The organism is Enterococcus sp. DIV0176, assembly GCF_050528535.1.
GTDB lineage: Bacteria > Bacillota > Bacilli > Lactobacillales > Enterococcaceae > Enterococcus_B > Enterococcus_B thailandicus.
Map to the genome: position 1 here is coordinate 345,139 of NZ_CP172879.1, position 57,671 is coordinate 402,809.

Here is a 57,671-nt window from a genome sequence, read left to right on the forward strand (position 1 = left end):
TGGGTGGTACCGCGAATTTTCGTCCCTTGACTAGTTATTAGTCAAGGGACTTTTTTTGTTCACTCAAAAAAGTTTTACTAATTTTACGAATGCTAGCAGGTTCCTGCTTTCATAAAAAACTATACGGAGGTCAATATAATGAATATTATTGATGAATTAACTTGGCGTGATGCCATTAATCAACAAACAAACGAAGAAAGACTTCGCGAACTCGTTGAAGAGAAGAGTATTTCACTTTATTGTGGCGTTGATCCGACAGGCGATTCTATGCATATCGGACATTTGATTCCCTTTATGATGATGAAAAGATTTCAATTGGCAGGCCATCATCCATATATTCTTATTGGTGGCGGAACAGGAACAATTGGTGATCCAAGCGGACGACAAACAGAACGTGTTTTACAAACAATGGAACAAGTACAACACAATGTGGATGCACTTTCAGCACAAATGGGTAAATTATTTGGCGCAGATGCAAACATCACATTTGTAAATAACTACGACTGGTTATCAAACATTTCTTTACTAGAATTTTTGAGAGACTACGGTAAAAACTTCAACATTAACACAATGTTGGCAAAAGATATCGTTGCAAGTCGTTTAGAAGTAGGGATTTCATTTACTGAATTCACTTACCAAATCCTTCAATCAATTGATTTCTTGCACTTACACAAAACATTTGATGTGCAATTACAAATCGGTGGCGCTGACCAATGGGGAAATATCACTGCTGGTTTAGACTTAATCCGTAAACTAGAAGGTCCTGATGCAGAAGCCTTTGGACTAACAATTCCATTGATGCTAAAAGCAGACGGAACAAAATTCGGGAAAACAGCTGGTGGAGCAATCTGGCTAGATCCTAAGAAAACATCACCATTTGAATTCTACCAATTCTGGTTAAACCAAGATGATCGTGACGTTGTGAAATACTTGAAATTCTTCACATTCTTAACAGAAGAAGAAATCGATGACTTAGCTAAAAAAGTTGAAACGGAACCTGAAAAACGTGAAGCACAAAGACGTTTAGCAGAAGAAGTAACTGCTTTTGTTCATAGTAAAGAAGACTTGGAAGAAGCGCAAAAAATAACAGCAGCTTTGTTCTCTGGAAACATTAAAGAACTAAATGCTGAAGAAATCGCGCAAGGCTTTGGTAAAATGCCAAACGTTGACATTTCAAGCACACCTGAAAATATCGTGGAACTACTTGTTTCAACAAAAATTGAACCATCAAAACGTCAAGCACGCGAAGATGTTTCAAACGGAGCTATTAGTATTAACGGTGACCGTGTTACCGATTTAAATTTTGTCGTAAATCCATCAGATGAATTCGATGGTAAGTTTGTGGTTATTCGAAAAGGTAAGAAAAATTACTTTTTGGCCAAAGTAGTTGATTAGAATTTAGTAATTTTTTGCCTTGAAAAAGGTAAGCTCTATTACAAGATTCAAACTTTTGAAACCCATCCTAAAAGGGAACGACGGTTGTCGTTAATACAATCTTTAAGAGGGAATTTACTTTTGTAAATTCCCTCCTTTTTTTAAATTTTTTTAAAATCACATACAATTCGTTCAATTACATATTATTAGAAAATGATTATAAAATCGACTTATTTTTAGTTTACAGAATTAAAGAACAGGTGTAATGTAGGGCACGACAAAATTTAAATATTTTTTTAGGAGGGTTTCACATGAGTGAATCATTGTCAAATGATCTAAACCTGAATGCACTATTCATTGGTGACAAAGCGGAGAACGGCCAAATCTATAAAGCTTTGTTAAATGAGTTAGTTGATGAACATTTAGGATGGCGTCAAAACTACATGCCTCAAGACATGCCTATTATTACGCCGGAAGAAAAAAGTAGTGCTAGTTTCGAGCACACTGTAAATAAAACGAAAGACGTTTTATCAGAAATTTCAGCACGTATGCGTACCCATTCTGTTCCTTGGCACAATGCCGGACGTTATTGGGGACACATGAACTCTGAAACATTAATGCCATCTTTACTAGCGTACAATTTCGCAATGTTATGGAATGGTAATAACGTTGCCTACGAATCTTCTCCAGCAACAAGTCAAATGGAAGAAGAAGTAGGACATGAATTTGCAAAATTAATGAGCTATGAAGATGGCTGGGGACACATTGTTGCCGATGGTTCTTTAGCAAACTTAGAAGGTCTTTGGTATGCTCGTAATATCAAATCTTTACCTCTTGCGATGCAAGAAGTAACACCTGAATTAGTTGCTGGTAAGAGCGATTGGGAATTAATGAACATGTCAACAGAGGAAATCATGAATCTGTTAGATAGTGTTCCAGAAAAAATTGATGATATCAAAGCTCATTCAGCACGTAGTGGTAAACATTTAACAAAATTAGGTAAATGGTTAGTGCCACAAACAAAACACTATTCATGGCTAAAAGCAGCCGATATCATCGGTGTTGGGTTAGACCAAGTTATTCCAGTACCAGTGGATCATAACTATCGCATGGATATTAACGAATTAGAAAAAATCGTTCGTGAATTAGCTGCTGAAAAAACACCAATCTTAGGTGTAGTCGGAGTTGTTGGTTCAACTGAAGAAGGCGCAATTGATAGCATTGATAAAATCGTTGCTTTGCGTCGTGTCTTAGAAAAAGAAGGAATTTACTTCTACTTGCACGTAGATGCTGCTTACGGTGGATATGGTCGCGCAATTTTCTTAGACGAAGACAACAACTTTATTCCTTTTGAAGAATTAAAAGATGTTCATGCGAAACATCATGTCTTTACTGAAAACAAAAATTATCTTTTAGAAGAAGTTCATCATGCATATGAAGCAATTTCTGAAGCTGAATCTGTAACAATTGACCCACATAAAATGGGTTATGTACCTTATTCAGCTGGTGGAATCGTTATTAAAGATATCCGCATGAGAGACGTTATTTCTTACTTTGCTACTTACGTATTTGAAAAAGGAGCAGATATTCCTGCTTTACTTGGTGCGTACATTCTTGAAGGTTCAAAAGCTGGGGCAACTGCTGCTAGTGTTTGGGCTGCTCACCATGTATTACCTTTAAACGTAACTGGTTACGGAAAATTAATGGGTGCATCAATTGAAGGGGCACATCGTTTCTTCAATTTCCTAAACAACTTGTCATTTAAAGTTGGCGATAAAGAAATCGAAGTTCATCCATTAACTTATCCAGATTTCAACATGGTTGATTATGTGTTCAAAGAAAAAGGAAATGATGATCTAGTTTCTATGAATAAATTAAACCATGACGTGTATGACTACTCTTCATATGTGAAAGGTAGCATCTATGGAAATGAGTTCTTAACTTCACATACTGATTTTGCTATTCCTGATTACGGTAACAGCCCATTACAATTTGTGAACCAACTAGGCTTCTCAGATGAAGAATGGAACCGTGCTGGAAAAGTAACAGTTTTACGCGCAAGTGTAATGACACCATATATGAATAAAGCAGAAAACTTTGAAGAATATGCTGAAAAAATTAAAGCTGCTCTTCAAGAAAAATTGGAAAAAATCTACGCAGACCAATTATTGGCAAGCGAAGCAAAATAAGTTAATCGAGATGGAGTACCCGTTTATTTCGTGAAGGTAGGAGAAGTCTGGGAATGATTGCCCAGACTTCACTTCTCCATTTCTTAGTTTTGAGGTCGTCTTTGGAGCATTGTCGTTTAAGCGATAGGCTGAAGCATGAAACCGAACTTTGAATCGATGGAATTACTTTTGTTTATTGCCAAACTTAGATTGCTTCAAAGACACTATTTTATCCAACAAATCAAGGAGAGTGTCAACCGTGAGTGAATCTAAAGTAAGTAAGATGGGTCTTGGAACCTTTATTGGTCTGACAATGGCATTGTGTGCTACAGTCCGAAGTATTCCGACTTTGGCAGCAGTAGGTTGGACGTTAATTTTTTATTCGATTTTTGCAGTTTTATTCTTTGCTGGTCCGATCTCAATGGTTTCTGGTGAACTTTCAACGATGCTTCCTCAAGAAGGCGGCCCACAGTTATGGGTAAAAACAGCTTTGGGTAGTAAATGGGGATTTGTCGTTGCTTGGTTGCTATGGGTTCAAATGTTCCCTGGTATGGTAATGGTTGCTTCAACATTAGGCCCATTGCTTGGAAATACGTTTGGGAATGTTGAACTAGGAAATAATCATTGGTTCGTATTAGCTTGTATTCTAGTTATTTATTGGGTTATTACTTTATTGAATTTAAAATTTGATATGGCAAAAGTCGGCGGAAATATCGGTGTTTGGTTAGGTGTATATATTCCCGTTGTCATTATGTTTGTGCTTGGTTTATTGGCAGCATTTAAAGTTGGTTTGGTTTCAAACGGCTATCTAGGTGCATTTTCTTGGTCAAAAGCTTTCCCAGACTTAGAACACGTGGAATCATTAAAATATCTAGCTGGTATCACTTTTATTTTTGTAGGGATTGAAATGAGCTCGGTTTATATGCCTCGCTTAAAAGATGCAACGAAAAACTATACGAAAGGTGTATTCATTGCCTTGATTGGTCTAGTTTTATTGAATGTCATCAATGCGATGTTAGTTGCTAACGTTGTTCCAAATGGAAAAATGGAGTTGGCAAACATCACACAACCAATCTTGATTGATTGCCAAATTTTAGGTTTACCAGAAGTAATCGGAAATATTTTTAGCTTCATGGTCTTTATTGGTGTGTTGTTACAATTATCTGCTTGGGTTACTGGACCATCAAAAACAATCATCCAAGTGGCCAGAGAAGGCTTTTTACCACCAAAATTTGGTTTCCACAAAGAAAACAAATATGGTGTTTCTAAAAATGTCGTGTTAACACAATCTATTGTTATTTCATTGTTTGCACTTCTTTATGGTGTAATGGATGATGTTAGTGCTGTTTTCTTGACATTAACAAACGCAACTACAGTTATTTATTGTATTGTTTATGTGTTGATTGCTATTTCTTTACTTGAAATGAGAAAAAAACATCCAGAATTGAACCGACCTTATCGTATTGGTAAGTCAGGAAACTTCTTTGCTTGGGTTGTTAGTTGTATGTTGATTTTCTCAATCGTTGTCGTTGTTTTTGCTACATTAGGAACAGCAACAATGGGGGATGCATTACTTGTAACAGCTATCGCAGTTGTTATGTTTGTAATCCCATTGATCATCAATCATTTCAAGAAAGATTCTTGGAATACTGCAGTTGAAGCAAGTTTAGAAGAAAATTTAGATGAATACTCTGATCAAGTGACACATAGTCACTAATCCAGATTGTCCTACCAAGAGAATAATATTTTCGAGGTGGGACTTTTTTCATGAAAAAAATAATGGAGAAGTGAGAACAAGTGAATAAAAAAAGTTCGATAAAAGAAAGTATCGCTGTGTTGGTGGTACTATTAGCAATATTAGGCGTTTTGATTATTGGGTTTCATTTGACACCACATATTCCCATCTTAATCGTTTTTATGGGTTTGTTATTTTATGGTAAAATCAGAGGCTTTTCTTGGGATGACATCCATGCAGGAATCGTGCAAGGAATCACACCGGGAATCATTCCAATTTTGATTTTTTTGTTGATTGGTGTGTTAGTTGCCTCATGGATTTTAGCAGGGACAATCCCAACAATTATGGTTTATGGCTTCCAATTGATTTCTATCCGTTTCTTTTTACCTACGGCGTTTTTGGTTTGTACAATTGTGGGGATTACAGTAGGAAGTTCGTTTACGACGATTTCAACTATCGGAATTGCTTTCTTGGGGATTGGTCATTTGTTAGGATTTTCTGACGCAATGACAACAGGGGCTGTGGTCTCTGGGGCATTCCTTGGAAACAACTGTTCACCACTATCTGATACGACAAATTTAGCGGCAGGAATTGGTGGGGTAAATCTATTTGACCACATTGCAGCGATGCGCTATACGGATTTGCCAGCGTTTATTGTGTCCTTAATCTTGTATACATTGTTAGGCCAAAACAGCCATTCGGCAGATTTATCAAATATTACTGGAATGATTGATAAGATGCAGGCGAGTTTTTGGATCTCTCCTTGGACGTTGATTCCACTAGTTATTTTATTTGGTGGTGCAATTAAAAAAATTCCAGCTATTCCAACTTTATTAGTTGGTTCTTCAGCAGCAGTTGTCTTGGCATTTATCCATCAAAAAATAACGATTCAAAAAGTCGCTGATATCTTGATGAATGGTTATCTTGCTCAAACCTCAGATGAAAAGTTGAATACATTGCTTTCTCGAGGAGGAATTATGAGTATGCTTGGTTCTGCCAGTTTGATTTTGTTAGCTTTGGCATTAGGTGGATTGCTAATCAAGTATGAAATCGTTGGGACGATCGTTCAAACGCTGCGCGAGAAAATGGATCGACCTTCACGTTTGATTGGCTTCACAGCGTTAAGCAGCATCGGGATTAATTTGATTGTCGGTGAACAATATCTATCGATTATTTTACCGGGAGAGACCTTTAAAGAGTCGTTTGAGCAAACTGGTTTACGTAAGACCTATTTGACACGCACGTTAGCTGATGCGGGTGCTGCGGTCAATTCTTTAGTTCCATGGGGAGTTAGCGGTACGTTTATTATGGGCACGATGAAAGTCAGTGCGTTACAGTACCTACCGTTTGCTTATTTTCCGTTGTTTGCACCAATATTTACAATAGCAATTGGGTTTCTTTTGAATAAGAGAATTAAATTGAAAAAATAAAAATAATCGGCATTTAGGACATGTATTGTCCTGGATGCCGATTATTTTTGTTGAACAGATAGCTAAATAAGAACTGAATCATTTCTTTGTTATAGTGAAGTAAAGAAAGTGATAGCACCTAGAAAGATTCCTGGAACATTGGCAACGATGATAGGCCAGTCCTTTTCTTTTTTGAACGTACCGTAAATGGTCCAAATAATACAGTTGACCATTGCTACTAGAGGTTGGATAGGATTTCCCTTTGAACCAGCTAGATTATCCATGATTTGTGGGATATAGGAAACGTACATCATCACAGAAAGAACCGATGCAACACGCCCGATGTGCCCAATAATTTTTTCTCTTTTTTCTTCGTTTTCCATGTAAACACTCCTTGATTTTCACAATCGTTCTATCTAACAGTATAAAGTTTCTTGCGTTAATCGTCTAACTAAAAGAAATCAACTGTTATTGAACAGAAAAAAAGGGGGCTGGGGAAAAAGGAGCCCAAATAGAAAAAGCCTAAAATTTGTTTTTGAAAACGTTAATTTTAGGCGTTCTTTAAATTGAAAAAGGTGTTAAGAACGGCTGGTAGTTTTGTCGCAGTCTCAAAAAGCGTTAGGATGGATGTCCTAACGCTTTTTATTTTGTTCAATTATTTGGTTATTCAGCCAATGGAATGACTGTTTCTCGTTTAATTAATTTATGAGGGATTACCATGCGAACGCCACTGCTTAATTCATCATGGATGATCTCTCTTAGCTTCTGCATAGCCATTCTACCTAATTCTGAAATATCGATATCAATACTTGTTAGGTAAGGGTGCGTTAATGTTGAAAAAATCGAATTATTAAAGCTCACTACTGACAAATCATCAGGAATAGAGTAGCCATACATTTCTGCAAGCTGCATGGTACGCAGTGCAAAAATATCATCAATGACAACCAAGGCAGTCGCGTCTGTTTTCGCTAACGTATCATTAAAAGTCAGATAGTCTTCTGGCTTTTCCAAGACGACGCTAGGGAAAGTGGGGAATTGATTAAGCATCAGCGCTTTTTGGTAACCAAAATACCGCTCAAAGTATAAACTTTCATGCGTAGTATTTGTGACAAATAAGATATTTTTATGCCCATTTTGGATTAAAAATTCGGTTGCTTGTTTTCCAAGTAGTTGATTGTCGTTATCGACATAAACAATATTATTTTCATGTTGATAAGGTTGTCCAATCAAGGTAAACGGAATCTGGTTCTCGTATAAATACTCAATCACTGGATCAGCGCTATCTGAATAAACGAGAATGAAGCCATCAACTTGCTTTTGGAGGTGCATGCGTTTGACGTTCTCGAGCAAAAGCTCAAAACTTTTAGCTGTTGCAATCGCTGTTGTCATGTCATAAAGCCGAGCTTCGTCATTAATTGCTTCCATAATTTCAAGATAGAACGGATTGCCAAGTCTTTCTTTAGAATCCAGTGGGGGCAAAATAACACCAACGGCATTGGATGTCCGCTTTCCGAGATTTCTGGCAGTCATGTTTGGAACATAGCCAAGGTCATCCATCACTTTACGGACTTTTTTCTTGGTTGTTTCCGAGATGCTTGGGTGATCGTTGATTACACGCGAAACGGTTGAAGTAGCAACGCCTGCTTTTTTTGCGACATCTTTTACAGTGATAGCCATTATTTTGCCACGCCTTTCTTGTAACTATGAGGTAGTCATAAATTGATAAATTGTTTGGGTAACGCGTTCTTGACCAGGATGTAGTGTAATAGATCCCCATTCTGGAAAGTGAACGATGTCGGGTACTTCCTGTGGTTCAATAGCTAATCCGTAGTTTGAATGCATTTTCTGACCATTCAATTTAAAATCAGCATGAAAACCAGTCGTAGAAAATAATACCACACTTTTGTTAGAAGTTGCTACAGCCATCTGTCTACCTGATTGCTTTTCTTCTAGAAGAAGTGGAGGTTTAGTTACTTTAGGATAACGTAATAAAAAAACATCATCCAAACCAACTGGGTAAGCATCGAGAATTTGTTTTAGCGAATTTTTTTTCTTGAAGTTTATACATAAGTCGCTTTCTTCGAGTAAATTTCCTGTGGGTAATTTGTCAGAATCTAACTCCAACATTCCTAAGGTGTTTAGCGTCAAAGAATGCGTTAAAATATCTCTTTGTCCATTACCTGAAAGATTGAAATAAGCATGGTTGGTTGGATTAGTAATGGTGGTCACGTTACTGGTTGTTTTCGTGGTCATTTCAAGCTGATTATTCTGTAAACGATACGTTACGGTAGCTTTTATTGGGCCTGGGTAACCAGAAAAAGTATCTTTTAAATAAAAGACCACGCCGATTGCATCAGGTTCTTCAAAAATTTCGATGTCCCAATATTGAAAAGACCAGCCATTTGTTCCGCCGTGAATGTGATGTGTGCTATTGTTTTTTTCAAGTTGGTGATTTTTCCATTTGCCGTCGCGGATTCTCCCCGCGACAGGACCGACAGTTGCACCAAAAAAACTTTTATCAGCTAAAACATCTTCGTAGTTATCATAACTTAACAAGATGTTTTCAACGTTTCCTTCTTTGTCAGGTGCAAATATTTGATGAAGACGAGCGCCATAATTGAGAAGAACGACTGTTAAAAAGTCGTTCTTCAAAGTGATTTTTTTTAAATTGTGAGTAATTGGTGTAACGCGGATGTTCGGTTTATTCATGTTCTCGCCACACTTCTTTAAGGTAAGCTAGTGTTAATTCGGTTGTGTCAGAAACGATTGGAATATTTTCACCCAGGTCTTTCTTTTGACCAACGCCCACGGGTTGAGCGCCACTCGCCACAATTGCTTGGATTCCAGCTCGCGCATCTTCAATACCAAGACATTCTTTTGTTGTTAAGCCTACTTCTTTAGCAGCCAGCAAAAAAATATCTGGTGCTGGCTTACCATGAGCAATTTTCTCAGGATCTGCGATTGCGTCGAAATAAGAAGTTAAGTTCATTTTTTGAAGTAAGAAAGGCCCGTTTTTACTTGCTGAAGCAAGAGCGATTTTAATCTTCGCTGTTTTCAAGTCTGTTAGTAGTTCTAAAATTCCCGGATAAACGTCTTTGGGCGTAATTGCTTGAATCATTTCCAAGTAATAATCGTTTTTTCTTTGAGCCAGCTCAGCAAATTCTTCAGCTGTAAAATCGTTCTCTTTGTTTCCATAACGTAGCATTAAAGATAAAGAGTCTTCACGGCTAACACCTTTTAACTGCTCGTTGAATGAGCGATCAATTGAAATACCGATTTCTTCACCAAGTTTTTTCCAAGCGTGGTAGTGATACTCAGCTGTATCAGTAATAACACCGTCTAGGTCAAATAAAACGCCCTTAAACATTTTCATCTTCCTTTCTAAGTGATAGAGATAGTGTATTTGCTAATTCATAGGTTTTGTTATAGACAACGAAAGTTAACGGTTCACCTTCTAGTAAAGTGAAAGTGACTTGATTGTTATCAACAACAACAGAGATCAAACGATTCCGATAATTGATATGGAAAGAATAGGCTTCCCAAGTTTTAGGCAAAAATGGTGCAAAACTTAATGTTTCGTGGTCTGTTTTCATTTGCGCAAAACCTTGAACGATCGCTAACCAACTGCCGGTCATTGAAGTAATGTGAAGCCCGTCTTCGGTATCATTATTATAATTATCCAGATCTAAACGTGCAGTACGTTGGTACATTTCAACTGCTTTATCTTCCATCCCCAATTCTGCAGCCAAAATGGCATGGATGCTTGGAGAAAGAGATGACTCATGAACGGTCATTGGCTCATAAAAATCAAAATTACGACGTTTCTCTTCAGTTGTGAATTGATCATTGAAGAAATAGATTCCTTGTAAAACATCTGCCTGCTTGATGAAGCAAGAACGTAAAATTTTATCCCAAGACCAATGTTGATTCAAAGGTAAGTCATTTGGAGAAAGGGCTGTTACTGGTTGTAGATCCTTGTCTAAGAAAGTATCATGTTGTACAAAAATTCCTAATTCTTGATCTGTCGGGAAGTACATGTTTGTGGCGATTTCTGTCCATTTCGCTAACTCTTCGTCAGAAATCGTTGCAGTCGCTTCTTTTTTGAACTCAGAATACTTTTCAGCTGTGTAACGTAAGACCCAAGCAGCAATCGTGTTCGTGTACCAGTTGTTATTGATATTGTTTTCATATTCGTTTGGTCCAGTAACTCCATGAATCATGTATTTATTTTGTCGTTTTGAGAAGTGAACGCGATCTGCCCAAAAACGTGCGATTTCAGCTAAGACTTCTAAGCCCTCTTTTTTCAAGTATTCTTGATCGCCAGTATAATTTGTATAGTTATAAATAGCATAAGCAATCGCGCCATTTCGATGGATTTCTTCGAAAGTGATTTCCCACTCATTGTGGCATTCGACACCTGTGAAGGTAACCATTGGATAAAGTGCGCCTTTTAATCCTTGCTGTTGCGCGTTGTGAATAGCTTGTGGCAATTGGTTGTGACGATATTTCAAAAGGTTTTTTGTTACTTCTGGTTTAGCTAAAGCTAAATAAAGTGGTACAGCGTAAGCTTCAGTGTCCCAATAAGTTGCACCACCATATTTTTCACCAGTAAATCCTTTTGGTCCGATGTTCAATCGTTGATCTTCTCCATAATAAGTTGAAAATAGTTGGAAAAGATTGAAACGGATTCCTTGCTGTGCTTCATCATCACCTTTGATGACAACGTCAGCCAGTTCCCAACGTTTTGCCCATGCTGCTGTTTGATCTGATTTTTCTTGTGCATAGGTTTGATCAAGCTGAGTAAGCATCTCGATTGCTCGTTGAACTTGTTTTTCTTTTTCGACATCGCGACTGGTTAAAACAATGACTTCTTTATCAATAGTGAACGATTCGCCAGCTTGTAATGTTTTGGTGAATGTTGCTGATAAAGTCAATTCAGTTTCTTCATATGTTGGTAAAGCTAGCTCACCATCAATTAAATGACGCATGGCAGAAGTTACAGTGAAAGTTTCAATTCCAAAGTTATTAGGGATTGTTTCGGTAGTTAAATAGCCAATCGCTTCTTTTGAACCGACTGCTATTGGCAACCAAAAATGTTCTTCATAATTACTGTCTTCATTTTGAACATCTCCGTCTAATTTTGAACGAAGCTTGATTGTACCTGTGCCTTCAAGCATTTCAACAGTCAAGTGAATAAACGCAGCTTCTTTTTTAGATATACTTAGAAAACGTTCGAAAGAAAAGCGTACTTTATTTGTGTCAGTAGTGATCGTAAATTGACGTGATAGTAGCCCGTTCTTCATATCTAATTCTAGATAAAAATCTTCTGGCTGGTGTGTCGCTAAGTCGATTGGTTGGTCATCAATCAGTAGATCCATTGCGATAAAATTCACGGCGTTGATTACTTTACCGAAATATTCTGGGTAGCCGTTTTTCCACCAACCAACTCGCGTTTTGTCCGGATACCAAACCCCTGCAAGATATGTTCCTTGGTGATGGTCGCCAGAATAGCTTTCTTCAAAGTTGCCACGCATACCCATGTAACCATTTCCGATACTAGTAAGGGACTCTTGTAGACGTAGTTCATTTTTGTTTAGTTGATTCGTTTTGATTTTCCATGGGTCGATTTGAAAAAGACGTTTGATTTGTTTCATGGTTTGCCTCCTAGATAATTCATATTGATACGTCCATAATAAACGCAACCGATTGCGTTAGTCAATAAAAATAATTCAAGAAATCTTTTTATTTTAAACGGAGTAAGAGAAAAGCACGGAATACTGAGCGTTTACGGTTATTTTGAAAAAATAATGTGATTAGCAGGGAAAGAGACTAATAGAAGTAGGAAAAATTTTTTTGGCACTGATTAAAAATAAAGCATTTACAAAAAATAAAACCCAAGCTATAATGGCAATGTAGCGAAACCGATTGCGCAAAGGAGAGAGAACATGAAGAAATTATTTAGTTTTGAGTTTTGGCAAAAATTCGGAAAAGCATTGATGGTTGTTGTTGCAGTGATGCCAGCTGCAGGGTTAATGATTAGTATTGGGAAGTCACTACCACTAATCAATCCAGATTTTGCACCACTAGTTACAACTGGTGGTGTAGTTGAGAGTATTGGTTGGGCAATTATTGGAAATCTACATCTTTTATTTGCATTAGCTATTGGAGGTAGTTGGGCAAAAGATCGTGCAGGCGGTGCATTTGCTGCAGGGATTTCATTTGTATTAATCAATCGAATCACTGGAGCAATTTTTGGTGTTACTACTGATATGTTGGCGAATGAAGAGGCATTTACTCATACCTTATTTGGTACAAAAATCATGGTTAAAGGTTTCTTCACTAGTGTTTTAGAATCGCCTGCTTTAAATATGGGGGTTTTTGTTGGGATTATCGCCGGATTTGTTGGTGCGATGGCTTACAATAAATATTACAATTATCGAAAATTACCTGATGCATTATCATTTTTCAATGGGAAACGTTTTGTCCCATTTGTTGTAATCTTATGGTCTACAATTGTTGCTTTGATTCTTGCTATTGTGTGGCCAAATATCCAAGCAGGGATTAATAACTTTGGTCTATGGATTGCTCAATCACAAGATAGTGCGCCAATTTTAGCACCATTCTTATACGGAACACTTGAAAGATTACTTTTACCTTTTGGTTTGCATCATATGTTAACGATTCCAATCAATTACACACAATTGGGCGGAACGTATGAAATTTTATCTGGTGCACAAGCTGGAACTCAAGTATTTGGTCAAGATCCATTATGGCTTGCTTGGGCAACGGACTTAGTCAACCTTAAAGGTGCTGGTGACACATCACAATATGCTTTTGTATTAGAAAATTGGACACCTGCACGTTTTAAAGTCGGACAAATGATTGGTTCGTCTGGTATTTTAATGGGCTTGGCTTTGGCAATGTATCGTAATGTGGATGCTGACAAACGCTCAAAATATAAATCAATGTATTTCTCAGCAGCATTGGCAGTTTTCTTGACAGGTGTGACAGAGCCACTTGAGTTCATGTTTATGTTTGCAGCAATGCCTTTATATATTGTGTATTCTTTTATCCAAGGGGCAGCTTTTGCAATGGCAGATATCTTGCCATTACGAGTACATTCTTTTGGGAATATTGAGTTATTGACACGGACACCATTAGCGATCAAGGCAGGATTAGGTGGCGATCTACTTAACTTTGTTCTGTGTGTCGTAGTGTTTGGTGTAGGAACTTATTTCTTAGCAAACTTTTTAATCAAAAAATTCAATTTTGCGACACCTGGACGTAATGGAAATTATGACAATGACGGCGGGGAAGTAACGGAAACGGCAACTACAAGTGAAGGTGTAGCAAGCGAACAAGTTATTCAAATCATTCATTTGTTAGGTGGTAAAGAAAATATTAGTGAAGTAGACGCATGTATGACTCGTTTACGTGTGAGTGTCAATGATCGCGAAAAGGTCGGAGCAGAAGATGCTTGGAAACGTGCTGGAGCAATGGGATTGATTGTAAAAGACAATGGAGTGCAAGCCGTTTATGGACCAAAAGCAGATGTTTTGAAATCTGATATTGAAGATTTGTTACAATCTGGTGCAACTATTCCTTTACCAAAAAATAATCTAGTAAGTTCAACAGAAGAACAAACGACTTTTTTAGGCAAAGAGCAAGCGATTCATGCGGTAGCAACAGGAGAACTGATTGCGCTAGAAGATGTTGATGATCCTGTATTTTCTCAAAAAATGATGGGTGAAGGATTAGCTATTATTCCAGCACAAGAAACTGTTGTAGCACCAGTTGATGCGAAAGTCATTAGTATATTCCCAAGCAAACACGCAATGGGCTTGCAGACAACAGACGGCATTGAAATCTTAATTCATATGGGGATTGATACAGTTGAATTAACGGAAACAGCTTTTGAAGTTTTTGTTAAAGAAGGACAAACAGTTACTGCAGGAACAAAACTTGCATCGATGGATCTAGCTGTTGTCGAAAAAGCGGGTAAAGAAAAAACAATTATGGTAGTTTTTACTAACAGTGATAAAATTGAAACGTTAGAAATCCCACGTTTTGGAAATGTTCAAGCGAATGAAGTGGTTGGAACTATCCATATTTAAAGGGAAAATCTGTGAAATAAAAAAGGAGTCAGACAAATGAATTTGCTCACACTAAATACACATAGCTGGCTAGAAAAAGAGGCTGAACGAAAGTTACAACAATTAGTTGAGAAAATTATCGAAGCTGATTATGAGGTGATTGCATTACAAGAAGTGAATCAATTAGTGGATTCAGTTATTGTTTCTCAAAGTGAGCTTATTGGTTTTTGCCCAGTAAGTGGGCAAAAAAGTATTCATGAAGATAACTTTGCTTATTGTTTAGTCAAAAAGTTGGCAATGAAAGGGCGGACCTATTATTGGAGCTGGGACATGAGTCATATTGGCTATGATATTTATGAAGAAGGAAATGCTCTGCTTTCAAAAAATCCTTTGACAAGTGAAGCAATTGTTGTGTCTGAAACAAGTAATTATCAAGATTATCGAACGAGAAAACTACTGATTGGCAATACGTTATTCCAAGGAAAAGAAATTTGTGTCGTAAGTACTCACTTTTCTTGGTGGCAGGATGAAAATTCTGGCTTTGCTTTCGAATGGCATCAGTTAGAAAAACGATTATTAACAGAAACTAACCCCCTTTTCTTACTTGGTGATTTTAATAATCCAGCGCAAGAAGCAGGCTACTCACTCGTTGAAAAAAGTCCACTTGCTCTAAGAGATAGCTATTCTATAGCAAAAGTAAAGAGCGGTGAAGCAACGGTAGAGCAAGCCATTGATGGTTGGAAAGAAAATACTCGGAAACTAAGAATTGATTATATTTTTGTTCCGGCAACTAGTATTGTTGACGCACACCAAGTCGTATTTGATGGTAAAAATGCGCCAGTTGTTAGTGATCATTTTGGTGTTGAAATAGAAATTACTAAATTTTAAGCAGCACACGCGTTGATGAAATGAAACAAGAAACAATAACAAATAAACTACTGACTAGAAACCTTTGGTCGGTAGTTTTTTTGTGCGTTGTTTTTTTCGCAGAGCTAGCTTTAAGACGTTGTTTTTAGAGTATAAAACTAAGAATAATCTATGAGCATAAAGATATTTCTTTCTTCGTGTGTATGGTAAATTTAATACATAAAATAGAATATGTATGCAAAAAAAATGCTCTCGAAGGACATAGAGTAACTGTGAGTAGTGAGCATTTCAGGTTGGTTTAGTTGAGTCATAGGTTAAAGGACTTTTTATCGTTTTAAAAGAAGTTTGTCTACGTTAAACAATAACGTTTTATTTTAAGTGGAGGTTTTGCAGTAGTCAAAAGATAAAAAACTGGTAAGGCTTTGAATGAGAGGAAGCTTTCATAAATTGGAAGGAGGGAGTAGTGAATGCATAATCTATTGGTTGCTACGGATACAAAAGGTAAAGTGAAATTTTATGTTCCGGAAACAGAAGAAACGATTAATGAGTCATCTGAAGAGAGCAAGGTGGAAGAAAGTTCGGCTAGTTATCCCTCATCTAGTAAAGAAAACTTGATTGAGAGTGAAGGGAAACAATCCATCGCGTCCTTTGGAGAAAATGTTTATATTGAATTGGTCGTAGCAGGAATCATTTTGATTATTATTGCAGTTTTATTTGCTTTGGGAAGGAGACGAAGAAAATGAAGTAGTGGTTTACTTATTTCGCCACCTATAAAATGACTGGCTTTTTACAGGATTAAACGTCGTTTTACTTGGCATAAAATTAGACGATTGATTCAAAACACCCCTATGATAGCTGAGAATGTCAGCTATCATAGGGGTGTTTTTTGATTCAGTTGTTATACATGAGAATAGTTTCTTATTTAAAAAAATTTCCTAACTGTTTATTTGCTTTTGCGGAAGGATTTATATACTTGATACCCAAAAAACAATAATAAGATTCCCCAAGTAACAAGGGAGACAACGAAAGAAAAATAAAAATAAAACGGTGGTGAGTAATGAACTGTTACTTTATTGATTCCTTTGTGTTGCTTAATGATTGGCGTACCAATATCAGTTAATTGATAGTCTGTAATTGTATGGCCATTTCGAACTAATTTTGTTCGATCGTAGACAATAATTGGCAGTTTTACTGTTTGGGTACCCGTGTTTTTCCACGTAACAGTTAAAGCACCGTCGGAATAGCTCTTGATATATTTTGTTTCATTATCTAGAATGTCTTGACTATAACGGTCATATTTATTTGCACTAGTTTCTTGATAGATTGGTAGATAATCTGGCGTTGTTTTTTGAAAAGCAAATAAACTAGTTTCTAAATCTTTATTAAAAAATGTTTTCCTCGTGGTAGCTTGGTCTTCAAATAAATAAGTATGTCTGCTGACAAATTTTGTTTGTTCCCACTGGGCTAAGTGACTAGAGAGTGTCTGAATAGTTTGAACAGTACAAATAATTACCAAAGATACACCGATTACCTTTAACCATTTTTGGGAATGCCAATGGCTGAAGACCAATGCAAGGAGTAGTAAGAACAGTACCGTGAAGGGCACGAAAAAACGAAAAGGGAATTGGATCAAACGAATAAAAGGGACACCCTTTGTTATCAGGGTCGTCCAAGGTACCAGACTGGTTGAGAGTAACAAGAAAAACAAACTTGTTCCAAAGAGTAATTTATCAAAGAAAGTTAACTTTTTTCGGAATAAAACTAGTAACAGAACACCTATAGCTAAAATAATAGGAAATATTCTTGGATAGTGTAACCAATAATTTCCACCGAGATTAATTGCCTTTTCACTCATGTTTTTATTAACGAACGGTGCTAAAATGTCATTTCCAGAGTACACAATTAGTAGACTAACCCAGATATTCGCAGTGAGAAGAAAGTAAAGTAAAATTGATTTTCCAAGTTGTAGTAATTGACTTCCTCGATCGGTTTGCGAAAAAAAGAAAGCTACATAAAAAGGCACGTACATTAAAATAAGCATGATAGTTGAAAGTAAATGAATCTGAGTCATTAAAGCTATGGAAACAGCTACTTTTTTCAAAGGAAACTTTTTATTAACGATAAAATCAACGATTGGTAGTAAACATAAAGGCAAAAAGGCTGTTCCCCAGCTAGTAAATCCTTGATTGATTGTCCAATACTGTATAGAATAAGTACTCATAAAAATGACAGCAGTTGGTACAGCAATCAAATCCGCTATTTTTGCATACTTCAACAAAGTAATCATAGAGCAACCAGCGATCAAATACAAAATAAAATTAGAAACTATCTGATAATGGAACCAACTTCCAGAAATCAGTACAAGTAATCCTTGAAAATAAGCAAAAAATGGCCCGTAAACAGCGTTGACAATCCGGCCGCTTTGTTGGAATCCGTAAACGGAAATAAAGTAATGAAAATTATGGTTTTTAATTTGCTGAGCTGTTTCATAAAAGCGATTATAATGAAACGAAGCATCTGCACCAAGAATCAGTTGGTGTGTGAACAAATGTGGAAGAATAAAAATAAACGCAATCAAGCCAATCACCATAAAAGGTCTGATTTTTTTCAAAGGGAAATCTCCTTTCAATTGAATGAATTAGTTCTATGATAAAACCAATTGAAAATGGAGGCAAGAATTTCGAAAAGAAATTGAAACAACTGTCTATTGTTGAAAAAGGTTATTAACTATGTAATGATAAATGAAAAGGGTACCAAAGGAGGCGTGTGTATGAAAAATGAAAAGCCAACTCAAAGAAAACAAAATATAAAAAAGCTATTCCTGAAAATAACGATGTTATTGTTGATTCTCGTTGGGTTGCTGATAGCCCTCTACCCTTTTTATGTTGATTCTTTGAATGGATTGATTGATCAAAAGAGAATTGAACAGGCGCAAAAGAAATCTGTCGAAGAAACGAATGCCTTACAACAAAAAATGACAGCGGAGAACGAACGTTTACAAAAAAACGGGCTCAATCCTGGTGCAGATCCTTTTAAAGATGAAAAAAAGGTAGAGAGCACGCAAGCCGAATTGATTGGCAGTATCAATATTCCTAAAATCAACATCAATTTGCCACTTTACGATGAAACAACTACTGATGTTTTAGAAATTGGTGCAGGAGTTTTACAGGGAACCTCTTTTCCTACCGGCGGAAAGTCAACACATTCGGTTATTTCCGCACATTCAGGCTTACCCAATCGCTTGTTTTTTACTGATTTAGAAGAATTAAAAATTGGTGATCAGTTTATCTTAACTGTCTTAGACAAAAAATTAGCTTATCAAGTCGATGCGATTGAAGTGGTAATGCCAGATGATACTTCGTCCTTAACGATTCAAGAAGGCAGAGATCTGGTTACATTGTTAACTTGTACACCTTATATGGTTAATTCCCATCGTTTATTAGTGACGGGGTACCGCATTCCTTACAACGAAGCAGTGCAGGCAACTGAATCAAAAGGAAATCAATGGCGAGTTTTACGGTATGTTTTGATTCTGGTTGGTGTGCTTGTTGCCACGTTAGCCTTAATTTATTTAGCTTACCGTTTAGTTTATCACCATCAATTGAGTAAAAAAATATTTGATTTTTCTTTTACTGTGCTTGATACGTCTGAGGTGCCAATAACAGAAACTACTTTTCGTTTAATGCAAAAAGGACGACTCGTTTTTAGAGAGGGAGAACCTGTTGAAGCAACGAGTGATCCATTTGGACGGGTAGAATTTAAGCAATTGCCAGGTGGACAATATCAATTAGTAGATGTCTCCCATAACGACGGCAGGATTAAGTTTGGTGTGAAAAAGAAGAAGGAATCAGCTATGTTATTCATTAGTAGAAGAAAAAGAGTTAAACAGTTAGCAATTGGTAAGCGAAAATTTATCGTCGAATAAAATCAAAATAAAAAGCTGGGACAAGTGATGGGCACATTATTTGTTCCAGCATTTTTTTGTAAAAAAATTTACTTTTTGACACACAAAAATAAAAAAAGACGTAACTACATGATGAAGGGGATCGAAAGTTGTCAGTTAGAGAGAATAAAGAATGGAGTGTTTTTGATGGAATATGTGGTAGGGATTGATTTAGGAACGAGTTCGTTAAAGGGAATTGTGACAAATAAAGCTGGCAAGGTAATCACTTGTGCGAGTGAGCATTATTCATTTTTTCAGAAGCAGACTGGTTGGAGTGAACAAAATCCAGATGATTGGTTCATTGCGTTACAAAAAGTGTTAAGGAAGTTTGTAGCAGAAGTAGCAAATTTTAGCGAAAACCTAAAGGGAATAAGTTTTTCAGGACAAATGCACAGCTTAGTATTATTAGATGAAAAGAAGCAGGTATTGCGTCCAGCTATCTTGTGGAATGATGTTCGCACAAGCCGAGAATGTGAACAGATTAAGGACAAACTGGGGGAACAGCTTTTAGAAATTACGAAAAATCAAGTTCTGGAGGGATTCACCCTTCCAAAACTATTATGGGTAAAGAAAAATGAACCAGAAATCTGGTCGAGAGTTCGCCATATTTTATTACCAAAAGATTATCTTAGATATCGATTAACTGGAAAAATGCACATAGATTTTTCAGATGCAGCAGGAACCTTGTTACTGGATCTCGAACGACAAGTTTGGTCAGAAGAAGTGGCAAAAAGTTTTGACATTCCATTCACATATTTTCCACCATTAGTCGAATCATTAAAGTGTGTTGGGACGTTGTTGCCCGAGTCTTTAGGCGATGTAAAGATTAGTCCAAAAGTAAAAGTTATGGCTGGCGCGGCGGACAACGCTTGTGCAGCGTTAAGTGCGGGGATTTTTTCCTCAGAAAAAGGCTTAGTAAGTATTGGTACGTCGGGCGTATTTCTGACTTGTGGAGAGGGGCAGGAACCAGTCACTGGGGAGCTTCATTGGTTCAATCATGCAGTTCCTGCTAGCTGTTATTTGATGGGTGTTACTTTAGCGGCAGGGTATAGTTTGCAGTGGATGAAACAGACGTTTGCTCAAGAGAAGAGCTTTCCAGAAGCTTTATCAGGAATTGAAAAGGTTTTGCCAGGAGCAAATGGGTTGCTCTTTACTCCATATATTGTTGGAGAAAGGGTACCTTATCCAGATGGACAAATTAGAGGGAGCTTTTTAGGGATTGATACGAAGCATACATTTCCACATTTTATGCGTGCGGTGATAGAAGGTGTTACTTTTTCCTTGAAAGATGTTCAGGTATTGCTTGAAAAAATGCTACGAAAAACGTTCACTGAAATTATTTCTGTGGGAGGAGGTGCTAAAAATAAAGAATGGGCACAGATTCAAGCGGATGTTTTTGATGCAGAAATTTTTGCCTTGGCTGTTGAAGAAGGACCAAGTATGGGTGCTGCAATGATTGCAGCAGTGGGTGTTGGTTGGTTTGACTCACTGGAAATTTGTGCAAAAAGCTTTGTGAGTTATCACAAAGTAGCAACACCAATCACCGAAAATGTTCGAACCTATCAAAAAATTTATTCGATTTATCAACAAGTTTATGGTCAGACAAAGGTGATAAGTCATGAATTGCGTGCATTTGACGATGAGAATGTGGAAGAAGAATAAAAAAGCAAAAAAAAGAACCACTCACTTAATTGTGCTCAAAATAAATTGAGTTGAAGAAGAAAATGAGTGTTTCAAATTTTTGAAATTTATTTTGAGCGATCGAAGACTAAGCTTCTCTAATTAGTTCTTTAATGTCTACGTTTTCAGCTACAGGGACGATTTTGTACGTTAATTCATCTGTTTCATCATCATGGATAATATAAATTTGAGAGTCATCTTCTTTGAAATCCCCAAATGAAATCGCTGTATAACGTTGATCGAATAATTCGATTTCTTTGATACATTTTGAAAAAACTTTACGAACATGATGCATTTTTTGAATATGAGCAGTTGCTTTTTCAACAGCTTTCGTCAAAGTATATCCTTCATCTAAGTATTGTTTGATAATTTCAACCTTATCAACTGTAGGCAAACGATATTTTCTTGGCCCAGTGGAATCGGTTTCGACAGATTGAATAAAACCTTTCGTTTCCCAATAACGCAATTGACGTGGAGAAACACCAACAAGTTCACTAAGTTCACTAATACCAACAAGTAAATGATCATTTTTTAATAGTTCTTTGAGGTGGTTATAAATCATTTTTGTCACTCCTTTTGACCTTCTTCTTTCCTTAATTATACTTTTGTTGACTTTCGTGTCAAGCAGGTTGACAAATTATCTGATTAGGAATAAAGTATTCTAGTGATTTCGCAAAAATAATTAGAAAGAAGGAGACACATGAGTAAAAAACAGCCCGTAGATATTTACGGCAAACCATATAACCGCTCATTATTAGTGGTTGTTTTACTAATTGGTACCTTTTGTACCGTTTTGAATCAAACGCTGTTGACAACAGCTTTTCCTACATTGATGAAAGCTTTTGATATTACAGCTTCCGATGTACAGTGGCTAACAACCGGATTCTTATTAGTGAATGGGATCATGATCCCAATTACAGCTTGGCTGATTAACAAGTTCAGCTCAAGAAGCTTATACCTTTCAGCGATGACTGTGTTTTTAATTGGAACGATTACTTGTTATATCGCACCTAACTTTTCAACATTGTTGATTGGTCGCTTAATCCAAGCTGCAGGTGTTGGTGTTTCAATGCCATTATTGCAAAATATTATGTTATCGATATTCCCGCCAGAAAAAAGAGGTTCGGCCATGGGGATGTCTGGAATTGTTATTGGACTTGCACCAGCATTAGGACCAACATTATCCGGTTATATCATTGATAATTACCAATGGCGTGATTTATTTGGAATGATTATTCCAATCGTTCTTTTGGTTTTAGTCTTGGCAATCTTCTTGATGAAGAGCGTAATTCCGTTATCTAATCCAAGTATTGATATACTTTCAGCAATTCTATCAACAATTGGATTTGGTAGTTTGCTTTATGGATTTTCTAGTGTAGGTAATGAAGGTTGGGGAAGTGTCCAAGTAATTGGTTTCTTGATTGTTGGGATAATTTTTATTATCTTATTCTCATTACGTCAGTTACGTCTAGAACATCCATTCTTAGAGCTTCGTGTCTTTAAATCAGCAACTTTCACCATTGCAGCCATTTTAGCTGGTGTAACGAACATGGCGATGGTTGGTGCTGAAATGGTTGTTCCATTATATATTCAAAATATTCGTGGAGAATCAGCCTTCCACTCAGGATTGATGCTACTTCCAGGTGCATTGATCATGGGAGCGATGATGCCAATCACAGGGATGATTTTTGATAAGCATGGTGCGAAACGCTTAGCCATCACGGGTATGTTTATTTTAACTGCTGCCACTGCACCATTTGCATTTTTAACAGAAACAACACCAATTGTTTATATCGTGATTTTATATGCGATTCGGATGTTTGGTATTTCAATGGTTATGATGCCAGTTACAACTTCAGGAATGAATGCTTTACCAAATAATTTGATTAGCCATGGTACGGCAGTTAATAATACATTCCGTCAAATTGCAAGTTCTATTGGGACAGCGATTTTGATTAGTGTCTTGACCAATGTTACAAAAGATAATTTACCTGACAAAGAAATATTAAAAGCAACACCGTTGGCTTATAAAGATCAAGCAATCAATGCAACTTTATCTGGCTATCATGCTGCGTTTGTTGTTGCGATTATTTTTGGAATCATTGGTTTTGTCATTGCTTTCTTCTTAAAGAAAAAAGAACCACTTAAAGAACTTTCAGTGAAGGGGGATCAAGCATGATAATTGGTGTTTTAATTATTAGTTTACTTGCCTTTGCTTTGGTTAATGTTTTTGCCAAAAAAGCATGGCAAACAGTCCTTTCATTAATCTTTGGTGCCGTTTTTGTTGGAGCTTTAGGATTGATTGTAGCGAATGTTTCTAACCATTTTGGAATGGAAAGAGTGACGGAAACAACAACGAAAAAAATTGTTTCTAGTGCTGATTCGGGTGCCAATCTGCTACTTTATAAAGAACTTGGTGATGGCACTGAAAAAATCTACTTGTATAAAACCAAAGACAGTCAGAAAAAACCAACAGCTACTGGAACAGACAATGTAACGAACAAAGTAGAAACAACCACTGGAGCTGCTGAAAAAGTCACAAAAACGACTTACTGGGTATACAAGAACGACCATTATAAATTTTGGTTTAATTTAGCAGATAATAATCACGAATTTGACAAACGCGTCAATACGTTTAAATTACCAAAAGACTGGATTACTTTAAGTACAGATCAAGCAGAAAAATTAGCTAAACTTTCCAAAGAACGTCAAGGTACCATGGAAAGTGAAGCAAAAGCTTATGTTCAGGACGGCTTGAAACAAGCGATGATGAATAATCCACAAATGAATCAATCTGAGCAAGAAGCGCTAACCAAGAAATTGACAGCTGCTTATCAACAAGAAGCATTTGCCAAATTGATTCAAGAAGTGAAAAAAAATAAATGACAAAAACAGTTGTTTGACCAACTGTTTAAAAAATAGGCTGGGACCTGTAAAGGTTCTAGTCTATTTTTTTGAGTGATTGTAGGAAGATTTCTAACGTGTTAAACTAGTTTAAGATAGCGCTTTCTTTTTTTGCGGTGTGGGGGATATCTGAAAAAAGATTGGAGGAGTAGTAATGGAAGAACAGATACCGAAAGCAATCAAAGTGGAAAATGTAGCCAATATTTTGAAAGTAGATTTTGAGAATGGTCAGACCAAATACCTAAAATCACACTGGGTTGAAGATCTCGGAGATGCTTTCAAACTAAACAGCAAAGGGGTACGTAAAAACCTTTTAGGAACAACGACAAATATGTGGATTGGGAGCAAAGCTGAAATTCGACCAGATGGAACGGTTGTGTTGAATGAAACCGATCGCTACACTGCAGAAGAACTTTGGCATAAGGGACAAGATAGTATTCCAAAGCTGTGAATAGTTGAAAAACAAATAAAAAAAGCAGTTGAAATCAGCGCTAATTTCAACTGCTTTTTTGGTTGTAAATATAAGTTGGTTATTCAGCGCGTAAAGCAATAGCAGCATCTTTTTTAGCTGCCATACGAGCTGGAATGTGTCCGCCAAGCATTGTTAAAATAGTTGAAACAACTACTAAAATCAATGCGTGAACAGGGTTTAGTTGAGCAACATTTTTCAAATCAGTCATGCTATACAAGATACTGTTGATTGGGAATGTAGCTAACCAAGCAATCAAGATTCCTAAAATACCAGAAGAAATCCCTAAGATACAAGTTTCGGCATCAAAGACTCGAGTAATATCTTTTTTACGAGCACCCAGGGCTTTTAACACACCGATTTCTTTTGTTCGTTCAATTACTGAAGTATAGGTGATGATACTAATCATAATCATGCTTGTAACCAATGAAATTCCTGCAAAAGCGACTAATACATAAGTGATGGCATCCATCAATCCGCCAGTTAATTCAGTCATCGTACCCGCAAGGTCAGAATAGATGATTTTATCTTCTTCTGATTTCCCTTTGTTGTAGTCATCTAGATAATTAAGAACTTTATCTTTGTCTTCAAAGTTATTTGGATAAATCATAATACTTGATGGTAAGCTGTCGCCACCAAGATAACTAATAAATGTTTCTTTGGCAGAGGCATCTAGTTTTTCAGTGGTCATCACATTTGTATCACTGTCTCGTTGTGCTTTAACGATTTCAGAATCCTTGTTGTTGTTCACGATTTGTGTTGTTAGCTGGTCGCTGTAAGCAATACCTGGAGATAAAAGATTCATTGTTGAAGAAGATTTCACACGTAAAATACCCGCGATTTTTAATCCTTCTGTTGAGTCATTGTACATTTTTTCATAGTCAGAATTCGGAATAAATGTTCCAGTTGGCAATTGTGAGTAGTAATCATTGTTGTTCACTAGTTTTAATGTTGTGCCAATAATTTGATCAAAATCAAATTTTTGATCTTCTTTCACATCAAAACCAAGATTTTTAAGTGCGTTGATATTTGTATTATTGTTTCCATCAACGATCAGAACGACATCAGTTGCTGCACTTGGATAATTACCCGCAAGTAGGGAATAGTTGTCTTTTAAAAAGTTTCCTTTATCAGCTGCTAATTGTGTTGGGAAAGTTGAGACACCAACGCCAGTCATGGAAGCCATCGTACTTGAGAAAGAAAGTCCATCGTTGTCAGGGTTCGCATTTGAGAAGCTTACTGGTTGAGCTTTTCCATCAATTTCACGAAGCAAATTAATTCCTGTTGAGCGAGTAAAACCAATGTTATTGCTTAGATCAGGATCAATATCATTTACATAATCGACGTATTTTTGATCAATTTTATTTGTGTGTTGAGCTTTATCTTCATCGCTAGTTTTTGCGGTGATTGTTTTTTTGTTTGGATAGTCAGCTTTACTTGCGCCAAGTGCGGCAGAGTTATTTGTTTGACTAGTTGTAACTTTTGAAATCGTAATTGGGAATTTTGACATTGTTTCTGATTGTGTACTATCAATTTGTTTTTGGAAGCCAGTAGACAAGGCTAAGACGATCGCAATCCCAATAATCCCAATACTTGATGCAAAAGAGGTCAAAAATGTTCGCCCTTTTTTTGTTCGGATATTATTGAAAGAAAGTTTTAGGGCTGTCCAAAAACTCATTTTTGTTCGGCGCAAATTGAATTGATCATTTTTTGGTCGCTCAATATGTGGATGAGAGTCTGCCAAAATTTTTCCATCTGAAAATTCAATGATTCGATCAGCGTATTGATTAGCTAGTTCAGGGTTGTGTGTGACCATGATGACTAATTTTTCTTTAGAAAGTTCTCGAATCAATTCCATAATTTGGATACTTGTTTCGGTATCTAGCGCCCCAGTTGGTTCATCACATAATAAAATATCAGGATTATTTGCTAAAGCACGGGCAATTGCTACACGTTGCATTTGACCACCAGAAAGTTGATTTGGTTTTTTGTGCATGTGGGCAGAAAGGCCAACGCGAACCAAAGCATCTTCTGCTTTTTTTCGTTTTTCTTCTTTAGGAACGCCACTTAAAGTCATCCCAAGTTCGACATTTTCAATAATTCCTAAATGTCCAATCAAGTTATAACTTTGGAAAACAAAACCAATCGAATTGTTACGGTAGGCATCCCAGTCACTATCTTTGAAATCTTTTGTTGATTTTCCGTTGATGACCATGTCGCCTGAATCATAATTATCTAATCCACCGATAACGTTCAACATAGTCGTTTTTCCAGAACCACTTGGACCGAGAATCGCGACGAATTCTTTTTGTCTAAAAGCAACGGAAACGCCGTCTAATGCTTTAGTTGTCGTTTCACCAACTTTATAATACTTTTTAATATCTTTTAGTTGTAGCATCTTCATCCTTCTCTCATTAAAAATATTCTGTATAATAACAACTATAACAGAATGATAGTAGAAGTATAATGAATGAATGTTAACTGAATATGAACTGAGTGAAACATTCAAGAAATTTTTTAGAAAAATGAGGAAAAGCGTAATGAACCGACTTTTAGTTGTTGAAGACGATGAAAATTTACAATTATTGTATCAATCGGTGTTAAAACGAGCTGGATTTTCTGTGATCCTCGCATTTAATGGCGAAGATGCGCTGAGAAAACTTGAAAATAATCATGTTGATTTGATTATTACCGATGTGATGATGCCAGCGATGGATGGCTATACACTATTGGATACTTTACGAGGAAGTAATATTGAAACGCCTGTATTAATTATTACTGCAAAGCATGCCTTTGAGGATAAGAAACGTGGGTTTCATTTGGGTGCAGATGATTACATGACGAAACCAGTGGATGTCAATGAAATGGTTTTGCGGGTAGAGGCTTTATTACGTCGAGCAAAAATCAATCATAGTCAACGTCTGATAATTGGCGAGACTTGTTTAGACCAAGAAACATACGAGGTGACATGCAAAGAGGATGCAATGATTTTACCGCAGAAAGAATTTTTATTATTGTATAAATTGTTATCCTATCCTAATAAAATCTTTACGCGCCAACAACTAATGGATGAGATTTGGGGGATTGACACGAATACGGAGGAACGAACGATCGATGTTCATGTGAAACGTTTGCGTACGCGTTTTGAGAACAACCAAGATTTTCAAATTGTGACGATTCGTGGACTCGGATATAAGGCGGTTATCAAAAAATGAAGAAAAAAATATTTTCTCAGCTCTGGATTTATTTTGCATTGATTGTCTTTTTGTCTATTTTAGTGACACTTGCTTGTTTTGTAGGATTAGTTTATTTACTGGCAAATCAACGCTCTTGGACACCGACAGAACGGCCAACGTTGTATCCAATCATGGTTTTAGCTGGCTTTAGTGCAGTAGTTGGTACAGGGATTTCTGCTTTTGTTGGTAGAGGGATCTTGTATCCGATTAGTGAACTACGAAAAAACATGAGCCAAGTAGCAAAGGGTGATTTTACAATTCAGATGAATGAACAACAAAAAGTAGCAGAAGTTCAGCAATTGTATCAAGATTTTAATGTGATGGTACAAGAATTAAATAGTATCGAAACTTTACGTAATGATTTTGTTTCCAATGTTTCACATGAATTCAAGACGCCTTTGTCAACCATTCAAGGATATGTCCAATTATTACAAAATCCTGACCTCTCAGGTGAGGAACGACAGGTATTTTTACAACGAATCATCGAAGGAATCACACAACTTTCGCAATTAACAGAAAATGTTTTGAAATTAAATAAGCTAGAAAACCAACATACATTGATGGAGAAAAAAGAATTTCGTTTGGACGAACAAATTCGAGAAGTGATTTTATTTTTACAACCAAAATGGGAAAAGGAACAGTTGCAGTTGGATATCCAAATGGAAAAAGTGAAGTATTTTGGAAATGAAGAACTCTTGTATCAAGTTTGGCTAAATATTATGGATAATGCTATCAAATATAATCTTCCTACTGGCAAAATTTCAGTAAAACTAGCGCAAACAAAGGAAGAAGTCGTGCTAGAAGTGACAGATTCTGGGATTGGAATGAATGAAGGAACCGTGACAAAAATTTTTGATAAGTTCTATCAAGGTGATACGAGCCATCAAAATGCAGGGAATGGTTTGGGTCTTTCACTAGTAAAGAAAATTTTAGAATTGCATCAGGGTCGGATTGATTATAGCAGTATTGAAAATGTGGGGACAACGGTGATGATACGTTTGGAGAATACCGAGAAAAATGTTGTGGCGCAAAGCGTTTAGCTTCAAGTAATAAGAATGCTTTTCTAAAAATAGCTCTCTCTATTTTTATGAAAAGAGGATTTATTGCCAAGGGAACTACTTTGGCAACACAGAAGGTTGTGGCACAAAATGCTTAGCTCCGAACAGATAGCGCACATGGTACAAAAGAGTTAACCAAAAAAGCTCCTCATGATTTTTTATATCAGAGAAGCGAAGAAAAGATACATTATTTTATACAGTTTTTTAGAAGTTGAACAAGAAAGTTAACTTCTAAGAAGCTGTATATTTTGTTTTAAGTATTTCCAAAACGTATTTGAGGCTAAAGAATGTTCACCTTGTTTTCTAGCAAATGCCAGAAAACTTTCTCTGTTTGGTGTGATGGGAACGAGTACTGTATCTTCCTTTAATAGATAATTAACCGTTTTTTCCATCACAATCGAGATGCCCATATCGTTTGCGATCATGTTGAGAATCAAGTCCATTCGAGAACCGTTATAGACAATGTTAGGCTCAAACCCAACTTCGTGGCAAAGATCAATTACGGGCTGATAAAGATTGGTCTGTTGTCCGAGTAATAAAAAGGATTCGTCTTTTAGTTCGCGCAAATTTAATTTTTTAGCTTGTGCTAAAGGATGATGAGCTGGAAGTACGGCAACAAAATAATCTTTTTCGGTTGGAAGCCATTCAAAATTTGCCGGTGGCTCATGAAAATTTCGACCAAAAATAATTGAGTCAGTTTGCTCAGTTGAATAATAGGGGACTTCTGCACTTTCAACCTCTTTAAGTTGAATTGAAAATTCTGGATGAAGTTTCAAAAATTGGGTGATGTGACGAAAGCCAGCATAATGAGTCATAGTAGGTATGGTTAAAATGCTTAAAGAAAGATTTTGCTTTTTTGTATGCGTTTCTAGTACATCGTTCATCTCTTGATATTGTTCGACAATTTTTTTTGCATATGGTAGAAGGAGTTTAGCGGCTTCAGTTAACTCGATTTTTCGATGTGTACGATCAAAGAGTTGAACGTCCAGTTCTTTTTCTAAAGCAATGATTTGTTTGGAAATGGTTCCTTGTGTCGTGAAAAGGTGTTCTGCTGTTTTAGTAAAGCTTAATGTTTTTGTTAGATCAAGAAAGACAACAAGTTTTTGAATATTCAAGGAATCCTCTCCTAACTATTCTGTTTACGAATACTTTAACATGAAATTTGAATTGGTTGAATAAAAAAACTTTGATAGACTAAAAAATGCAGCGAAAAGGAACGCTTTTTTGAAAAAAGGTAAATGAAGAGCGTTAAAGTCGAAGGGAGTTTTTTTATGCCAACTGGAGTATTGATCAACGTCGGAACAGTCTTTTTTGGCGGACTGTTTGGAGGTTTTTTAGGAGAGAAGCTAAGTAATCGATTTAAAACACAATTGATGATGGTATTTGGTGTCTGTTCAATGGGAATGGGAATTTATTCGATGGGTCCGATGAAAAATATGCCACCTGTCATTTTTGCTTTAGTGATTGGAACAGTGATTGGGCTAGTCATTCATCTGGGCGAGCGAATCGATCAAGGTGCAAATCTGATGCAAAAGCCAATTTCAAAGTTATTTCCTAGTGAAAATTTGGGTTTATCTCATGAAGAGTTCATTAACACGTTAGTCACGGTGATTGTATTGTTTTGTGCAAGTGGGATGGGGATTTACGGAAGTATTGATTCAGGAATGACCGGAGATAATACGATTTTGATTTCAAAATCAGTTTTAGATTTTTTTACAGCAACGATTTTTGCTTGTAATTTAGGATTTGTAGTTTCCGTCGTTGCAATACCACAATTTATTATTTTTTATGCTTTGTTTTTATTAGCAAAATTCATTTTCCCGATGACCACGCCAGCAATGATTTTGGATTTCAAGGCTTGCGGTGGCTTCTTGATGCTTGCGACGGGTTTTCGAATGATCCATGTCAAGATGTTTCCAGTTGCTGATATGATTCCAGCGATGATTGTAGTGATGCCACTTAGTTGGTTGTGGACGAATATCATTTTGCCACTTCTCTAAAATCTAAATCTAAAATCAATAAACAATTACAGTAAGAGAGCGCAACTATAACAAATCTAACTTATTTTAAAGTTAAGTGTCCTCAATTCTACACACATCCTATCAGATGAAACTAGAGTTTGTGCCGGTGGCTAGCCAATCAAAAGTGAGAAGAAGCAAAGGTGCGTATTTCCTTGATTCAGAGAAAGGAAATACTTTTTTACCAGTTGAATCAGCTTTAGAGCTAATCGTCGGTTTTTGTGTATTCATCGCGACAATCATTTTTGGCATCTTAGCTTGGCTAACCAAAATAAAAAAGGAACCAGTCCTCAACCGCGAACATAGAGTGGCTGATTATTTTTTTATTGCTGAACTTGTTGCTGTCTTACATAGTGTTATTGAAGACCGCGATAAAGATAGTTATTTCCAAGAAATAAGAAGGACTATCCGAAAAGAGTTTCACCTATTTTTGAGCTGGTTTGAGTTATTTCCGAAGGAGTTGCTCTGAGAATAACGTTTATTCGTAAAAAGGGTCGTGACATAAATTTTGTCACGACCCTTTTTTACAAGAAATCTTTAGTTGAAAAACTAAAAGTAATTGTTTTCAGTGCGTTGTTGTATACGGAAATCAATTCTTGAATGTTAAGACTGTTTATTTTTTTGTAGCTGTTGTTTCTTCTTTATCAGGTACTTCTTTTGTGAATGACTGTAAGCTATTTTCAAAGTCTTTATCTTTAATTTTGACATTAGCATTTTTTAACTCTTTGCTGATTGTTGCTTTGATAAATTCAGGATCAGCTAATTTAGCTTTTGTTCCGATTTCTTTTAACTCATCTAAATAGTGGCTTTTGTCAGTTCCTTTGTCTTGATTTTTAAGCATTTTAACAAGGTAATATTCTTTTGCCATTGTTTTTGGATTGGTTGCCGTAATTAGATTTGAGACTTCACCGTCTTTTAACTTGAAGCTTGCATCCTTTACTTCGTTTGCAATCGTTTCGGTTCCGGAGTCAAAGGTCTTTTTTCCTTCATCGTTTTTTACATTTGGTTCTATGGATTTTTCTTTTGCTAATTCAGAAAAATCTCCGTCAGCAGCTAAAGCCTTTTTCACTTCGTTGGCATCCGTTTCACTACGTAACTGAATAAGTTGCGTTTTTACTTCTGGATGGAAGGACGCCCACAATTCTTGTAGATCCTCATCTTTTAGTTCGACATTTTTTTCTAGTCCTTTTTTGTATGCCAATTGTTGTCTAATTTCTTCTTTAAATGTTTTCTCAGTAAAGCCAGCTTGCTTTAGCTGTGCTTCAAAATAGTCACCTAAACTGTCTTTCGTTTTATCAAATTCAGCGTCAATTTCTTTGGTAGATAAGGTAGCCCCATACTTATTGTCAAATATTTGATAAACAACTAACTGCTGAACAGCTGCATCAGCTCCTTGAATTTTTTTTAAATGATTAAAAATGTCTTTTTCTGAGATAGTTCCACCTTTGAAACTAATAGCTGTTTGGTTTTCGGGATTCGTTGTACAGGCAGCCAAGAAGAACAGGCTGATGAAGATAGGTAGGAATAAGCTTGTTTTTTTCACGGAATAATGTCCTCCAAATTTTTTAGTGAAGGCAGGAAGTGAATTAGGAACTAGAGAATAATTCATTTTTTATGCTTCCTCTTCAACTAAGTAGTTATAAATAAATGCTCATTTCGACCGTACCATTAAAAGCTAGCATAAACCACTTTCAATTTTGTAATGTAGCTTTGAAGGTGGTCTCTTGAAAAATTTTTTTGTAGACAATTTCTTGTGATCAAGAAGTTACATGACGAATGAAGAAATGTGTATCACTATATTTCTTGAGAGCAAGATTCTTCTGTGCTCGGATGTTGTTTTTCTAAAATAAACTTTATAATCTATTGTCTTAACTATATTATATCTGATACAATATAGTGGAATTAAAAATATTGTAAAAGAAGGTGGCGCTATGCATATTCAAATTCCAACGGTTCTTCTTGATGGAACTGTGTTAGCAGCATTAAGCCGAGAAGATATGTATGGATACGCACTAACAAAAATTGTGCAAGAAAGTTTATCAATTAGTGAATCTACCATGTATCCCGTGTTAAGAAGGTTGAAACAAGAAGGGTATCTAGAAACCTATGATGAACCATTCGAAGGTCGAAATCGAAGATATTATCGTTTAACACCAATCGGACATACACATTTGGAAGAAATTATTGATGAATGGATTGTTTTTCGAGACTCTTTAGATCGGTTATTGGAGGATAATAGACATGAATGAATACTTAAGTGAGGTCTTAAATGAACTTCAAGAAATTCCTGAAGCTGACCGTTTTGATTTGATCCAATATTACGAAGAATATTTTTTGGATTCAGGTAAGACAGTTGATGAAATTTTAGAAGAATATGGTACACCTAAACAGTTTGCGTTGAAGTTAAAAATCAATTATTTTTCGGAAGCAGATGATTTAGGGCAAGAAGAGGTACAACAAAGTAGTCCAAAAAGACAAATGCGTTTGATTTGGTTAATTGTACTTGGATTATTTGCATCGCCAATCTTGATTCCATTAGCATTGTTATTTGTTGCTGTATTGGTTGGTTTGATCATCGCATTATTCGCAGTTATTTTTAGTATCTATGTTGTTTGTATTGTGATTTTAGGAGTAGGTGTGGTTATGACGTTAGCAGGACTGATGGTTTTGGGACAATCGATTGTCAGTGGCTTATTCTTCGTTGGACTAGGTTTGTTTGCGACTGGTGCAGCCATCTTTTTCACTCCGATTTTAGTGAGATTAACAAAATGGTTAGCCCAGTTGATTATGCGTTTTGTTAAATGGGTCGGACGTCGGTTTGTTACTAGACGTGGTCTTCATCCAACACATGATGGGAATGAGAGGTGAGTAAAATGAAACTAAAACACTTTTTATTGATTGGTACAGGTTTTATGTTATTTGGTGGAATTCTGGTAGCAGGAACGTACACTGCAGGAGCACAAAAAACAATCGTTTGGGAAAATGGACCTAAACTATTGGATATGAAAGAACATACGGAAAAATTTAAGGCGAATGAAATCAAAAACTTAGTTATCCAAGCAGAAAATCAAGAGATCAATATCAGACAAGGATTGGATTTTGAAGTTACGACGCAATATGAAAAGTCGGATGAACCAAAAGTTGTTCTCAAAGATCAAACTCTGTCGATTCGAGCAAAAGGAAAACAAGAATATCCAATGCAAATTAGTTTAGAAGATACTCATCCAGAAATAACAATTACGGTACCAAAAGAAATCTCATTAAGTGATATTACGATTGAAAGCAGCAATAATCGCTTAACGATGACAGATATTACAACTAAAAATTTAGCGGTTGACTCATATTCAGATAGCTGGTTGAGTTTTATTGGTTTAAAAACAGATTCAGTGACAGTCAAAGACCGATTTAGCTCTGTTGATTTCAGTCGATTAAAGGCTAAAAAAGGAAACTTTACTGGTGAGGGAAGTAATTTTTACTTTTATGACAGTGCGTTGACAGACTCAAGTACGATTGTTGCTAAAAATGGTTCTGTTCGATTGAATGACGTCGATGTTCCTGGGTATCAATTGACACTTGCGGGAGATTCAACTTTCCAAGTAAACAATGAAACACGTGAAGGCTCTTCTTTTGAAAAAGGAAATTCGAAAAAAGGACTAACGATTGAAGGTAAAGATACATTTATTGAATGGATGGATGAAAAATACCAAAATTCGATGAGTGAACAGATGGACGAAATGGATGACATGGGCGATGTGGGGGATCATATGGATCACATGGATAGCCATATGGAAGATGAAACTGAATAGAATTTCCGAAAAATGGTATTGAGACAGTTTTTTTGTTTCAATATCATTTTTTGTTTCGCTTAAGTTGTTTTCTTATAGTAAGATAGGTATAGACAAATGAGATGTTGAAACTTAGCAAAAGAATTAGGGTGGGGAAAATGAAAACAGAAGATGTTCAGCGAGAACAACTACGAGAAAAAATGCTTGAGTTACACGCGCAATTAAAATCATTGAACGAATTGTATTATGATGATGACAATGAAAAAGTAGCGATTGAGTATCCCAAAAATTCAGAAGGCCGTCAGTTAGAACAAGTACATAATGAAATGTTTCGCCATTTAATGAAAGTGAAAAAGGAGATGGATTATTACTCTTTGCCAATCACGGATACTGGTGTTTTACAATATGATGCTAGTAAAGAACGCTTTATTTTTAAGTCTGTCCGAAAAAATATTGTTCTTAATGCGGGAATGGATTTGGAAATTTTAGTTGAAGATTACTTTACAGAACAAAAACACTGGGTCAGAACTCGATTGGAGTATTTGCCGAAAGCTGCTGGCGGAACGCACTCAACAGGGTGGTTCATCAGCGAAGATAAAGATTTGGAATTAGAAGGTGCATTAGCAAGACTGAGAATAACGGAATAGTCAGTAAAGAAAGTTGATGCTATTGTGCAGAAGGAGGAGAGATTTTGAAAATGAATGAGAAAAAAGCACTCTATATCAATGGGTATATTGGCTTAGTTGGTGTCATTGTTTTAGCAATCATGGGTGCCATTTTATTCTATTTTGGAACGGTAGCAACTAGTCCAGCGTTAATAATTATGAGTGTTATTTTGTGGGGAATTGCTTGTTTATTAGTTAGTTCAGCAACTGTGGTCAGTCCAAATCAATCAAAAGCTATTTTACTTTTTGGTAATTATTTAGGAACAATTAAAGAGAATGGTTTTTTTCTAACGGTTCCGTTAACCAATAAAATCAACGTATCACTTAAAGTTCGAAATTTTAACAGTTCTGTTTTAAAAGTAAATGACTTAGATGGAAATCCAATTGAGATTTCTGCTGTTGTCGTTTTTAAAGTAGTCGATACGGCGAAAGCTTTGTTTGATGTTGCTTATTATCAAGACTTTGTGGAAATCCAAAGTGAAACAGCTGTTCGTCATATTGCAAGTCAATATCCATATGATACTTTCAATGATACTGATATTACTTTACGTGGAAATACGACCGAAGTTTCAGATAAATTAGCAACAGAACTTCAAGAACGTCTAGCTGTTGCCGGAGTTGAAGTCATCGAAGCACGATTGAATCATTTAGCTTATGCGACTGAAATTGCGAGTGCCATGTTGCAAAGACAGCAAGCAAAAGCAATTCTTTCTGCACGTCAGACAATCGTTGAAGGTGCGGTAACAATGACTCAAATGGCACTGGAACAAATTGAAGCGGGTCAAGAAATCAACTTTACGGATGACCGAAAAGTTCAACTAATCAATAACTTGTTAGTCTCGATTATTACGGATAAAGGAACGCAGCCGGTGATTAACACAGGGGATTTAACTGACCGAAAATAAACAATGATTGAAAGTAAAAAAAAAAGAGAGTGGGGCGGTTTGCCTCACTCTCTTTTATTTGAAGAAAGTTCATTATCAGGTCGAAAGGCCTTCTTTGACACGTGCTAACAATATTGAAAGATGACTGATAGAGGAATCTAAGGCATGTTCGTTTCTTTTTTTCTATACTTAGTTCATCAAGTTAAAAGAGAGGGCAAAATGATGAAAAAATTTCTGATTGGCTTATTGATTGTCGCTGGTATCGGAGTCGCTGGTTTGAAAATAGCGGATGCCGTAGTTTTAGGTGGCGATGACTATTATGTACAAATTACGACAAATGGTGAAAAATTAGTTCAAAAAGATAGCCAAAATCAAGAGGTAATTACGTATCAATATACTTTGCCGGGCTTTAACAAAGAAGGTGCAGAAAAAGATTTAGAATTTGAGGGCATGCAAACACGTCCGTTGCGAAAAAATGCGTATCTTAAAGTAGTCTGGAATAAAAATAAAGGTGTAACTGGTTATGAAGAAGTTGAAAAATCAGCAATACCTAAAGCAGCACAAGAAAAATTAACTAAAGGGTAGGCGTAAAAATGGAAAAAATTGTTGAAATTCAAGATGTAACAAAAGTATATGGAAAAAATAATGAAAAGAAAACAACAGCTTTAGATGGCATTTCATTTTCAGTAGAAAAAGGTGAATTTATCGGAATCATGGGAGCATCTGGTTCTGGTAAATCAACTTTGTTAAATATTTTATCTACTTTAGATAAACCAACAGATGGTCACATTCGAATCAATCAAAAAGACGTAACTACTTTAAAAGGGAATCAACTAGCTGATTTTCGTGCCAAAGAAATTGGATTCATTTTCCAAGACTTCAATTTATTGGAAAACTTAACAGCACAAGAAAATATTGCAGTACCATTATCTTTGCAAGGTGTTCGTCCAAAAGAAATCAAGCAAAGAGTCAAACAAATTGCAGAACGTTTATCAATCAGCCATATTTTAGACAGCTATCCTTCAGCTATTTCTGGTGGACAAAAACAACGTGTAGCGGCTGCTAGAGCATTGATTACCCAACCAACGATTCTATTAGGTGACGAGCCAACCGGAGCGTTAGATTCCAAGAGTGCGCGGGATCTATTAGATACAATGGATGAATTGAACCAAAAAGATAACGTTTCTATTTTACTCGTAACACATGATCCTTTTTCAGCAAGTTATTGTCAACGAATTTTATTTATCAAAGATGGCGGAATCCATCAAGAAGTTAAACGAGGCGATCAAAGTCGTGAAGTATTTTATCGTCAAATTTTAACTATCCTAGGAAATTTGGAACAGTAAGGGGGAGAGAATATGCTTTGGAAACTATCACTTACTGGTATTAAGAGTCGCTTGCGAGATTATCTTGTCCTATTTTCAGGATTAGTTATGGCATCAGCAATTTTTTACATGTTTGAGTCAATGGCAAGTAATGAAGCCTTTCTAACAAGTAATTCAACGATTTCATCAACAGTTATTATCTTTCGACTAGGTTCAGTATTATTGAGTATTATCACTTTTGTCTATATCCTGTATGCTAATTCATTTTTGATGACGATGCGTCAAAAAGATTATGCGATGTTTATGATGCTAGGTGCTAAGGGTCGAAAAATTGCGCAAATGATTTTTTCAGAAACCTTTATTGTGGGGATTTTGGCAACATTGGTTGGCTCAGTTGTTGGGGTGGGATTGACTAGTATTGTTAGTCATTTATTAGTCCAACAATTAAATATAAAAATCTCTCATTTTTCACCATTTAGCGTTCATGGATTGTTGATTACGATTGTGTTCTTCTCTATTTTATTTTTATTAGCAGCCATTGTTAATGCATTTTCAATCGTTAAAAAACCAATCTTAACATTGATTCGTGCGGATCAAACTCCGACACAAATGAAGCAACATAAGTTTTTATTTTTCCTTGAAGTTGTGTTGGGGATTGCCAGCTTAACATGTGGCTATTACATGATGCAAAACTTAGAAAAATTCCAGTTGTTTGGAATCGTCATTGCTTTGGTTACGATTGTTTTAGGGACGTATTTTATTTTCCATTCGGTCATTATCTTCTGTTTATCATTACTGAAAAAAGCAGATGGTATCGCATTAAGAAAGCTGAATAATTTTACTTTATCACAGTTAAGTTTTCGAATTCGCGAATATACACAAATGCTTTCGATGGTAGCAATGTTGTTTGCTTTAGCATTAGGTGCGCTCACTGTCGGTTTGGGCTTCAAAAATGAAATTTCAAAAATGACAAATAGCTTTACTGTTTATGATGTCGTGTTGAACAACGCGCAAAAAATTGATCAACAAGAGGTTGCAAAACTAGATCCTAAAGTGAATGCTTCTTATACGCAAAAAGAAGATGAACAAACCATTTACTATCTTTCTGAACAATTTGAGCAAACGCCATTTATTGTGAAAGAAGGAATGAATGGCGATAGAAATATCAAACCAAAGAACAAAGAAATTACAGCAACACAATTGGCTCAAGAGCTTACTTTACAAGATAGTTTACGGGAGTATGAGTTGCCTGAACAGCAACCAAAAGAAATAAAATTGGTTTCACAAGAAGAATTCAGTCAGTTGAATTTACCTGAAACGACTTTACAACTTATTCAAGTAACAGATTTTGACAAGCAATTGAGTAACCTTGAAAAACTGGTAGCGGAAAATAAAGCAAATAATGAAGAACTAAAAAACGTTGACTACAGCTTTACGCAAAAAGCAGATGTTTACAATACGTTTAACGGTATGTTTTCAGGATTTGAATTTATGGGCTTCTTCTTAGGCTTAGCTTTCTTGACAATGTTAGCAAGTTGTTTGATGTTCAAGATTCTTTCTGGAAGTAAGAGCGATCAAGTGCGTTATGAAATGTTACAAAAAATTGGTACACGTCAAGGGTTACTAACACAATCGATTCGCCGAGAAATTGGTGTCTTATTCTTAGCACCAGGACTTTTAGGTGTTGTTCACGTCCTATTCGGCTTACAAATGTTCAAATTATTGATGAGTGATCCTTACGATAATTTGTGGTTGCCATTTACAATTTTCTTTGTCTTATACTTTGTTTATTATGTAATAACGACATGGTTGTATACGGGAATCGTATTGAAAAAGAAAGCATAAAAAACAGGAAGAGGACTAAAATGCGCGCGCATTTTAGTCCTCTATTTTTTGCGGATCTGCTTTCTGACCTAAAAAAAACGGAACAACTACTTTTTGTGTATATCTTTGTTTTTTTTACAAAAAAATCATGTTGCACGTCCTACAATTGCTTGCTGTTCTAATAATTCCATAATAGATTCCAGTGAAAGATTGGTGTGCTGTTTCTGACTAGCTCGTTTTCGATAAGCAGTTGGCGTTTCACCAGTCTTTTTTTTAAAGATTCGGCTAAAGACAACTAAGCTATGAAAGCCGGACTGAAAAGCAATATTTTCAACGGAATCATCTGACATCAACAATAAAAAAGCAGCACGATTGATTCGGATACCTAATAACCATTCTTTGACACTTACCCCAATATTTTCATGGAAGGTACGGGAGAGGTGGCTACGGTTGACCGATAATGCGTCAGCAACTTCTTGGATAGTGAGTTCCTCTGTTGCATGGGCTTGAATGTATTCGATTGCTTCAATCGTTAAACGTGAAATATTTTGAGGTGTACTTAAGTGATTTTTTCCACCATCTACTAGTAATTTTTCAAAAAAGCGATACAACAACTCATTCAATTTGATTTCATTTAGTAGCGTGTCTGGCGCATAATCAAAACAAGCTAAAATCAATTGACTATAGTCAACTAACTGATTTGAGCGAAACGTATACTCATTTTCTTTAAAAGGGGAATGCTTAATCAATTCCTCTGCTTCTTTTCCACCAAAGGAAAGCCAAGCGTAGACCCAAGGATTGGTTACATCAGAGCGATAAAAAGTTTGATCGCCTGGACGAATGAGAAATAAATCTCCTTTTTTTAAATGATACTTTTGCTGATTGACCGAGTACACACCCTCACCATCCAAGATGATATGTAGAACAAAATGTTGTCGGATAGCTGGTCCAAAAGAGTGGAAAGGCATGGTTTTAGAAAATCCACAAAAATTAAAGTAAAGTTCACTTGATAAAAAATGATGTTCTTTTCGTAAAAATACAGTTTGTTCCATCTGCTCAGCCCCTTTTCTTCAAGGTACGCTTACTCGGAAAAAAATGCAACAAAAAGTTAAATTTGTATCACATGATAGTAATAAAAAGAAAGCGATTACTTGATATAATGAATGAGAAATAATCAACTATGGAATGAAAAGAGGGCGACAGTATGCAAATCAAAGAGCAAGAATTTGGAAATGATTCCCATTTGATTACATTAATCAATGATCAAAAAACAGAATTGGCTGTTACTGATTTTGGCGCACGAATCGTTCATTTACAGACGCTAATTGATGGAACAAAACGTGAATTGATCCTAGGATTTGATCATGCAGAAGAATATCTTTCGAAAGACGCGTATATCGGTGCAACAATTGGTCGAACAGCTGGTCGAATCGCTAAGGGAAAATTTTATCTAGACAATCAAGAGTATCAGGCAAAAGTCAGTGAAGAAACAGGACATTGTTTACATGGTGGAGATCCTAGCTTTGAAAAGAAAAATTGGCCATACACGATTATCAAAGGTGAAAATGAAGCTTCAGTTATTTTCTATTTAACAAGTCCTAATCAAGAAAATGGTTTTCCGGGTAATTTAGACGTGGAAGCACGCTATACTTTAACAAATGATGATGTTTGGCGAATAAGTATTCGCGGAATTAGCGATCAATTGACTTTATTTAATCCAACCAATCATGTGTATTTTAATCTAACAGGAGATGTAACTGAACCAATCGATCAGCATGAATTATGGTTAGCAAGTCAATTTTTTGCTCCTTTACAAAAAGATTTGATTCCAAAAGGGGAAGTCGCACCGGTCAAAGGGACAGCATTCGATTTTACAACGCCAAAAGTCCTTTCAGATGTTTTTATTAGTGATTTTCCACAAGCCAAAATGGTTGGCGGGATGGATCATCCGTTTTTCTTACAGAAAACAGGACAAATGAATCAAGTAGCAAAATTAACAAGTCCAGATAAAAAGGTTGCGATCCAAGTTGCAACCAATGTAGGAAGCATTGTCTTGTTTACCGCAAATTTTGGTGATGATGCACCAGTTATGCGCGGAGACAAACTAGTGAATCATGGCGGAATCACCTTTGAAACGCAAGAAGCTCCTGGATCAGAACGATTTGAAAGCTTTGGCGACATTACGCTTTTACCTAACCAGGCACGTGAGTTTGTGACAGAATATCAAATAAAAAAATAGATGAATGAGGGATATCAGATGGAAAAAATAGCTGAAGTAACAGCAGCATTTCATAAATTATTTGGGGAAAAAACAACCAGTGCATTTTTTGCTCCAGGTCGAATCAATTTGATTGGAGAACATACGGATTACAATGGGGGACATGTGTTTCCAGCATCAATTACGTATGGAACTTATGGTGTAGCAGCGCCAAGAGAAGACAATCAAGTGAAAGTTTACTCGCTAAACTTTGAAGAAGTTGGTTTGATTACTTTTTCTTTGGATAACTTAAATTATACAAAAGAGGATAACTGGGCAAACTATGTCAAAGGATTTATTCTAAAAGTCCAAGAAGCAGGCTATCCGATTACTCATGGTTTTGAACTTGTGATTGAAGGAACGATTCCCAATGGTGCTGGTTTATCAAGTAGCGCTTCATTGGAACTGCTAGTAGGAGTAATGTTAGAGGATTTGTATGATTTACCAATTAGTCGTTTAGAATTGGTTAAAATCGGTCAAAAAGTTGAAAATGAATTTATTGGAGTCAATTCAGGAATTATGGATCAATTTGCAATTGGTTTTGGTCAAAAAGAACAGGCTATTTTATTAGATACGAATACCTTAGTCTATGAAATGGTGCCAACCGAATTAGGAGACTACGCAATTGTAATCATGAATACGAACAAACGTCGCGAACTAGCAGACTCGAAATATAATGAGCGCCGTGGTGAGTGTGAAGAGGCATTGAAACGCCTACAAACAGTTGTCGATATCCAATCATTAGGGGAATTAGATGAAGAAACATTCCGAAGCTACAGTGAAGCGATTGGGGATGCTATTTTAACAAAGCGTGCCAAACACGCAGTGACAGAAAATCAACGGACATTGAAAGCAAAAGATGCTTTAGTAGCGGGTGATTTAGTTTTATTTGGGCAACTGTTGAATGCCTCGCATGATTCATTGCAACGTGACTATGAAGTAACTGGCATCGAGTTGGATACTTTAGTTCAAGCAGCTCAAGCGCAAACGGGTGTATTGGGTGCTAGAATGACGGGAGCAGGTTTTGGCGGATGCGCGATTGCATTAGTAAAAGAAGAAGCTATCCCTGTATTTGAAGAAAAAGTCAAAGAAACTTATCTAGAAAAAATTGGTTATGCACCTGATTTCTATGTTGCTCATATTGGGGATGGCGCACAGAAGATCAAATAAGCGAAAGAAAATATAAAAAGGGAGGGGCTGTGACAAGCGTATTGTCACAGCCCCTCTTTCCGAATTGTTTGAAGCTTAACGTTTAAAGCCACAACCTTATTCTCGGTGTTCCCAAAGCAACTCCTCAAGATAGTTTGCAACCACTTCAAAATATGGAAATCTATTTTGAGTGCTTGCTCGCTATCTTGTCGGAGCTAGACGCTTTGAGCCACAACCTTATTCTCGGTGTTCCCAAAGCAACTCCTCAAGATAGTTTGCAACCACTTCAAAATATGGAAATCTATTTTGAGTGCTTGCTCGCTATCTTGTCGGAGCTAGACGCTTTGAGCCACAACCTTACCCTCGGTGTTCAAGAAGCAACTCCTTCAAAATAAGCCCAAATTACTCAAAAATTTGAAGAACAATTTCTGATAATTTGTTTTTATTTATTAGAGCTGGGCACTTCTTTTACAACCTCACTTTTACTTTATTTAAAAAGTGGAAAGTCTAACCAAAAGGATTTGTTTAAACTTAAAAAACTAACCATTGGTAATTCATTTGATTTAACTGTTAACGTTTGTGTTTCTGGAATCTGGTTCACAGTGAAGTGATACCATAACTCCCAAACATTTGCGACTTTCAACCCAGAAAGGAAAGCGGGTGAATTGATGTTCGATTTAATGATAGGTAAATCTAGCACATCACTAAACGTTAAATGATTCTTTTTCCAAACAGTTGGAACCGTTAGAAGTTGTTCTGTTGATTTTGTTTGTGTCTTAATTGGTTCTTCTTTGGCTTCATCATATTTTGTTAAATCATACGCTTTGATGATCGCATTTAATTTTTTCGAATACTGCTTATCTGTTGCGTAGCGACCTTCAAGATATTTCGTCGCATCTTCGTAAGATTTAGCTTCAGATTTCCAAATTGGCTTATAGAAATCTTTATTTCCAGATAAACCATTTTTGATTAAATCAGCATAGTCTTCCAAGCTTTCTTTGTAAGAAGGATATTTACGGAACTGCGCTTTGATTTGGTAGCTCTGCCCAGCTTCGTCTTGCTCAAGTGTGTTAAAGGAAACACTTGAACCTTCAAAATCGCCTTTGATTCCAAAAAGATTATAATTTGGTTCGCTAGACAATAAGCTATTTCCTGAACCACTTTCTAGAATAGCCTGTGCCATCATTACTGAAGCGTAGATGCCTTCTTTTTGTCCAATCTCTTGAGCAAAATCAGCAATTTCCTTTAAGAAATCATCAGTTGATTGATTTTTAGAAAATGAAAAATCACCTAGATTATCTAAAGCAGAGGAACCAATAGAATTAGCTAATGATCCAGATGCTACTGGCAAACCAGCTAAGTTCACCCGGACGGCAAAGTCAGGTGTGTAATCAGCAATGGAAGTAATACGAACATGATCGCCTGGTTGAGGGGCGTGAATGTATTGTCCATTACCAATATAGATTGCTACGTGATGTGTCACACCAGAAGATGGTCCCCAGAATAACAAGTCACCAGGTTGTGCTTGGCTAACTGGAATTTGAGTACCAGCGTATTGTTGTTCACCTGTCCAGCCACCAATATAATGACCAGTAGCTTGCATATACACGTAATAAGCTAGCCCAGAACAATCAAAAGTTGAAGCGCCTTTTGCTCCCCAAACATAAGGACTTCCAAGATATTTGTATGCTTCTTTGACGATGGCCTGCTGAACGCTTGTCGTATTCGCTGGTAAAACGGCATCTGTTGGTGTTTTTGTGACAAAGTCAGAAGTCGAAGCAGAAGGACTTTCTGTCTTTGGTTGTGTTACATTTGTTGAAGGTCGCTGATTGTTTGTTGAAGAATGATTCCCAGTGCTTGGTTTAGATGAACCTTTTTGTGAATTATTCGTTGATCCAGCAGGCTTCGATGGTTTATTAGTGCTTGAATTTGATGTATTACCTTTATCAGAAGAGTCTGTTGTACTACTGCTTTCTGTAGTGCTTGAATCAGGAGTTGTACTGTCTTCTGTCGGAGCTGTTGAGCTGTCCGAGGTATTTTCAGTAGTGCTATCTGAAGTATTGTCTGTACCTTCACTTGGAGCAGTCGAAGGTTCTGTTGATTCTTCTGTTGAAGAATCAGGAAGGGCTTCAAAGGTTGCATTGATTACTAAGTTGGCTGCGCCAACAACAAATGTTTGATTTGTGTAATCAACGGTTTGAACACCATCAATTTGAACAGATGCAACTTGTTCGCCAGCATCTGGTGTAATCGTGTAGTTCAATTGTGTTCCTTCTGTTAACCCAGTTAAGACACCACCATTGATAGTTAAAGGCTGACCATCCATTGTTGTAATAGTAATCTTGCCAATCAATGCTGGATTAATTGTTGCTGTGTAAGTAGCTTCTGCTGGTGTTTCGCTCTCTGGTTGAGAGGAAGAGTCAGTAGAAGTTGTCGTGTCTGACGTGCTGGTCTCGGGTTGTTCCGAGGCTACGACTGAACTTTCGGCCGTTGCAACTTGCGGTTCTTCTGTTGCAAAAACGGACTGAGTAGATAAGATAGTCGGAGCAATGAGCCACGTAGCCGCTAACAGGCGAATCGCCTTATTATTCTTCATAGTCATCTAGTCCTTTTCATTTTTTTTTGCTCATATCCAAGTAGTTCATAAAATACTCTTTAACTGGTAAAGTGGTTCGCCATTTTTTAATGAAAGAACCTACTTTTCTGACAGAGTAGCTGGCATAGTTACGAGTAAAAGTTGTCTGGCTTAAATTTTTGGGTATCGTTCTTACTTTGTTGGGGAAAGAGTGTGGTTCAAAATAAGATACGCATACTCTATCCAATTGTACCAGAAGATGAGCAGTTCGACAAAAAATTAGTTAAATAAAGGGACGTAAAAAATAAAAAAAACTCCAAACAGTGAGAAAACTCATTGTTTGGAGGAAAGATTATTCTTGGGGCATTAAAGTTTCATCAAACCCGCTAACTAAGGTAGTAATCATTGCAACTACTAAGCTGACAGCAAGTCCGATGACGTACCACCAAAATGTACTTGAAATAAATGCAGGAAGAGTGGTCAAGCTACCAAAGACAAAAGCGATTGCTTTTACTTTCGCAAAGCCCATGACTGCGCCACCAGCTGCAGCACCGATACAAGCAGCTACAAAAGGTTTTTTCAAAGGAATTGCAATGCCGTAAACAGTTGGTTCAGTGACTCCGGCTAATAAAATAGAAGCAAAAGCTGAGCCAGAAATCGAGCGTGTTCTTGACTGTTTACTTTTTAGAAACACACCTAAAGCTGCTCCAGCCATTCCAAAATTTGCTGCTCCAGTTAATGGAACGATGCGGTCAAAGCCAAAACTTGAAATGTTGCTAATCATGACTGGGTTGACAGCCCACTGAATACCGAAAATCACCAAGATATTCCAGCCACCGGCAATAATTGCGCCACTAATTGGTCCGTTAATGTCCATCATCCAAGTAATGACAGCAGCTAATCCTTCACCCAAGTACACACCTGCGGGGCCAAATACCATTAAGGTCAATGGGACTGTAATCACTAAAGAAAGCAAGGGAACAAAAACTAATTGCATACTTTCACGAATATATTTTTTTAGAAATTTTTCTACAAAAGAGTAAAAGAAAATCCCTAAAATAGCTGGCATCACTGTAGATGTATATTGCATTAGTACCACGGGAATACCTAGAAAATCAGTTGAAGCTTTCCCTCCACTTGTCAAAAGACCAGTCAAATTTGGCTCAATCAAAGCAGCTGCAATGACACCTGCAATATAGCCGTTGACTTTAAATGTTTTGGCTGCAGAAAATGCTAGAAAAATAGGTAAGAAATAAAAGACAGCATTGGAAGCAGCGGCTAAGATATGGTAAGTCCCGCTGGTCTCACTTAACCAACCAAGTGTTGTTGCTAATACAACTAATCCTTTTAAAATTCCTGAACCAGCAAAAAGCGGGATGATTGGTGTAAATATTTCAGAAATCAAGCCAAATAATTTTTCGATGGGGTTCAACTTTTCTTTGGTTGCTGATTGATCCAACTGTTGGCTCAAGGCTTTATACGTTTCACTTAATCCTTGTTCCATGATGACTTCTGCGTATTTATCTAAAAGAATGAAATATTTTACATCAGGAATTTGTTGGATGATTTCATTTGACTCAGTCGCAGGTTGTTTCTTTAACTGGATACGCAATCGGGTTGCACAAGGGGTAATCGATTCAATATTATTTTTTCCACCTAGTTGAGTAAGCAAAAGCTGAACTTGTTCCGACAATAAAAGTTGTTCTGGTTGAATGATTTTTTCCATTAGAAAACCACTCCACTCACCAAAATAATATTTGCATAAGGCGTCATTTCACCTGTGCGGATAAACGCATGGCAATTCGTTAAGTCTTGTTTCATTTCCTCATGAGGAATAAAAGTGATAGGCGTTTCAGGCATCAATTGTTTGATTTGCTCTAGTACATTAGGATTCATTGCCTTTATTTCTTCTGCCAGTTCAATTGATTGGACTTCTAGTTCTTCTAAGACATTTTCTAAAACAGTCATAAAACTAGGTACACCATTCGTGACAGCAAGATCAATTTTTTCAGTTCCAAAAGGTACGGGCATGCCAGCATCACCAATACTTAGTTTGTCAAAGTGTCCCATTTGTGAAATAACTCTAGAAATATCTGAATTGATAACTTTACTTTTTTTCATATCAAGATCCATCCTTTTTTATTAAATGTATGTGTTCATGTTATTCAAATGTTAAGTCTGTACGATGTGGGATTGATGGTTGTGCACCATAACTTTGAACAGCGACAGAAGAAGCAAGATTGCCGTAACGAATTGCCTCTGGTAAGTTACTAAAATCTGGATTCAATTGGCTACTTAAGGCACCAATGAATGTATCTCCGGCAGCGGTAGTATCAACTGCTTTTACTTTAAAAGCAGGGACAATACCATGTTCAGTTGCAGTGTGGTAGAAGGCACCTTTGCTTCCTAAAGTAATAATCACTGTTTCAATTCCAAGTTGGTGAAGAGCAGTAGCAGCTTGGAATAAACTTGCTTCATCTGTTACTTCAATTCCAGTAATAATTTCTGTTTCAGTTTCATTTGGAATAATGACATCTGTTTGTGCAAGTAGTTCTGTTGGGATTGTTTCAAGAGCTGGTGCAGGATTCAAAATCGTTTTCTTCCCAGCTTTTTTGGCAAGGGTAAAAGCAGCCAAGGTTGCATCTAAACTACTTTCAAACTGTGCAATTAGGAAATCACTGTTTTCAATCAGCGCTTTTTGTTGTTGAACTTCTGCTTCATGAAAAGCATTATTTGCACCAGCATGGATCAAAATACTATTTTCGCCAGCATCGTCAACCATAATCATTGCTTGACCAGTTGCAGTGTCAGCAATTGTAGAAATGCCAGAGATGTCGATTTGTTCCTTTGCCAATAAATCAAGTAGAGTAGCCCCTTCATTATCATCGCCAACTGCACCGATAAAAGCTGTGTTTGCACCAGAACGTTTTGCTGCAACAGCTTGATTTGCACCTTTTCCTCCGCCTGAATGGAAGATGTCACTTGTGTGTAGTGTTTCGCCTGGTTTAGGCATTTTTGTTAAACGTAAAGTCGTATCCATATTGATACTGCCAATAACTGTAACCGCGTTCATTTTTGAACCTCCAAAAAGTCAATGAGATTTTTCCTTGCAAGAAAATAAATTAAAACGTTTTATTAAAACGTTTTAATAACTTGGCTAAAATATAGCACACCTTGAAAGCTATTTCAAGGGTGCTGTTGAAAATCTTTTTTCTAAATGGACTGGCAGTAGTTTCTCTTCTTGTTTTTTTTCGGGATGCTGAATACGTTCTAATAAAAGTTTCGCTGCTTCTTGTCCTAACTCGAAGATTGGTTGAGCAATTGTCGTAAGTTTTGGTTTTACATACTCAGACATATCTACATTATCATAACCAATAATACTATAATCATCGGGTATTTTTTTTCCTAATTCTTCTAGCCCGCGATACAAGCCAAATGCTAATTCGTCATTTAAAGCAAAAATGGCGGTTGCTTCAGAAGCAACGATTTGGTTAGTTATTTGGTAACCACCTTGTTTGGAAAAAGCTGTCGGGATGAGAAGCAGTTGATTGTAGTCAATTTGATAAGCATCTGCTGCTGATTTAAACCCTTCGATTCTTTCTTGAACATTTGCTGGTGGATTCTCTGGATAAACGAGGGCAACTTGTTGATGTCTTAAAGAGAACAAGTGTGTACCAGCTAAGTAGCCTCCACGAAAATCATCTGTGCGCACTGAGTCACTAAAATCTTCTGCTTTCTTTTGATCCAAGACAATAAATGGACGCCCTTGTTGTTGCAAATCTTCCTTGATTGCCTGAGTCGAGATTGCAGAAGAAGCGATGATAAATCCATCTACACCACGGCGTGTTAGTTCTGAAAGATACTGGACTTCTTTTTGTTGATTGGAGTCGGCATTACAAAGAATGGTAACGAAATGTTGTTGATATAAAATTTCTTCGATCCCTCGCATGAGTAGATTGAAAAAAGGATTCGTAATATCAGGAACAAGTACACCAATTGTTTTTGTTTCTTTCGTAATCATTTGACGCGCAAAATAATCGGCTTGGTAACCAAGTTCATTTTTGGCAGCTAGGACTTTTTCGACCGTCTTTGAACTAAATTTATCTTCGTTGCCATTTAAAATTTGCGAAACAGTGGCAATCGAGACACCGGAATGATGTGCAACATCTTTAATTGTTACTTTTTTTTTCACCATGACTTTCCATACTCCTATCTAAATCTTGTGGCTATTTTCCCATGAAATGTTAAAGAAGTAAACGAAATCATTCGATAAAAGTAGATTCAGATTGATTTTAAAAAAGAAAAATTTTTTGAACTAGGATGAGGCAGGCAGTTAGTCGAAAATAGTCAAGTAAGTTTTACAAACGCTTCCTTTTCAGCTATAATAATTTTGAGCAACTTGTATATATAAGTTTGGAGACGAATAATTTAATGGAGGAGAGTATATGTCATTTAAAGAAAAAGTCATTTATCAAATTTATCCAAAATCATTTAATGATACGGATCATGATGGAATTGGCGACTTGAATGGTATTCGAGAGAAATTACCTTATTTACGTGAGCTGGGTATAGATATGGTTTGGTTAAATCCAGTTTATCCTAGTCCACAAAAAGATAATGGCTATGATATTTCAGATTATTTAGCTATTGATCCATTGTTTGGGACGATGGAAGAATTTGAAGCGTTAATCAAAGAAGGAAAAGATTATCAGATTGAGTTTATGCTTGATATGGTTTTGAATCATGTATCGATTGAACATGAATGGTTTCAAAAAGCACTAGCGGGGGATAAATATTATCAAGATTTCTTTTATATCCGTGATGAACCAACTGACTGGGTTTCAAAATTTGGTGGGAATGCATGGGCACCGTTTGGAGAAACAGGAAAATATTATTTGCATCTATACGATATTACGCAAGCGGATTTGAATTGGCGTAATCCAGCAGTTCGCGAAGAGCTGTTTAAAGTTGTGCGTTTCTGGATGGAAAAAGGTGTGAAAGGATTTCGTTTTGATGTCATCAATGTGATTGGAAAGGATGAAGTTCTGAAAGACAATCCAGTGAATGATGGAAAACCTGAATATACTGACAAACCAGTCACTCATGATTACTTAAAATGGTTGAATCAAGAAACTTTTGGACGAGATCCAGAGATTATCACAGTTGGTGAGATGAGTGCGACTACTGTTGAAAATTGTATCTTATACACTGAACCAAGTCGACATGAGCTAACAATGACTTTTAATTTCCATCATTTAAAAGTGGATTATGAAAATGGAGATAAGTGGACAACTCCGGCTTTTGATTTTGAAGAATTAAAACGTTTGTTCCATACGTGGGGAGAAGAGATGAGTAAAGGAAATGGTTGGAATGCTTGGTTTTTAAATAACCACGATCAACCACGAGCTTTGAATCGTTTTGTGTCAGTAGACCGTTACCGAAAACAAGGAGCAGAGATGTTAGCGACATTGATTCATCTTAATCGTGGAACACCTTATATTTATATGGGGGAAGAAATCGGAATGATTGATCCGGCGTTTACGTCTATGGCTGATTATGTTGATATTGAAAGTAAAAATGCTTATCAAATGTTAGTGGAAAAAGGCTTGTCAGCTCAGGAAGCCTTTCGTAGAATCCAAGCTAAATCTCGTGATAATTCACGAACACCGATGCAGTGGACCGATGAAGAACATGCAGGTTTTACTACAGGAACACCATGGCTGAAGGTGGGAGCCAGTTATCCTGAGATCAATGTTGAGGCAGCAAAAAATGAGAAAGACCAATCAATTTTTGCCTATTATCAACACTTGATTCAGCTACGCAAAACACACCAAGTAATTTCTGAAGGAGATTATCAAGCCTACGCACCAGAACATCCACAAGTTTATGCCTTCTTACGATCTTATGAGGGACAAAAATTACTTGTTCTAACAAACTTTTATGAAGAAACAACCACAGTTGATCTTCCAGAAGAATTTGTTGAAGGCGAAAGACTGATTGATAACTATTCTGATACAGTCGTAAGCAAAGAATTAACGCTTAAACCGTATCAAGCGATTGCATTACTTGTGAAATAAAAAAGAATTCCTACTCAATTGTTCATTGAGTAGGAATTCTTTTTATCAAATAAATATCAATCAAAATAATCATCTTCTGAAAAATCAGCTTCTTCGTATTCACCTTTATCACCGTAATACTTATTGTAACGTTGCTTGAATTTTTTAAAAGCAAAGACAACCAGTAATTTTAGTAAAGTATAGATTGGGATACCAAAGATCACACCCATTATTCCAAGTAAGTCACCCATAACGAGCAGCACAATCAAAATCGTTATAGGATGAACTTGTAGTCGGTTCCCAATCACACGCGGAATGACTAGGTCACCATGAAGCAACTGGACTATGAACCAAACAAGGACAAATTTTACGACCATAAAAGTTGAATCTTGGAAGGCGATAAAAAGTCCAGGAAAGAAGGCAATGAATGGTCCAATATATGGAATGATACATAACACACCAGCAGCAATAGCTAGGATGCTAGCAAAATCAATTCCAATGAGTAAAAATGTGACCCAGTAAATAGCTCCTAAAATAAACGAAGAAATAATTTGTCCTTTCAAAAATGCACCTAATTGTTGGTTAGCGATTTTAGTCAATTCTTGGAAATCCTTTCGAAATGCCGGTGGAACGATTTTTAATACTGATTGGTAGAAACCATGTGGATTTTGAAGCAAGAAAAAGGCAACGATAGGACCAGTAAACAGAGTAATAAAAGTAGTTGTTACGGCAGAGAACAGATTACTGATACTTTGCGCTCCACTTTCCCAGTAATTACCAATGAAAGATGTTGCTTGGTCTGTAAAATTATCAATTGAAGAGAAGAATTCATTGAATTTATTAGCAAAAGGTGTGTGTTCTAAAATATTTCTGACACCTTCTTGAAAATCATTAAATAAGTTTGGTAAGCTGTCAAATAACTCGGTTGCTTGCTGTTGTAGAAAGGGTGCAAACCAGACACTTCCTAAACCAATCACGGCAAAAATCAAGACATACACCAAAATAACAGCAATATTACGTGACATCCATTTACTTAAACGCCGAATAATTGGATCCAGTAAATAATACAAAATAAGTGCAAATAGTACAGGTGGTAATGATGCTGCAAAAATAACTCCTAAAGGTTTAAAGATAAAGGCAACTTGCCAAAACACATAAATGACTAAGGCAAGCATTACTAACAAGCCCAGTACGTAATACGAAGTTTTTCCCCCTAAAAATTGAATCAGTCGAGCGTTCGATTTTTTGTTCAATTTTTTTCCTCCTTTTCTTTCTTTTGTTTTTATTATAGTCAGAAGTTAACCGAAAAAGAAAATGAAACAAACTAAATATGGAAGAAATCTGATATTAAAAAAAATCCTCAATCGATTAGTAAAATGCTAACGAGTTGAGGAGTAAGTTTGTTATGAAATAATTTTTTTTAAGCCGCGAATCGAGATGGGGACTGTTTCACCGTTTGCTAAAGTGACTTCTCTTTTTTTCTTATCAATAGTCCGAATATTTAGTTTGTTAATAACGTATGACTTGTGGCAACGAATAAAGTAATTATTTTTTTTCTCAATATCTTTGATTTTATCGTAGAACTGAAGATGAGCATGAGTCATGTGTACTTCAAGTTTATGTGGTGTAACTGCTGATGTGGAAAAATATTGAATCTCGTCTAGTGGGAGAAATTTGATTTCTCCGTTGAATTCTAGCTTAAAGATGTCCTTTTGGGGTTGAGAATTATGAAAGTTAAGAACGATTTTACTTAAGATGTGTTCTAAACGGTCTTTTAACTCAAAGACATCTTCTTTCAAAATATAATCGGTTGGTTCAATTCGATTTTTTAGAATTTCTAAAGAGAAGTCAGAGTTAGCCGTCACATAAATAATCTTGCCTAATGGATCCATTTGACGAATTTCTTTTCCAAGCGTAATGCCGGTTAATTCATGGCTTTGGATTTCCGTATCCAAAAAATAAATACCGAAATCAGCAGTTCGACGACGGGCAATTTCAAGAAGTTCATTTGGATCAGTTGAAGAAACAGCAACTTGACTGTTGAGGTCTTCAAGAGTGATCTGATTTTTTATGACAGTTGTGATAATTTCTAATTGCCGTGGGTCTTTTTCGCAAATATAAATCGGAATCATATCAATACTCCTTCACTTAAAATAAATTGCTAGGTATCAAACAATGTTTCAGTAAATGAACGCTATTTTTTTTATGTTCATTCCAGTTCGGTTAGTTAGAGACCTGAACGTTAGATTGTAGCTGAAGTCTAATGTTTATCGTGAGAAACCATCATCTAAATTTTAAGGATTATTGCTTAGTCAGAGATTCTTTTTCCCCACGGTGTACCAAAAATAGCTGAAAACTCTTAGTTAAAAGTGTAATAAAAAAAAGTGAACAAAAACGGTTCACTCAAAAAATGTATGTTTCAGCTCATAACTGTCCGATTTCATTTAACTGTTATGTATAATTACTAGATCTTGTGAAATTTGTGAAAAAAGTTCACAGTTTTGATGTGAGAAATGCTTTTTTTGAGTGTGTGTACTAATTTTTTATTTCTATGTTAAAAAAGTACTAACCTGATAAAAGGTGATGGAGGTATTCTTATGGAAAATGAACAATTATTTGAAGTAGGCGAAACTTATGAATTTCATTCGGATTTGTTTGAATCACCAGTCAAAGGGAAAATCGAAAAAATATATGAAAATAGTGTAATGATTCGCGTAACGAAATGTGCAACAGATGAAACAGAAACAGCCGATAATCTACAATGGCAACTGATTGTTCGCAAATCGAACGCTTTAATCGAAAATAACTAAGTAAACAGGAACTAGTTGTTTTCCAATAGTTCAATTTTGTAATTAATAATTAAAAAGACTAACCTTTCAAAAAATAGCAGAAAAATTGTTATTAACTATTGAAAAGTTCAGTCTTTTTTTGTGGTAAAATGAGAAGCAGAATTTATAAAAGGAAGGATGCCGATAATTGTGATTATTGTTGCGGGAACTATCGGAGCTGGGAAAAGTACATTAACAGAAATGTTAGCGCAAAACTTAGACACTAAGCCATTTTATGAAAATGTTGAGGACAACGAAGTCTTGCCTTTGTTCTACTCAAACCCAGAAAAGTACACTTTTTTATTACAAATTTTCTTTTTAAATAAACGTTTTTTAGCAATTAAAGATGCATTTTGTCATGATGATAACGTGTTAGATCGATCTATTTACGAAGACAGTTTACTGTTTCATTTAAACGCAGATTTGGGCCGAGTGTCACAGGTAGAAGTCGAGCAATATCAAGGATTACTTGAAACGATGTTAAATGAACTAGAAGACATCGCGCCGCAGAAGAAGCCTGATTTATTAGTTTATATTCGAGTTTCTTTTGAAACAATGCTTGAGCGTATCAAAAAGCGCGGACGAGAATATGAACAAATCGAACAAAATCCTGAGTTGTTTTCTTATTATCAAGAATTAAATCGCCGTTATGAGGAATGGTTTGATGCGTTTGATGTCTGTCCAAAGCTTGTGATTGACGGAGATCGTTATGATTTTGTGGCAGAACCAGAATGTGGCGAACAAATCGTTCAAACAATTAAAGCACAAGCTAAAGAGATGAGCGAGACAGCAATGAAAGAAAAAATTCGGTATACAACCACAGTTCCAGAAGCAAAGGGAATTTTTTCTTACAAAAAATAAATAAGAAAAAGGACGCGACAAAGATGTTTTTTCTTTGTTGCGTCCTTTTGAATTAATTATTGTAGTCCAATTGATCAAAGTGGATATTTATTGGTTCTGAAAAAGCGCCAAAGCTGGAATGTTTGGCTGAGTGCCATTGCCAAAAAGAGAAACGACACTAATAAAATAGCTTGAGCACCAAATAAATGATAACAAAAAACAGAAACGATAGCGCCTAAAATGAATGCTAGTACAACTGTGAGGAAGTGAAAAAATTGATCAAAATCAGATTTTTCTTTTGAAATCAAAAAATCATAAAGATTGGTTGCCACACCTTTCAAATTTCCGGTTGTAAAAAGATTTGTATAGGCACGTCCATTGATTTTATCGAATGACACCCATTGGATTGCAGCTGTAAAAGCAATCAAAACTGTTACAAGTGAGGGATGAATGTTGATTATTCTTAAGCTAACGAGGAAAAAAATCAGGGCTTCGTAGTAAAGAACAAATAATCGCCAAAAATGTTTTTCCCGCTTTCGAAAATAATCAATCAAAAACTTGGTCAATAAAATACCAAGAAAAAAGAAAAGAGTTGATAGCACTTTTTTTCCAAAGCTAATCCATTCGCCATCAAAGGCTTGAATAATTGCCAGAATAATATTACCAGTTTGTGCAGAAGCAAAGACATCGTAATGAATGTAAGTATAACTATCCATTGCACCGCCGATAAATGTTAGTAACAGTCCGATAGTACGATCCTCGTGAAACGAAGTACGCATGATTTTTCCACCTTCAATTATTATTTTACTGATGTAGTTTCCTCTATCTTAGCATAATTTTCCGAAAAACATGATAAGTTTTCTGAAACAAAGTGATTGGATAACGGCGTTTCATTTTCAATAAAGGTCTGGTAGTATAAAGAAAACAAGAATGACACGATAAATAAGAAAATTTTGAAAAAGAAAGTTGGTGGCACTGATTACTCAGCTAAATGAAAAGGAAATGTTGCGGTTAAAAAATGAGCTGAAGTCTTGGAAGAACAGATATCACAAACTTCAACAAATCTTTCGATTACAAGAAGAGATAATTGCTAGTTATGAGGCTGCTTATGGGGAAGCACCAGGATTAATTGAAGAAGATCAGCCAGCTGAAAGAGTGGATGATTCGTTTTTTAAAATGATGGAAAAACGCTCTTATAATCAGTTTAACCAAGAACAAAAAGCTGCAATTACGTATGACATGGAAAAAAATCTTCGTATTATTGCTGGCGCTGGTAGCGGTAAGACGCAAACGATTTGTGCAAAAGCCGTCTACTTAATGACACAAAAACAAGTTGCCGAGCAGCGAATTTTGATGATTACGTTTACGCGGAACGCAGCGAATGAATTGAAAAAAAGAGTGGATAATTTTAGCCAACATAAAACAGCGGTACATATCGGAACATTCCATAGTATTTTCTTTCGTCTTTATAATGAAATTTGTAAGGAATTCCCAGACATTGCAATGCAAGGTATTCATGGAGACTTTTCAAAAGATTCTGGTCAAAAAATTGGAGCGATTTTACAGCAATTGATTCGTAAATATAATCTTTATTCTTTTGATCAGTATGGTGAGAAAAATTTGCCAGCGCGTTTAGATTATTGGCAAAACATGAATCTATCGCAAGAAGAAATTATCCATTTGGTGAAAGAAAAGTTTGATGGAATAGAAAAAAATGCAAATCAACCACTTTCTGAACGCATCGGTCTGTTGATGACGGAGCTAAAGGAGTTAAAACAGCAACAACATCTGGCTGATTTTAATGATATTTTGCAAAATCTAAAAGAAGCTTTACTTGACGAAAATGTTCGACAGTTTGTTGGCAAGAAATATGATTTTTTATTTATTGATGAGTTTCAAGATACGAATCCTCTGCAATGGGCGGTCGTAAAATTGATTACTAAAGGAACAAACATCAAGCTAGTCGTAGTCGGAGATGACGATCAAAGTATTTATGGTTTTCGTGGATCAGAGCCAGCCTACATCAAAGAATTTGAACAAGAATATCCGACTGAAACACTCTTCTTACTAACGAATTACCGTTCTCGTGCCGCAATTGTTCAAGGCGCAAACCGATTGATTAGCTACAATAAGGGGGATCGTATTCCCAAAGCTATGATTCCTGCACAAAAAGAAGCAGGTGTTATGGAGGCAATTTCTTTTAAGGATCTTCAAGCAGAAAGCCAGTGGGTGATTCGCCAGGTTCAAACATTTATCAAACAGAAAGGTAAATACAAAGAATCTATTATTTTGTACCGTTCACTTTCGCAAACACAAAGATTGGTACAGAATCTTTTGCAAACGGACATTCCGTTTGTCCTTGAAGCAGATGCACCATATGAAGGAATTTTTGGTGTACGAAACTTTCAACAGTTATATAGAAGATTTCTTGACTGGCACAGAGCAACAACTAGTCAGAAAAAAGAGCAAAGTTACCAACAAATTTTGAGACAAATCATGATTAACTGTTATTTGAAAAAGTCGGAATGT

Annotated in this window: 49 protein-coding genes and 1 other annotated feature (2 of these 50 only partly in view); of the genes, 30 read left to right on the top strand and 19 right to left on the bottom strand. The window is 36.3% G+C overall.

Annotation, left to right across the window (positions count from 1 at the left end; translation table 11 throughout):
• Positions 1-30 (top strand) — a binding site (T-box leader) (it extends 174 nt beyond the left edge of the window).
• 108 nt (positions 31-138) lie between these two features.
• The 4 genes from tyrS (at position 139) to nhaC (ending at position 6,707) form a co-directional block, all read left to right on the top strand.
• On the top strand, positions 139-1,395 hold the full coding sequence (gene tyrS / locus IGJ66_RS01705) for a tyrosine--tRNA ligase (protein ID WP_067481454.1): 1,257 nt from the start codon (positions 139-141) through the stop codon (positions 1,393-1,395).
• 290 nt (positions 1,396-1,685) lie between these two features.
• Positions 1,686-3,563, top strand: coding sequence for a tyrosine decarboxylase (tdc, locus tag IGJ66_RS01710; protein ID WP_067481452.1), 1,878 nt, complete (start codon positions 1,686-1,688; stop codon positions 3,561-3,563).
• 262 nt (positions 3,564-3,825) lie between these two features.
• On the top strand, positions 3,826-5,259 hold the full coding sequence (gene tyrP / locus IGJ66_RS01715; RefSeq protein WP_370629925.1) for a tyrosine-tyramine antiporter: 1,434 nt from the start codon (positions 3,826-3,828) through the stop codon (positions 5,257-5,259).
• Positions 5,260-5,339: 80 nt separating this feature from the next.
• Positions 5,340-6,707: a Na+/H+ antiporter NhaC gene (gene nhaC, locus IGJ66_RS01720; RefSeq protein ID WP_067481448.1), complete on the top strand. Its 1,368-nt coding sequence runs from the start codon at positions 5,340-5,342 to the stop codon at positions 6,705-6,707.
• Between the two features lie 89 nt (positions 6,708-6,796).
• On the opposite strand, the gene IGJ66_RS01725 is transcribed toward nhaC, so the two are convergent.
• From IGJ66_RS01725 to IGJ66_RS01745, 5 genes are all read right to left on the bottom strand, one after another.
• Positions 6,797-7,069, bottom strand: a complete 273-nt coding sequence (locus IGJ66_RS01725) for a SemiSWEET family transporter (RefSeq protein WP_067481446.1) — start codon at positions 7,067-7,069, stop codon at positions 6,797-6,799.
• Positions 7,070-7,349: 280 nt separating this feature from the next.
• Entirely contained in the window at positions 7,350-8,363 is a 1,014-nt protein-coding gene (locus tag IGJ66_RS01730) for a LacI family DNA-binding transcriptional regulator (protein WP_430616734.1), read from the bottom strand.
• 24 nt (positions 8,364-8,387) lie between these two features.
• On the bottom strand, positions 8,388-9,395 hold the full coding sequence (locus IGJ66_RS01735) for an aldose epimerase family protein (protein ID WP_430616735.1): 1,008 nt from the start codon (positions 9,393-9,395) through the stop codon (positions 8,388-8,390).
• Positions 9,388-10,053, bottom strand: a complete 666-nt coding sequence (pgmB, locus tag IGJ66_RS01740; RefSeq protein WP_095803393.1) for a beta-phosphoglucomutase — start codon at positions 10,051-10,053, stop codon at positions 9,388-9,390. Before pgmB ends, IGJ66_RS01735 begins: the two co-directional genes overlap by 8 nt.
• Positions 10,046-12,340, bottom strand: a complete 2,295-nt coding sequence (locus IGJ66_RS01745) for a glycoside hydrolase family 65 protein (protein ID WP_071868613.1) — start codon at positions 12,338-12,340, stop codon at positions 10,046-10,048. Before IGJ66_RS01745 ends, pgmB begins: the two co-directional genes overlap by 8 nt.
• 291 nt (positions 12,341-12,631) lie before the next feature.
• On the opposite strand from IGJ66_RS01745, the gene IGJ66_RS01750 reads away from it, so the two are divergent.
• From IGJ66_RS01750 to IGJ66_RS01760, 3 genes are all read left to right on the top strand, one after another.
• Entirely contained in the window at positions 12,632-14,800 is a 2,169-nt protein-coding gene (locus IGJ66_RS01750) for a PTS transporter subunit IIBC (RefSeq protein ID WP_430616736.1), read from the top strand.
• A 36-nt stretch (positions 14,801-14,836) separates the two neighbouring features.
• Positions 14,837-15,667, top strand: a complete 831-nt coding sequence (locus tag IGJ66_RS01755; RefSeq protein WP_430616737.1) for an endonuclease/exonuclease/phosphatase family protein — start codon at positions 14,837-14,839, stop codon at positions 15,665-15,667.
• A gap of 446 nt (positions 15,668-16,113) precedes the next feature.
• On the top strand, positions 16,114-16,389 hold the full coding sequence (locus tag IGJ66_RS01760; protein WP_271027403.1) for a hypothetical protein: 276 nt from the start codon (positions 16,114-16,116) through the stop codon (positions 16,387-16,389).
• Between the two features lie 200 nt (positions 16,390-16,589).
• On the opposite strand, the gene IGJ66_RS01765 is transcribed toward IGJ66_RS01760, so the two are convergent.
• On the bottom strand, positions 16,590-18,257 hold the full coding sequence (locus IGJ66_RS01765) for a hypothetical protein (protein WP_430616738.1): 1,668 nt from the start codon (positions 18,255-18,257) through the stop codon (positions 16,590-16,592).
• Between the two features lie 159 nt (positions 18,258-18,416).
• On the opposite strand from IGJ66_RS01765, the gene IGJ66_RS01770 reads away from it, so the two are divergent.
• A complete protein-coding gene (locus IGJ66_RS01770) occupies positions 18,417-19,571 on the top strand; it encodes a class C sortase (RefSeq protein WP_430616739.1) in 1,155 nt (384 codons plus the stop codon).
• 165 nt (positions 19,572-19,736) lie between these two features.
• Positions 19,737-21,251, top strand: coding sequence for a xylulokinase (xylB, locus tag IGJ66_RS01775; RefSeq protein WP_430616740.1), 1,515 nt, complete (start codon positions 19,737-19,739; stop codon positions 21,249-21,251).
• A 106-nt stretch (positions 21,252-21,357) separates the two neighbouring features.
• Here xylB and IGJ66_RS01780 read toward each other — a convergent pair whose 3' ends face one another.
• Positions 21,358-21,831, bottom strand: a complete 474-nt coding sequence (locus IGJ66_RS01780) for a MerR family transcriptional regulator (protein WP_430616741.1) — start codon at positions 21,829-21,831, stop codon at positions 21,358-21,360.
• Positions 21,832-21,969: 138 nt separating this feature from the next.
• Here IGJ66_RS01780 and IGJ66_RS01785 point away from each other — a divergent pair, with 138 nt between their 5' ends.
• The 3 genes from IGJ66_RS01785 (at position 21,970) to IGJ66_RS01795 (ending at position 24,624) form a co-directional block, all read left to right on the top strand.
• Positions 21,970-23,448 carry an MDR family MFS transporter gene (locus tag IGJ66_RS01785; protein ID WP_067481423.1) on the top strand — a complete coding sequence of 493 codons (1,479 nt, stop codon included), beginning with the start codon at positions 21,970-21,972 and terminating at the stop codon, positions 23,446-23,448.
• Entirely contained in the window at positions 23,445-24,155 is a 711-nt protein-coding gene (locus tag IGJ66_RS01790; RefSeq protein WP_218658067.1) for a DUF4811 domain-containing protein, read from the top strand. Before IGJ66_RS01785 ends, IGJ66_RS01790 begins: the two co-directional genes overlap by 4 nt.
• Positions 24,156-24,327: 172 nt before the next feature.
• Positions 24,328-24,624, top strand: coding sequence for a hypothetical protein (locus tag IGJ66_RS01795; protein ID WP_218658068.1), 297 nt, complete (start codon positions 24,328-24,330; stop codon positions 24,622-24,624).
• A 79-nt stretch (positions 24,625-24,703) separates the two neighbouring features.
• Here IGJ66_RS01795 and IGJ66_RS01800 read toward each other — a convergent pair whose 3' ends face one another.
• A complete protein-coding gene (locus IGJ66_RS01800; RefSeq protein WP_430616742.1) occupies positions 24,704-27,040 on the bottom strand; it encodes an ATP-binding cassette domain-containing protein in 2,337 nt (778 codons plus the stop codon).
• Positions 27,041-27,182: 142 nt separating this feature from the next.
• Here IGJ66_RS01800 and IGJ66_RS01805 point away from each other — a divergent pair, with 142 nt between their 5' ends.
• Together IGJ66_RS01805 and IGJ66_RS01810 are read left to right on the top strand one after the other, a co-directional pair.
• Positions 27,183-27,857, top strand: a complete 675-nt coding sequence (locus IGJ66_RS01805; protein ID WP_067481415.1) for a response regulator transcription factor — start codon at positions 27,183-27,185, stop codon at positions 27,855-27,857.
• Positions 27,854-28,918, top strand: coding sequence for a HAMP domain-containing sensor histidine kinase (locus tag IGJ66_RS01810; protein WP_067481413.1), 1,065 nt, complete (start codon positions 27,854-27,856; stop codon positions 28,916-28,918). Before IGJ66_RS01805 ends, IGJ66_RS01810 begins: the two co-directional genes overlap by 4 nt.
• A 242-nt stretch (positions 28,919-29,160) precedes the next feature.
• Here the strand turns inward: IGJ66_RS01810 and IGJ66_RS01815 are convergent, their stop codons facing one another.
• On the bottom strand, positions 29,161-30,051 hold the full coding sequence (locus IGJ66_RS01815) for a LysR family transcriptional regulator (protein WP_218658069.1): 891 nt from the start codon (positions 30,049-30,051) through the stop codon (positions 29,161-29,163).
• Between the two features lie 156 nt (positions 30,052-30,207).
• On the opposite strand from IGJ66_RS01815, the gene IGJ66_RS01820 reads away from it, so the two are divergent.
• Together IGJ66_RS01820 and IGJ66_RS01825 are read left to right on the top strand one after the other, a co-directional pair.
• The gene (locus IGJ66_RS01820; protein WP_218658070.1) at positions 30,208-30,936 is read left to right on the top strand and encodes a DUF554 domain-containing protein; all 729 of its coding nucleotides are present in this window, start codon (positions 30,208-30,210) and stop codon (positions 30,934-30,936) included.
• A gap of 127 nt (positions 30,937-31,063) precedes the next feature.
• On the top strand, positions 31,064-31,423 hold the full coding sequence (locus tag IGJ66_RS01825; protein WP_285701804.1) for a hypothetical protein: 360 nt from the start codon (positions 31,064-31,066) through the stop codon (positions 31,421-31,423).
• A 144-nt stretch (positions 31,424-31,567) separates the two neighbouring features.
• Here IGJ66_RS01825 and IGJ66_RS01830 read toward each other — a convergent pair whose 3' ends face one another.
• Positions 31,568-32,497, bottom strand: coding sequence for a peptidylprolyl isomerase (locus tag IGJ66_RS01830; RefSeq protein ID WP_430616743.1), 930 nt, complete (start codon positions 32,495-32,497; stop codon positions 31,568-31,570).
• Between the two features lie 388 nt (positions 32,498-32,885).
• Here IGJ66_RS01830 and IGJ66_RS01835 point away from each other — a divergent pair, with 388 nt between their 5' ends.
• The 8 genes from IGJ66_RS01835 (at position 32,886) to IGJ66_RS01870 (ending at position 39,458) form a co-directional block, all read left to right on the top strand.
• Positions 32,886-33,203 carry a PadR family transcriptional regulator gene (locus IGJ66_RS01835; RefSeq protein WP_067481404.1) on the top strand — a complete coding sequence of 106 codons (318 nt, stop codon included), beginning with the start codon at positions 32,886-32,888 and terminating at the stop codon, positions 33,201-33,203.
• Positions 33,196-33,822, top strand: coding sequence for a DUF1700 domain-containing protein (locus tag IGJ66_RS01840; protein WP_067481402.1), 627 nt, complete (start codon positions 33,196-33,198; stop codon positions 33,820-33,822). Before IGJ66_RS01835 ends, IGJ66_RS01840 begins: the two co-directional genes overlap by 8 nt.
• Before the next feature lie 5 nt (positions 33,823-33,827).
• A complete protein-coding gene (locus tag IGJ66_RS01845) occupies positions 33,828-34,760 on the top strand; it encodes a DUF4097 family beta strand repeat-containing protein (protein WP_430616744.1) in 933 nt (310 codons plus the stop codon).
• A 137-nt stretch (positions 34,761-34,897) separates the two neighbouring features.
• Positions 34,898-35,386 (top strand): DUF5348 domain-containing protein, encoded by a 489-nt coding sequence (locus IGJ66_RS01850; RefSeq protein ID WP_067481398.1) that lies wholly within the window; start codon positions 34,898-34,900, stop codon positions 35,384-35,386.
• Positions 35,387-35,436: 50 nt separating this feature from the next.
• Positions 35,437-36,309, top strand: a complete 873-nt coding sequence (locus IGJ66_RS01855) for an SPFH domain-containing protein (protein ID WP_067481510.1) — start codon at positions 35,437-35,439, stop codon at positions 36,307-36,309.
• Between the two features lie 201 nt (positions 36,310-36,510).
• Entirely contained in the window at positions 36,511-36,873 is a 363-nt protein-coding gene (locus IGJ66_RS01860) for a YxeA family protein (protein ID WP_430617010.1), read from the top strand.
• Between the two features lie 8 nt (positions 36,874-36,881).
• Positions 36,882-37,634, top strand: coding sequence for an ABC transporter ATP-binding protein (locus IGJ66_RS01865; protein ID WP_430616745.1), 753 nt, complete (start codon positions 36,882-36,884; stop codon positions 37,632-37,634).
• A gap of 12 nt (positions 37,635-37,646) precedes the next feature.
• On the top strand, positions 37,647-39,458 hold the full coding sequence (locus IGJ66_RS01870; RefSeq protein WP_430616746.1) for an FtsX-like permease family protein: 1,812 nt from the start codon (positions 37,647-37,649) through the stop codon (positions 39,456-39,458).
• A gap of 125 nt (positions 39,459-39,583) precedes the next feature.
• Here the strand turns inward: IGJ66_RS01870 and IGJ66_RS01875 are convergent, their stop codons facing one another.
• A complete protein-coding gene (locus IGJ66_RS01875) occupies positions 39,584-40,489 on the bottom strand; it encodes an AraC family transcriptional regulator (protein WP_271027439.1) in 906 nt (301 codons plus the stop codon).
• 152 nt (positions 40,490-40,641) lie between these two features.
• Here IGJ66_RS01875 and IGJ66_RS01880 point away from each other — a divergent pair, with 152 nt between their 5' ends.
• Together IGJ66_RS01880 and IGJ66_RS01885 are read left to right on the top strand one after the other, a co-directional pair.
• The gene (locus tag IGJ66_RS01880) at positions 40,642-41,676 is read left to right on the top strand and encodes an aldose epimerase family protein (protein ID WP_270608776.1); all 1,035 of its coding nucleotides are present in this window, start codon (positions 40,642-40,644) and stop codon (positions 41,674-41,676) included.
• Between the two features lie 18 nt (positions 41,677-41,694).
• Positions 41,695-42,864, top strand: coding sequence for a galactokinase (locus IGJ66_RS01885; RefSeq protein WP_430616747.1), 1,170 nt, complete (start codon positions 41,695-41,697; stop codon positions 42,862-42,864).
• Positions 42,865-43,330: 466 nt separating this feature from the next.
• On the opposite strand, the gene IGJ66_RS01890 is transcribed toward IGJ66_RS01885, so the two are convergent.
• The 5 genes from IGJ66_RS01890 to rbsR all read right to left on the bottom strand — a co-directional run bounded on the left by IGJ66_RS01890 (position 43,331) and on the right by rbsR (position 49,613).
• The gene (locus IGJ66_RS01890) at positions 43,331-45,439 is read right to left on the bottom strand and encodes a glucosaminidase domain-containing protein (RefSeq protein ID WP_430616748.1); all 2,109 of its coding nucleotides are present in this window, start codon (positions 45,437-45,439) and stop codon (positions 43,331-43,333) included.
• A gap of 331 nt (positions 45,440-45,770) precedes the next feature.
• Entirely contained in the window at positions 45,771-47,144 is a 1,374-nt protein-coding gene (locus IGJ66_RS01895) for a PTS transporter subunit EIIC (RefSeq protein WP_067481383.1), read from the bottom strand.
• Complete coding sequence (gene rbsD / locus IGJ66_RS01900) at positions 47,144-47,539, bottom strand: D-ribose pyranase (RefSeq protein ID WP_071868621.1); 396 nt, start codon at positions 47,537-47,539, stop codon at positions 47,144-47,146. Before rbsD ends, IGJ66_RS01895 begins: the two co-directional genes overlap by 1 nt.
• 40 nt (positions 47,540-47,579) lie before the next feature.
• Positions 47,580-48,491, bottom strand: a complete 912-nt coding sequence (gene rbsK / locus IGJ66_RS01905; RefSeq protein ID WP_430616749.1) for a ribokinase — start codon at positions 48,489-48,491, stop codon at positions 47,580-47,582.
• Positions 48,492-48,599: 108 nt separating this feature from the next.
• Positions 48,600-49,613 (bottom strand): ribose utilization transcriptional repressor RbsR, encoded by a 1,014-nt coding sequence (rbsR, locus tag IGJ66_RS01910; RefSeq protein ID WP_430616750.1) that lies wholly within the window; start codon positions 49,611-49,613, stop codon positions 48,600-48,602.
• Between the two features lie 250 nt (positions 49,614-49,863).
• Here rbsR and treC point away from each other — a divergent pair, with 250 nt between their 5' ends.
• Positions 49,864-51,495 (top strand): alpha,alpha-phosphotrehalase, encoded by a 1,632-nt coding sequence (gene treC, locus IGJ66_RS01915; RefSeq protein WP_075492037.1) that lies wholly within the window; start codon positions 49,864-49,866, stop codon positions 51,493-51,495.
• Between the two features lie 56 nt (positions 51,496-51,551).
• On the opposite strand, the gene IGJ66_RS01920 is transcribed toward treC, so the two are convergent.
• Together IGJ66_RS01920 and IGJ66_RS01925 are read right to left on the bottom strand one after the other, a co-directional pair.
• Positions 51,552-52,760 carry an AI-2E family transporter gene (locus IGJ66_RS01920; RefSeq protein ID WP_306297864.1) on the bottom strand — a complete coding sequence of 403 codons (1,209 nt, stop codon included), beginning with the start codon at positions 52,758-52,760 and terminating at the stop codon, positions 51,552-51,554.
• A 117-nt stretch (positions 52,761-52,877) separates the two neighbouring features.
• The gene (locus tag IGJ66_RS01925) at positions 52,878-53,606 is read right to left on the bottom strand and encodes a LytR/AlgR family response regulator transcription factor (RefSeq protein WP_067481371.1); all 729 of its coding nucleotides are present in this window, start codon (positions 53,604-53,606) and stop codon (positions 52,878-52,880) included.
• Between the two features lie 465 nt (positions 53,607-54,071).
• Between IGJ66_RS01925 and IGJ66_RS01930 the strand changes: the two genes are divergently transcribed.
• Positions 54,072-54,284 (top strand): hypothetical protein, encoded by a 213-nt coding sequence (locus IGJ66_RS01930; RefSeq protein WP_067481368.1) that lies wholly within the window; start codon positions 54,072-54,074, stop codon positions 54,282-54,284.
• Positions 54,285-54,440: 156 nt separating this feature from the next.
• The gene (locus IGJ66_RS01935) at positions 54,441-55,163 is read left to right on the top strand and encodes a deoxynucleoside kinase (RefSeq protein ID WP_067481366.1); all 723 of its coding nucleotides are present in this window, start codon (positions 54,441-54,443) and stop codon (positions 55,161-55,163) included.
• Positions 55,164-55,237: 74 nt separating this feature from the next.
• Here the strand turns inward: IGJ66_RS01935 and IGJ66_RS01940 are convergent, their stop codons facing one another.
• The gene (locus IGJ66_RS01940; protein WP_071868625.1) at positions 55,238-55,921 is read right to left on the bottom strand and encodes a YoaK family protein; all 684 of its coding nucleotides are present in this window, start codon (positions 55,919-55,921) and stop codon (positions 55,238-55,240) included.
• 223 nt (positions 55,922-56,144) lie between these two features.
• On the opposite strand from IGJ66_RS01940, the gene IGJ66_RS01945 reads away from it, so the two are divergent.
• On the top strand, positions 56,145-57,671 hold the 5' portion of the coding sequence (locus IGJ66_RS01945) for an ATP-dependent helicase (protein WP_430617011.1). The gene runs 639 nt beyond the window's last position; the window shows 1,527 of its 2,166 coding nt (coding positions 1-1,527); its start codon is at positions 56,145-56,147; its stop codon lies beyond the right edge, outside the window.

What these genes read in the sequence shown, in the direction of transcription:
- IGJ66_RS01730 (WP_430616734.1), bottom strand. Translation starts at nt 8,363, where the DNA reads ATGGCTATCACTGTAAAAGATGTCGCAAAAAAAGCAGGCGTTGCTACT.
- IGJ66_RS01835 (WP_067481404.1), top strand. Translation starts at nt 32,886, where the DNA reads ATGCATATTCAAATTCCAACGGTTCTTCTTGATGGAACTGTGTTAGCA.
- pgmB (WP_095803393.1), bottom strand. Translation starts at nt 10,053, where the DNA reads ATGTTTAAGGGCGTTTTATTTGACCTAGACGGTGTTATTACTGATACA.
- IGJ66_RS01930 (WP_067481368.1), top strand. Translation starts at nt 54,072, where the DNA reads ATGGAAAATGAACAATTATTTGAAGTAGGCGAAACTTATGAATTTCAT.
- IGJ66_RS01735 (WP_430616735.1), bottom strand. Translation starts at nt 9,395, where the DNA reads ATGAATAAACCGAACATCCGCGTTACACCAATTACTCACAATTTAAAA.
- rbsK (WP_430616749.1), bottom strand. Translation starts at nt 48,491, where the DNA reads ATGAACGCGGTTACAGTTATTGGCAGTATCAATATGGATACGACTTTA.
- IGJ66_RS01820 (WP_218658070.1), top strand. Translation starts at nt 30,208, where the DNA reads ATGCCAACTGGAGTATTGATCAACGTCGGAACAGTCTTTTTTGGCGGA.
- IGJ66_RS01785 (WP_067481423.1), top strand. Translation starts at nt 21,970, where the DNA reads ATGAGTAAAAAACAGCCCGTAGATATTTACGGCAAACCATATAACCGC.
- IGJ66_RS01845 (WP_430616744.1), top strand. Translation starts at nt 33,828, where the DNA reads ATGAAACTAAAACACTTTTTATTGATTGGTACAGGTTTTATGTTATTT.
- IGJ66_RS01810 (WP_067481413.1), top strand. Translation starts at nt 27,854, where the DNA reads ATGAAGAAAAAAATATTTTCTCAGCTCTGGATTTATTTTGCATTGATT.
- IGJ66_RS01805 (WP_067481415.1), top strand. Translation starts at nt 27,183, where the DNA reads ATGAACCGACTTTTAGTTGTTGAAGACGATGAAAATTTACAATTATTG.
- IGJ66_RS01790 (WP_218658067.1), top strand. Translation starts at nt 23,445, where the DNA reads ATGATAATTGGTGTTTTAATTATTAGTTTACTTGCCTTTGCTTTGGTT.
- IGJ66_RS01760 (WP_271027403.1), top strand. Translation starts at nt 16,114, where the DNA reads ATGCATAATCTATTGGTTGCTACGGATACAAAAGGTAAAGTGAAATTT.
- IGJ66_RS01850 (WP_067481398.1), top strand. Translation starts at nt 34,898, where the DNA reads ATGAAAACAGAAGATGTTCAGCGAGAACAACTACGAGAAAAAATGCTT.
- tdc (WP_067481452.1), top strand. Translation starts at nt 1,686, where the DNA reads ATGAGTGAATCATTGTCAAATGATCTAAACCTGAATGCACTATTCATT.
- IGJ66_RS01780 (WP_430616741.1), bottom strand. Translation starts at nt 21,831, where the DNA reads ATGATTTATAACCACCTCAAAGAACTATTAAAAAATGATCATTTACTT.
- rbsD (WP_071868621.1), bottom strand. Translation starts at nt 47,539, where the DNA reads ATGAAAAAAAGTAAAGTTATCAATTCAGATATTTCTAGAGTTATTTCA.
- IGJ66_RS01860 (WP_430617010.1), top strand. Translation starts at nt 36,511, where the DNA reads ATGAAAAAATTTCTGATTGGCTTATTGATTGTCGCTGGTATCGGAGTC.
- IGJ66_RS01880 (WP_270608776.1), top strand. Translation starts at nt 40,642, where the DNA reads ATGCAAATCAAAGAGCAAGAATTTGGAAATGATTCCCATTTGATTACA.
- IGJ66_RS01795 (WP_218658068.1), top strand. Translation starts at nt 24,328, where the DNA reads ATGGAAGAACAGATACCGAAAGCAATCAAAGTGGAAAATGTAGCCAAT.
- tyrP (WP_370629925.1), top strand. Translation starts at nt 3,826, where the DNA reads ATGGGTCTTGGAACCTTTATTGGTCTGACAATGGCATTGTGTGCTACA.
- xylB (WP_430616740.1), top strand. Translation starts at nt 19,737, where the DNA reads ATGGAATATGTGGTAGGGATTGATTTAGGAACGAGTTCGTTAAAGGGA.
- IGJ66_RS01940 (WP_071868625.1), bottom strand. Translation starts at nt 55,921, where the DNA reads ATGCGTACTTCGTTTCACGAGGATCGTACTATCGGACTGTTACTAACA.
- IGJ66_RS01755 (WP_430616737.1), top strand. Translation starts at nt 14,837, where the DNA reads ATGAATTTGCTCACACTAAATACACATAGCTGGCTAGAAAAAGAGGCT.
- IGJ66_RS01800 (WP_430616742.1), bottom strand. Translation starts at nt 27,040, where the DNA reads ATGCTACAACTAAAAGATATTAAAAAGTATTATAAAGTTGGTGAAACG.
- IGJ66_RS01855 (WP_067481510.1), top strand. Translation starts at nt 35,437, where the DNA reads ATGAATGAGAAAAAAGCACTCTATATCAATGGGTATATTGGCTTAGTT.
- IGJ66_RS01935 (WP_067481366.1), top strand. Translation starts at nt 54,441, where the DNA reads ATGCCGATAATTGTGATTATTGTTGCGGGAACTATCGGAGCTGGGAAA.
- IGJ66_RS01840 (WP_067481402.1), top strand. Translation starts at nt 33,196, where the DNA reads ATGAATGAATACTTAAGTGAGGTCTTAAATGAACTTCAAGAAATTCCT.
- IGJ66_RS01770 (WP_430616739.1), top strand. Translation starts at nt 18,417, where the DNA reads ATGAAAAATGAAAAGCCAACTCAAAGAAAACAAAATATAAAAAAGCTA.
- IGJ66_RS01885 (WP_430616747.1), top strand. Translation starts at nt 41,695, where the DNA reads ATGGAAAAAATAGCTGAAGTAACAGCAGCATTTCATAAATTATTTGGG.
- IGJ66_RS01870 (WP_430616746.1), top strand. Translation starts at nt 37,647, where the DNA reads ATGCTTTGGAAACTATCACTTACTGGTATTAAGAGTCGCTTGCGAGAT.
- IGJ66_RS01750 (WP_430616736.1), top strand. Translation starts at nt 12,632, where the DNA reads ATGAAGAAATTATTTAGTTTTGAGTTTTGGCAAAAATTCGGAAAAGCA.
- IGJ66_RS01925 (WP_067481371.1), bottom strand. Translation starts at nt 53,606, where the DNA reads ATGATTCCGATTTATATTTGCGAAAAAGACCCACGGCAATTAGAAATT.
- IGJ66_RS01745 (WP_071868613.1), bottom strand. Translation starts at nt 12,340, where the DNA reads ATGAAACAAATCAAACGTCTTTTTCAAATCGACCCATGGAAAATCAAA.
- IGJ66_RS01890 (WP_430616748.1), bottom strand. Translation starts at nt 45,439, where the DNA reads ATGAAGAATAATAAGGCGATTCGCCTGTTAGCGGCTACGTGGCTCATT.
- tyrS (WP_067481454.1), top strand. Translation starts at nt 139, where the DNA reads ATGAATATTATTGATGAATTAACTTGGCGTGATGCCATTAATCAACAA.
- IGJ66_RS01725 (WP_067481446.1), bottom strand. Translation starts at nt 7,069, where the DNA reads ATGGAAAACGAAGAAAAAAGAGAAAAAATTATTGGGCACATCGGGCGT.
- IGJ66_RS01875 (WP_271027439.1), bottom strand. Translation starts at nt 40,489, where the DNA reads ATGGAACAAACTGTATTTTTACGAAAAGAACATCATTTTTTATCAAGT.
- IGJ66_RS01895 (WP_067481383.1), bottom strand. Translation starts at nt 47,144, where the DNA reads ATGGAAAAAATCATTCAACCAGAACAACTTTTATTGTCGGAACAAGTT.
- treC (WP_075492037.1), top strand. Translation starts at nt 49,864, where the DNA reads ATGTCATTTAAAGAAAAAGTCATTTATCAAATTTATCCAAAATCATTT.
- IGJ66_RS01865 (WP_430616745.1), top strand. Translation starts at nt 36,882, where the DNA reads ATGGAAAAAATTGTTGAAATTCAAGATGTAACAAAAGTATATGGAAAA.
- rbsR (WP_430616750.1), bottom strand. Translation starts at nt 49,613, where the DNA reads ATGGTGAAAAAAAAAGTAACAATTAAAGATGTTGCACATCATTCCGGT.